The organism is Methylocystis sp. SC2 (assembly GCF_000304315.1).
Classification (GTDB): Bacteria; Pseudomonadota; Alphaproteobacteria; order Rhizobiales; family Beijerinckiaceae; genus Methylocystis.
Window position 1 is genome coordinate 1946215 of record NC_018485.1, and the last position, 56158, is coordinate 2002372.

Below are 56158 nucleotides of genomic sequence, written 5' to 3' on the forward strand. Positions count from 1 at the left end.
TAACCCGAGCTCTTCTACAAGCCGGCAGCCCAAGGCCACAATAGGATCAGAGTGTCTCGAATCGCCCGTCCGATCCGAGGAGGTAGAGTCTGGCCCTGGTCGGGACTTCTTCCTTGCCATCTTCAACACTGCTCCCATACGGCCGGTATCGCCGACCTCGCCCGATCTGCACTTTAATAATCAGTTTGCGGTCGAGCTTGGCCAACATTCCGGTGAGAAAGTCCAACGAAATTTGGAGCCGGCCGCCATGTTCTGGATTACTGCTCTCATGGCGCTTGGCCTCATCGTAATGACCCCACACCTGTGAGACCATGACGATAGATTCCCCATCGCTTCTCCAGACTCTACGATCCGAGTCGGTCTGAAGACGCATTAGGTCAATGACGTCACGGGCCGGCATTGGCGGTGGAAAGCTGATGCCTCCGGCCCAGCGATCTTGACCGTCCAACCCCCGGTCGCGGCTATGGTCGACAATCCAGCCCTTGAGTAAGAAGCCCAGTTGATCGATCTCCATATCGCTTCCGGCACTCGGGATCGCGTAGTCATGAACATTGTTTACCGTGCCAAGCGCCCGAAGCAGCGCGAGGGAGTTATCGGGCGATACGAGAGCGCTGCTTATGTGGACGGACTGCTGACGCTCGGAATCAGCTTCTGTCCAATCTCCCCAGACGTTTAGCAGACCTCCTGGACGCAGTGCCTCGTCGAAGTCATCCATCGTTATGGTGCGCCCTTGGTCATCACCTTTCTCTCGATCCTGCCAAGCCGACCTTTCTAGCGGCGTCGGATCGCGCCGGTCCCAAAGCCACCGTCCATCCCTTCGTGCAAGGTCGTGCCTCTTGAGCCAGTCCGCGAACTCATCCTCCTCCTCGTATTCGGAATCGCGATGCGTGCGCGTGCTATGCAGGAGCTTCCCGGCCACGATCATCATCGCGTGATAGCTATAATAAAAGTGAAGGGTGTCGGAGCGCGGATACGAGCCGTGCGAATGATGCGTGTGATCTTCTTGGTAGAGCTTCCGCCGGCCTCGCTCATCCTCGTCCCATCGACCCCTGGCGGTGAAGCCCAGATCGGCTCGGATCACCTTCAACGCCGCCGCCTCAATCTCCTCTTGCGATAGGGCAAAAACCCGGCCGAGAGGCGCGTACCAGTGGGGGCCAAAGTCGATACCAAAATAGAAGCGATCATCTCCGCTCGCAGCCGGCTCGTTATTGGCCTGCCGGTGAATGCGATCGTACGACTTAGATTCCATGACGGGGAGAGGGGATACGTTGACCCGGCTGAGCCGCTCCTTGATATCATCCCCATTCGCCAACGCTCCGTAGTCTACCAGCGCAAGCCCTGCGCGAGCCGCGAACTCCCTGATGAGGACGTGAGGCTGGCCCTTTAGCGCCCAATCGACAATTGCACCCGCCCAAGGCGCAAGCACCGCAGGAAAATCGTTTGCCGCACGCGCGACGCCAATGAGGAACCATTGCAGCGCATGCAGCTCGTAGAACGGCAGCCTGGCGTCGGCAAACGGCCCGCCTTTCTTCTCAGCTGCAAGTTGCATTAGGTGGACGAGCACGTCGTGCCGCCCCAAGGCAACCGAGCCTAGAACGGCGTGTGCGCCTTCCCACCGCAAGACGCCTTCCGGTGCTGCCATGGAAGCCCAGATGTAACCCGCTAGCGAGGCCCTGATATCCGTGGGCGGCAGGAGTTTGCTCGACCAAGGGCCATCCCCGTCCTTGTCTTCCATAAGGGGGTTGAGGAGATCAAGGCCAAACTTGAGTCCTTCGAGCGCTTCGTCCTCGGACAGCTTAGTGGCCAGCATGCCAACCAGGGAAAAAAGTCGACCGGAGTCCGCAAGATCGGGCGTTTCGCCGACCGCGTCGAGCACCACACCGGCAATATCAGCTTCGCTTATTCCCGCCAGCTCGCAGGCCATCTTGAAGGGCAACACTTCGTAGTGCCGGTTCTTACTGATGCCCATGCAGTAGCGGCGGCAGAATACCTTGAGTGTCGCCTCCATCGCGCGTCTGATCGCGGGCCGACTCTTCCAAGCATCGGGGACTTGCTCTAAGAGGTTCCGGAAATGGTAAAGCCCAAACTCAGGTGTGTTGCCGACCGCTTCGATAAAGGCCGGTTCAGACCCAACCGGCAGATGCTTGACTCCTTCACAGAAAAACTGATCGTGATAGAAGGGAAGATCAGCACTCTTGAACACCGCATAGGCTCGGGACAAGCCATCGGCCGTCGTCAGGTCGCAACCGGCAAACACGTCGTCCCAGTTTCGCGTGGGTTTGGACCGCGTCTTTGTCGGGGCATCGATCTGCTCGCTTTCTGGTGTTGTGTTGGCTGCGTTCTTCTCCTCAAACGCGATAACCTCGTCGAGGCCGGCGATTGCAATGCCATGCCGCGACGCGACCTCCCTGAACCTCGAGAAACCTCCGCCGCCGAGTCGCATGTAGCGATAGAGATGGGCGGCCGCGGCCTCCTTCTCGCCGCCAGTTGCGCACGTCGCCAACACTCGGTCGAGTAACCGGTCATACGACCACTGTGCACGAAAGCCGATCAACGACAGCGCGTCCCGCGCATCCAGGGTGCCGCGCTCGATCAGCCGATCTACTGCAATTGGGAGTATCCGTTCGGACCAGCCGAAGCCACGATCTCGCCATCGGCTCAGAATCGCCAAGGCTGATGACGGGCAAAGGCCGCAGAGGGCCTCGACGGTCGCGTGCCAATCGAAGTGTTTGTCGCGTACGACATAGTCGTAGGTCAGCTCGGCGCAGCGCGCGAAGTGATAGGCCATTTCGGGTGAAGGACGATCGAGGCGTGACGCACGGTCAGCCAAATCCAAAATGGCATCCCAACGCGAAAGATTTTCATCACCGATCTTGCTCGCCACCTCAACGGCTTCGTTGAAATACGCTTCCGCGTCTGGCCTACTTACGATAAGAATTGCACGAGCAGCATCAATATAGCCTTCGGATTTGTTCTCTGCATCCGAACGCTCATCCTTAGTGAGATTGAACGCCTCAAGCGCAAATCCGAGCGCCGCTGCCTTCGTTGCTTCACTCTGGCCGCACAATCGGGCGAGCGCTGTCAGGGTGGGCGTGAAGAGCGGCCTCTTCAGGCCGTCTTTCCATTGAGAGAAGTCGGCCAGACTCGTCGCATTTGCCGCGTCGAGCTTGTGCAGGATGTCGAACCAAAGCAGCGCGATCTCGTTCGATGTATGGAAGTCGTCGCGATAATAAACCTTGGCTGCGCTGCTGGACGCCTGGCGCGTCCGTTTGAGTTCGTCAGCAAGCGATCCCTTGGTCACGCGGCCAAGAAGCGTTCCCGCCCATAGCTGATGCCACGGAAGGAGCGCGCCTATATCTTCCTGAAACTCCTGAAGATCGCGCGACGTGGAATGCTGGTTCTTTTTGTCAATCTCAGCCCTAAGTTCGGTATGAGCCAAATCGAGGAGTTCCAGCACCTGACCTTGTAAGGCCGCCCGTAAACAATAGGCGCGCAGTACCGGAAACCGTGACTTTGTGAATCGCGATGTCAGCCCACGCGGCGGCTTGCTTGGCAAATATCGTGAAAGCACGGCCACTGCCTCGTCAGCGGTGCATAGCGCGTGCTGTAGCGATGCCTCGACGAGCGCAACGACCGCAATGAGCGCGAAGTCCCGATCGTCCCAAGAGTGGCCGTCTCTCAGCTTTACGCGCGTATTCGCAATAAGTCGAAAGGCACGGCTCGTCACTTCAGCAGGGGTCGTCCGCTGAACCTCGCGAAGCTCAACTGTGACCGCGAGCATAAGACAAAGATTGTTACCAGCTGCGCGGGCAAACTCCTCCACGTCTTGAAGTCGGCCGTGATCGATGAGCCGCCTCGCTACCGCCCGGCCGACCCGGAACGAAACCTCGCGGGGTCGCCAGCTGCCCAGGCTACGAGCACCGTCGGCAGGACCGTGGATGTTGATATGCGCGAGTGTCAACTCGACGATATCTTCGTCCGAAACTTTTTCCTTCTTGCGCTGCTCCGGTGGCAACCGGCTCCAGTTCCGCAACCATTCATAGGCGATGCGCAGGCGGCTTCGCGCATCACCGGCGAGTTCCGAGCGACCCGACAGGAAGGCGGCCTCATATGCGTGATGGGAACCAAGCCAACCCGAGCGGAACGTGCGTCGGGAAACGATTTCCTGAACGAGATCGGTTTCTAGAAACGTCGCCGCGAGATCGGTGTTGGCTTGGAGGATTTTCCGTTGCCGATCGTCACCTGCGGTCTCTCCGCCTGCCTTTAGCGCCAGCTTGGTGGAATCGAGATAACGCTTCGACCGAAGCCCAGCTTTCAAAGCAAATTGCAGGCGTTGCAGTTCAACATCCCGCTTCTCTAGGGGGGTTGTTTCCGGAAGCGCCGCCGAGGTCAGCGCCAATCGCACGAGTTCGGAATACTTTCCAGCTTCCAGCATCAACTGTGGCAGGACCGACGCAACATAAGCGCTGGTAGCGGCAAGAGGCGTTAGGCTCGCGATAAATTCGGCTGTCGCTCCACTGGAAGGCTTGAATTTCTCTCGAAACCACGTCTCTACAGGTTCATCGAAAAACTGAATGGTGCTACCGGCCACGAGGAGGGGGCGACCAAGGTCGATTGCGAAGCTCCTGATCGCTTCCTCGTCAACGCCGGACATCTTCGACAAAATCGGGATTGGGATCAGCGGACGTAGCGCCGCGAGCCCGGCACAAATCTTATCGACCTGGGCTTTTTCGACGGGGCCAGTGTTGTCCCTTAGTTTCGCAACGGCACTTTCCAGTAAGGTTCCGATCGTGTCCTCAACGGTTGTCGGGTTGGGACCAAGCAGCCGCAGCGTCTCCGGAAGCGTAGCATTCCGTGAAAGTGCGAGCGCCTGAACGCGTGGGTTATGAGAACTGAGGCGATCGAATTCGTCGATGTCGTGTTCGCTCGCGTCCGGAAACCGCTGTCGAAGATAGGCGGCTGTTTCCTCGCGGCTGAAGGGCCTGAGTTCGAGCCGCATCGCGTCTAGCGGGGGATCAAGATGGGCCTGACGGTGCGAGCGGCAGAGGAAGACCAGACGTACGTTGTCCGGCGTCTTCTCTCTAATGAGGTCACGGACGAATGACCGGGCCTCCCCGATCTCCTCTGCCGCCATCTGCGCGTTGTCGGCCGCATCCACCACGATGCACAGGAGCGCGTGAGGGTTGGCGAGGCGCACCAGCGTGGCCGCCTGACCAATCCGATGCACGAATGCACGCATATAGTCCGAGGGGCTGGCATGCGAAGTCGGAATTAGCGGGTGGCAAAGGCCCCTGGTCGCAAGCTCGTTCGCGATTTGCACCAGCGCGTCTCTATGCCGATGGCGATAACTGGACGGGTTTCGGTGAAGGCCGTTGCCATAACAATCATACAGGACGCATGGCGATCCGTCGGGGAGGCCACGGGCTATGTGTGTGGCGAACACCGTCTTGCCGACCCCAGCGGAGGCATGGATGACGATCGGGGCCGTTGCCTCGCTGATCGCTCCAAGGAGGAGGGACTCCTGGCCACGAGGCACTGCCTCATCCAAATCTTTGATTAGGCACGGAGCTGGGAAGAGCAAAGACTCGTCGGTGTTTAGGGCCCGCTCAACATCCTTTTTCGTGATCGTCGGGTTTAGTTCTCCCTCGGACAGAGCTCGGCGTTTGACTAGCTCATTCAACTGCAAGGGCGCGTCAACGTCGGCGTCCGCAAGATAGCCTCGCACCTCCTGAGAAAGGATATTGCGTTGCTCCCAGCAGTCGTCCTGCCTGCCCTCGAAGTGCAGGAGCTTGGAAAAGCCCGCAAGCGCGTCTTCCTTAAGGCCACTGAACCTTTCAAGCTTCTTCAGTTCGGCCGGATGCCGGGGCGATGTCTCAGCAGCGGCGTCTGCTACGGCTTCGGTGAAGTCCGTGCCGATAGGGCGGTTGGTCACGAACCAAAACTCGAGCTTCGACGCGAGCAAGTCGGCTGCGGAGGTTTGCAGCAGCTCCTTATAGCGCTTGGCGAACCCCTTGATGGTCTTCTCGAAGCCGCTTGCGGTCCAAGGCTCGGTCGCGTGCCGCGTCGAGTGCTTGAGCTGCATGTAACGGATCAGGCGAGCGCTTTTCAGTTCCTCGCTTCCGTAGTACTCGGCAATATCGATCACCTCCTCTCCCGCGCTGGCGGGAGTTTTATCTTCACGTTCCCGTGGTGACGGTCCTTCGATGCTGATAGCGATCAGGTCGCTGTGCGCCGAAAGAAGGTGTAAGCAACGCCGGGCCGCCCACAAATAGTGGAACTGATCGCCATCGCGGCTTGCGCGGACTATGTTTGTCGTGGACATCGGCAGGTAGATGACCAAAGGAGGAGAAAGTGATCTTGGCAGTGGCGTGGAGCAGCTGCAAGGGCCAGCAGATCATGCTCTTGTGGACAGGTTTGGACACTCGCGCTTAAGAGGACCGGAGCCGAGCATAGTTAGCTCTTCCAACACAGCCATTTGGCGGAGGCAACTGATGGTGAGCACTTGGCGTGGCGCATCAAGGCGGGCGATAAGCGTCCCCTTGTCATAGCCCCACGGAGCCTATGCGGAGACGACCGGGTGCTAGCGGTAAGTAAAGCGATGGTGGCCACTCGCTGCGACATTGAGGACCCGCGTAGCACGTCAATACACATCATGGTGCGGCGTTTCCTCTGAGGCGGAATGGGTCTCTTCCCTCCGTTCTTTCCGTTCAATTTCGAACGCCCGCTTTCCCTTAGCGGCCCACAGCGCTCGTGCATGTTCGCCCTGATCGCTTTGAAGCTTGTCGGCCATCCAGAGCAGCGCGCCAAGAATGGTGGCGCGATCGTCGCCGGTCAAGTCGACGATGCCGGCCTTGACGACGAGGCCGCCGAGTTCGATCAGATGTCGCGTGCGCTTGCGGCGCTCGACCTGCCAGGCGCGCATGTCATACCGCGCCCGCGCCGTCTGATGACGGTTGCGCGCCGCCTGGTTGCGCCGCAACGCCGCCAGTGTCGCCGCGAGGCGCCGACGCAGTTCGTCGCGACCGGCCCTGAAAGTACGCGGCCCCACGTTTCGCCCATGCCTCCCTCTTTCCGGCATCCTTGGTTTCCGCCAGTACGATCAGTGCGCCCGCCAGTTCTTCCCCGCTGAGCGCGTCGGCTCCGGTCGAAATGACCAGCTCGCCGAGCTGTTGCACCTTGCGGCTTCTGAGGTCTCGCGCCTTGTGTTCGAGCGACTTCAGTTCTGCGTCGAAGTCCCGCGGCTTGCGCATCATGTCCTCCACATGCTGTCGATGGAGCGATGATAGTCGAGCGGCTACCGAAATGCTGTAAGGTTGCCGGGACGGTTGGGGACGGCGTGGTCCCTCCCGAGAATTTTTCGAGGGAGGGCGCGCTTATACGTCGTTCCGACGTTCGCTTCGCTGTGATGATGTTCGGATCGCGATGGCGATCTATCATCTTCACGTCAAGGTCATCGGCCGCAAATGCGGCTCCAGCGCGGTGGCGTCCGCGGCCTACCGCTCGGCCTCGCGGTTGCGCGACGACCGGCTCGGGCGCAGTCACGATTTCTCGGCCAAGCACGGCGTCGTCCATTCCGAGGTGTTGCTGCCGGAGAATGCGCCGGAGGCGTGGAAGGACCGCGAACGACTTTGGAATGATGTCGAGACGCTTGAGGTCAGGAAGGATGCGCAGCTCGCCCGCGAAGTCGAATTCGCCCTTCCGCGCGAGATGACGGAGCGCCAGGGCATCGAACTCGCCCGCGACTTCGTGCGGTCCGAATTCGTAGACCGGGGCATGATCGCCGACCTCAATGTGCATTGGGATGTGGCCGAGGACGGAATGCTGAAGCCCCACGCGCATGTCATGCTGACCATGCGCTCGGTCGACGAGAATGGCTTCGGTCCGAAGGTGCGAGAATGGAACCGCACCGAGATGCTCGAACGCTGGCGGGAGCGTTGGGCAGAGCTTGCCAACGAGCGACTTGCCGAACTCGACGTCGACGCGCGCATCGACCATCGCAGCCTGGAAGCGCAGGGCATCGCGCTGGAGCCGCAAAGCCAGATCGGCGCGCCCGCACATCGCATCGAAGGCGAAGGTGTCGAGGCTGCCGACCGCGCGGAAATGCATCGCGAGATCGCGCGCGGCAATGGCGAGCGCATCATCGCCGATCCCGCCCTGGCGCTCGACGCCATCACGCATCAGCAATCGACCTTCACACGGCGCGACATGGCGATGTTCGCCCACCGGCACAGCGACGGGAGCGACCAATTCAATGCGGTGATGGGCGCGATGCGGGAGGCGCCCGATCTGGTCCCATTGGGCAAGGATGGACGGGGCGAGGATCGCTTCACCACACGCCAGATGATCGAGACCGAGCAGCGCCTGCACCGCGCTGCCGACCTCATGGCTGCGAAGGAACGCCACGAGGTCGGTGACAGGGACCGTGAAGCGGCGCTGGCGCGCGCGGAAGCACGCGGTCTCGTCCTTTCGGGAGAGCAGGCCGACGCGCTGGCGCACGTCACGGACGGGCGCGATCTCGGCGTCGTCGTTGGTTATGCCGGAACGGGGAAGAGCGCGATGCTGGGCGTGGCGCGCGAAGCTTGGGAAGCGGCGGGCTACGAGGTTCGAGGCGTGGCGCTGTCCGGCATCGCCGCCGAGAATCTCGAAAGCGGATCGGGCATCTCGTCGCGCACTATCGCCAGCCTGGAACACGGTTGGGGACAGGGCCGCGACGTGCTCACCGCACGCGATGTTCTGGTGATCGACGAGGCGGGCATGGTCGGCACGCGCCAGTTGGAGCGCGTGCTGTCTCATGCCGCCGAGGCCGGCGCCAAGGTGGTGCTGGTCGGCGATCCACAACAATTGCAATCCATCGAAGCCGGCGCGGCGTTCCGGTCGATCCACCAACGTCACGGTGGGGCGGAGATCGGCGAGGTGCGCCGGCAGCGGGAGGACTGGCAGCGCGACGCAACGCGCGATCTGGCGACCGGCCGAACCGCCGATGCGCTCCATGCCTATGACAAACATGGCATGATCCATGCCGCTGAAACGCGGGAGCAGGCGCGCGACGATCTGATCGACCGCTGGGATCGCGACCGGCAGGCGGCGCCGCGCTGTAGCCGCATCATCCTCACCCACACCAATGACGAAGTGCGCGCCTTGAACGAGGCCGCGCGCGCCAGGATGCGGGACGCCGGAAATCTCGGCGACGACGTGCGCCTGGTGGTCGAACGCGGTGAGCGCAGCTTCGCAAGCGGAGATCGCGTCATGTTCCTTCAGAACGAACGCGGCCTCGGTGTCAAGAACGGCACGCTCGGCGTCATCGAACAGGTCAGCACGCAGAGCATGAGCGTGCGCACCGGTGATGGTCGTTCCGCACGCTTTGACCTGAAGGATTACGACCGCATCGACCACGGCTATGCCGCAACCATCCACAAAGCGCAGGGCATGACCGTGGATCGCGCCCATGTTCTGGCGACGCCGGGCCTGGACGCCCACGGCGCCTATGTCGCCCTGTCGCGCCACCGCGACGGCATGGAGCTGCATTATGGCCATGACGACTTCGCCAGCCAGGACCGGCTTCTCGGCGCCCTCTCGCGCGACCGGGCCAAGGATATGGCGTCGGATTACGAGCGGCTCGAGCCGGCGCGCGATTATGCCGAACGGCGCGGGATCACTTTCCGCGAGCGCATGGAGCGGGTCATCGAGATCGTCAAGCAGGCGCCCGAGAAGCTGCGCGGCATGTTCGACGGCCTGCGCCTGCCCGCCGCCGGCGGACAGGGGCCGGAAAGGAGGGTGGCGGAAGACCCGGAAATGGCGCTGCGTCGCGCCCGCACCAAGGCGCTCATCCGCCATGCCCACGCCGTGGATGCGATCTTCGAGATGCAGGAGAGAGGCGGCAAGGCCAACCCGGAGCAGGTGAAGGAATTGCAGGAGGCCCGCAAGGTCTTCGAGGAGGTGCGGCCCTACGGCTCGCACGATGCCGAAGCCGCCTACAAGAAGAACCCGGAACTCGCCTCGGAAGCGGCCACGGGGCGCACCGCCCGCGCCATCCGCGCCCTACAACTCGAAACCGAACTGCGCACCGATCCGCAGCGCCGCGCCGATCGCTTCGTGGAACGCTGGCGGGAACTCGGCCAGACCAGCCAGCGCCAGTATCAGGCAGCGGACATGTCCGGCTACAAGGCCACGCGATCGGCGATGGGTGACATGGCGCAGAGCCTCGAACGCGATCCGCAACTCGAGTCGATCCTTGCCGGCCGCAAGCGAGACCTCGGCATCGGGATCGAATCGGGCCGCCGACTCGGATTGGAGCTCGCCTTCAGCCACGGCATCGACCTTGGTAGGGGCCGGAACATCGGACTTTGACCCCGCCTATTTTCCGCCGCCGGCGCGCCCCGCTGCGACGGCGCGCAAAACCCTCTTGCACAGTGATAAATCCTTGTCCTGTCTGGCTCGGGAGCAGTCAGACAAAGCCAGCAGAAGGCAAGGCAGCCGTGCGCCAACCAGACCGTATCATCCGCCTGAGAACCGTCCTCGCCCGGACTGGTCTCTCGCGGTCCACCATTTACCGCAAGATCGCCGAGGGCACGTTCCCCGCACAGATCAAAATCAGCGCCAACGGCGCGGGCTGGCATGAATCCGAAATCGACCGCTGGGTTGCCGATCCCGCTGGCTGGCGGCCGGTGGCAGAGGTCGATGATGGTCGGTGACGCGACCGCGCCCCTGGATTCAGCGCAAGAGCGAAGTCTTTCGTCAGGGGCTTCGTTTGAATTTATCAACGCAGTCTGACCACGCCTGCATCAGCTCGATCCGCTCTTGCCAATAGCTCGCCCGGTTGTAGGCGCGCCGGATTTCGTTTTGATCTTGATGCCCGAGCGCGGCCTCGATCACGTCGGGCCGGAAACCTCGTTCGTTCAATATCGAGCTTGCAGCCGCCCGAAAGCCGTGCGCGGTCATCTCATCCTGCGTAAAGCCCATGCGCCGCAGCGCGGCGTTCATGGCGTTCTCCGACAGGGGACGGGCATTCGAGCGGATAGAAGGGAACACGAGCGTGCTCCGAGCGACCTCTTTCACCTCGCGCAGCACATCGAGCGCTTGTCGGGAGAGCGGCACGTCATGCGGCCGGCGAACCTTTGTGCGGTCTCCGTCGATGCGCCAGATTGCCTCCTCCACGTTGATTTCCGCCCATGTGGCGCCGCGGACCTCGCCGGGGCGGGCGAACGTCAACGCCGTGAACTGAAGAGCGCATCGGAGCGTCGGCCAGCCGTCATAGGCGTCTATGGCCACCAGAAGCGCGCCGAGTTGTTTCTCGTCGGTTATTGCGGCTCGATGCTGGACCTTCGGCGCCATCAGGGCACCGCGCAGCAGAATAGTCGGATCGTCCTTGGCCCGCAGCGTGGAGACAGCGAGCCGGAAGACGGTGCCGACCACGCTACGCAGCCGCCGTGCCGTCTCCCGACGCCCGCTGCGTTCGATACGCTGCAGCAATGCGAGGATTTCCGCCGGCGTGATATCGGCGATTGGTCGGGCGCCGAGGTCTGGGCCGGCGAGATCGACAAGCAGCCATCGGCTCTTCGTGACGGTCGACGCGGCGGCGCCCTCATCCTCGATGCGTTGCAGATATTCCTCGGCAACGCCCCCGAAGGTGTTCGTCGCCGAGATGACGGCGGTCAGTTTCGCGGCCTTCTTGTTGGCCCCAGGATCGACTCCCGAGGCCAACAGTTTCTTGGCTTCGTCGCGCAGCCGCCGCGCCTCGACGAGGGGAACGGAGGGATAGGGGCCATGGGAGAGCTTCTTCTGCTTACCGCTGAACCGGTATGCCTGGTTCCAGAGCCGCGCGCCGCTCGGCTTCACAAGGAGGTAGAGCCCGCCGCCGTCGGAGAGCTTGTATTCTGACGCCCGGCCCTTGGCGGCGCGGCACGCTGTATCTGTCAGGGGCATTGACGCCTCCCGGCTGTTGGCCTCGGGCCAGCAGATACCAGGGCGAGGCCAACATCAAGGCCAACAAATTCATGAGATCGGGTGATATCCGAAGATGCCGATTGAGACGGCGGAAGGCTTCAAAATCTAAAAAACAACAATCATATCAATGCAATATGACGCCGGTTGAGACGTCCTGAGATGCCGGGAGATTAGGGGGATGGTGCCCAGGGGCGGAATCGAACCACCGACACTGCGATTTTCAGTCGCATGCTCTACCAACTGAGCTACCTGGGCTCGCGCGGACGCGATGTGTCGGGCTTATAGAAAGCGCGCAACGACTTGTCCAGACCCGCCAGGGCGCAAGATGTTGTAGCGCCACAAATCAAATCGCCTCGCGCGACGGATCCGATCGCCGCCCTCTAGCGCGGGCTCAGCGCTCACCGGCTCCTCAAGATGATCCCGGCCGCGCTTCGCGCCCGAGTCTCCCGCGGCGGCCGAGGTCGGTTCCGCCCGCTCAGTCCGGCCGCCGGTCTCACGGTCGCTGACGCGAGTCTCCCCATTCTCGTATGCGTCCTCAGCCTCATGATCGGCTCGGGAAAGGCCGCCCAATAATAGCCCCCGGTCCCGAAAAGGGGCGGATCGACGTAGAACAGGGGCGTCCGCCGGCCCCACAGTCCAAAAATCTTGCACAATTAAATGACTTCAAAGCGCTCGGCCGCGTGATATGTTCGGCTATTGAGAGGCGTTTCGAAGAGAGGTAATTGAAGATGCTCGCCCTTGTCGCCGAGCGCATTGCGTTATTTGGAATATTCGGAGGCTTGCGTTATGCATTTCCAGCTCACGATCGAATGTAGCGCTCCGTCGCTGGGCGGGGATACTATCTCGCGTAACCAGGAGCTCGCCAATATTCTGTTCGCCGTCGCCGCGGAATTGTTGGACCAAGGCTTGGCGCCGGGCGCCAAACTTCCCTTGCGCGACCGCAACGGCCATTCTGTCGGAATGGCCCAACTGACTGAACAACCACGCGTGCTCGCGTCAGGCGCTTTCGTAAAAGCAGGCGGCCAAGCGCGGCCCTTGCGTCAGCTTTCGATGGCCAGACGCTTGCAGCGTGATTAATTCGCTGCGCTGGCTTCTGCTTCGCCACACTCGACCCGCTTCCCGCTTACATCACGCCGGACTGTTGCGCATCGATCCTTCGTCGGCCGGATCTGTCCGCCGCGCGGCGGCTTCGCCGCCTTCGGCTTTACGGCTTGCCCGCGACGCGCGCTTCGCCTAGACCGGCGCGGCACGCAGGGAGGCGAAATGAGCAGCATCAAAAGGATCGGCGCGGGGCCGCGTATGAGCCAGGCGGTCGTTCGCGGCAACGCCGTCTATACGGCCGGACAGGTGGCCGATAAGACCAAGGGCGGATCGGTCGCCGATCAGACCCGCGAAATCCTCGCGCAGATCGATGCGCTTCTCGCCGAAGCCGGCAGCGCCAAGGCCAATATCCTCTCGGCGACGATCTATCTTGCCGACATCGCGACCTTCGCCGAGATGAACGGCGTCTGGGATGAATGGGTCGACAAGGCCAATCCGCCGGCGCGCGCGACCGTCGAAGCAAAGCTCGTGGCGCCGGCCTATAAGGTCGAGATCGCCGTCATCGCGGCGCTGTAGCGCGTTTTTCGCCGAAGCGGACGCCTTATGGCGCGCATCGCGCGCCGGCGCCGCTGAGCGGATTTTCGGGGTCAAAGGCGTAGCGCACGGTCTCGAAACGCATCCCGCGCGCGTCGATGAGCAGCAGACGGCCGACCAGTCCCTCGCCGAAGCCGACGATCTCGCGCACCACTTCGAGCGCCATCATCGCGCCGACGACGCCGGCAAGCGCGCCGAGAACGCCGGCCTCTTCGCACGTCGGGATTTCCCCCGCCAGTGGCGGCGTCGGAAACAGACAGCGATAGGTTGGGTTCGGCCCCTCGGGGCCGCGCTCGAAGGGCCGCAGCGTCGTCAGCGACGCGTCGAAACCGCCGAGCGCCGCGGTGACGAGCGGCTTCTTTTCGTAAAAGCAGGCGTCGGAAACGAGATAACGCGTCGCGAAATTATCCGACCCGTCGGCGACAATATCGTAGCGCGCGATCAGCGCCCGGGCGTTCGCCTCATTGAGGCGCAGCGCATGCGGCTCGACGACGACAAGCGGATTGAGGCGCGCGATGGCGTCCCGCGCGCTTTCGACCTTCGGGCGGCCCAGATCCTGCGTGGCGTGAATCACCTGGCGCTGGAGATTGGACAGGGAAACCGCGTCGTCGTCGACGACGCCGAGCGCCCCGACGCCCGCCGCGGCGAGATATTGCAGGAGCGGCGCGCCGAGCCCGCCGGCGCCGACGACAAGAACCCGCGCATGTTTGAGCTTGCTCTGGCCCGGCCCGCCGATGTCGCGCAGCACGAGATGTCTCGCGTAGCGTTCGATTTCTTCAGGCGAAAGATTCAAATGGCGCTCCGCGCCGCGAAAGATTGCGGCGGGGCGACCATAGCCGCTTCGCCCGCCGGTCTCCAGCCATGGCGACCGCACGGGGCGACGACACCAGGTTTATGGCTGAACAGGCTGGCGCTTTTTGGCGGAGCGGCGCTCGTCCGCCGATTCTTGGCTCGTCGCGCGCAGCGCCTCTATGCCGACGCCGCCGAGCGCGGCCGCGCCGCGGGCGTAATGGATATTGTCGAGGAACTGCCGGGCGCAATTCTCCCAGGTGAAGGTCAGCGCATGCGCCCGCGCCGCCTCTCGGCTGATGTCGAGCGCGGCGAGCGCCGCCGCCCGCAGATCCTCGTCCAGCGCGCCCGCGCCGCTCGCGCCGATGACGTCGAGCGGACCCATGACCGGATAGGCCGCGACCGGCAGGCCACAGGCCATGGCTTCGAGCAGCACGATGCCAAATGTGTCGGTGCGGCTCGGAAAGACGAAAACGTCCGACGCGGCGTAAAGCGCCGCAAGTTCGGCGCTCGTTTTCACGCCGAGGAACCGGGCCTGCGGAAATCGCGCTTCGAGCCCGGCGCGCGCCGGCCCGTCGCCGGCGACGAGCTTCGTGCCCGGCAGATCAAGCGCCAGAAAGGCCTCGATGTTTTTTTCGACGGCGAGTCGCCCCGCATAGAGGAAAATCGGCCGCTCAAAGGGGAGCGGCGTCGCCGCGTCGGGCGTGAACAGCGCATGATCCACGCCGCGCGACCAGCGCAAAATCCGCCGAAATCCGCGCTCCGACAATTCGCGCGAGAGACTGGGCGTCGACACCATGACGCCGGCGCCGGCGTTGTGAAAACGGCGCAAGGCCGCATAGGAGAGTCCGACGGGCAGTCCGAAGCGCGCCTGGATATATTCTGGAAAGCGCGTGTGAAAGCTCGTCGTGAAGCAACGGCGCGCCCGCAGCATCACGGCGCGGGTCACAAGTCCGATGGGGCCTTCCGTCGCGATATGGACGTGATCATAGCCCTCCTCGAGCCGCCGGCGAACGGCGCGCGGCGAAGCGAGCGCCAGCCCGATCTCGGGATAGGTCGGCATCGGCAGCGAGTTGAAGTCGCGCGGCGTCAGAAAGTCGATTTCGGCGCCCAGCGCGCGGGCTGATTGCGCCATGGTTTCAAGCGATCGGACGACGCCATTCACCTGCGGACGCCAGGCGTCCGTCGCCACCAATATTCTCATCAGGCCGCCACAGCTCTCTCGTTTTGCACGGCCTTGGCGCTTTCTGCGGCCTCCGCCGCCTCGCGTTCAGCCGCGGTGTTATGCCAGCGCAAAATCTCGAATGCGCCGTCCTGATGTTCGGCGATCGCGGTGCAGCTTTCGACGAAGTCCCCAGTATTGACATAGAGCTTGCCGGCGATGGTCTTGATCGTCGCGTGATGGATATGGCCGCAGATCACGCCGTCGACATTGCGCCGCGCGGCCTCGGAGGCCAAAGCGTTCTCGAAATCGCCGATGAAATTGACGGCGTTCTTGACCTTCAGCTTCGCCCAGGCCGAAAGCGACCAATAGCCGACGCCGAACATCCGGCGCGCACGGTTGAACCAAGTGTTGACGACGATCGCAAAATCATAGGCCCAGTCGCCAAAGAAGGCGAGCCAGCGGGCGTTGCGCACGACAATATCGAATTGGTCGCCATGAATGACGAGCATGGTCTTGCCGTCGGCGGTCTCATGCAGCGCATCGTCGACGACTTCGACGCCGCCGAAAGTGAGCCCGGTGTAATCGCGGGCGAATTCGTCGTGATTGCCAGGCACATAGATGACGCGCGCGCCTTTCCGCGCCTTGCGCAGCAGCTTCTGGACGACGTCATTATGCGCCTGCGGCCAGTACCAGCCGTTCTTCAGACGCCAGCCGTCGACGATGTCGCCGACGAGATAGAACGTGTCGGCGTCATTATGCTTGAGAAAGTCGACCAGCAGCTCAGCCTGGGCGCCGCGCGCGCCCAGATGCAGATCGGATAAAAACAGCGTCCGATAGCGCATGACTGCATGTTCGCCTGTTGGATCCGACATCTGCGCTATGTTGGAGCGCACCGCTTGGGAGACCTTCGCCCTGGCGTTTCTGTCGAGCATGAGCTGTTCGCCTCTCGCCTTCGCCGCGTGGCCTGATTGACCAGATTCGCATCACAGCCAGATGACATGGGCCGTTCTCGGCCGTTTCGAGGCGCGAGCGAACGCAAGGACGGGGAAAGGCCGGAAGGCTTCGCTGTTCGATATTTCGAACGCAGTCGGCTATCTTGCCGATCGATTCTGCAACATATGGCGCAGCTGAAGCGCTGGGGATGATGGGCGTCGAAGGTCAGGACAAGCAAAAAATGCTGGAGGCGGGCGCGCTGGCGCTTTCTGGGCAGCTCGGCGCGACCGTGCAGCGCCTGCGCAAGGCTTATAATTTGTCGCTTTCCGAACTTTCTCAGCAGTCTGGAGTCGCCAAATCCATCATCAGCCAGATCGAGCGCAATGAAACCAATCCGACGCTCGCCACGATCTGGCGTCTCGCGCAGGCGCTCGACGTCTCGATCGAGCGGGTTTTGCAGACGACGGAAGACGGACCCTTCCTCGAGAAAACCAGCAAGGCCGATACGCCCATCCTGGTGTCCGACGACGGCAAATGCCGGCTTGAGATCATCGGCTGGATCAAGACGGTCGAGTGGCTGCAGTGCTATGAATTCGCCGCCGCGCCCGGAGGCGTATTGGAATCCGAGGCGCATCAGCGCGGCTCGGTCGAGAGCCTGTCCGTGCGCGACGGCGAGCTTGAGGTCGAGGTCGCCGGAGCGAAGTCGAGCGTGAAAGCGGGCGAAACCCTCCGCTATCGCTGCGACCGGCCGCACATTATCCGCAATCTCGGCAAAACGCCGGCGCGGGCGACGATGGTGTGCATTCTGAAGGCGGCGGTGATGGAATGACTCGCCGCCGCGGACGCGCGAGCATCCTGCGGCGGTCGATGGCGCGGCCCTCGGTCAGGAGGAGTGCAATTCGCCAACGTGCTTTTGCGAGTAAAGCTGGACGCCGAGCTGCTTGATCAATTCAAGCTGGGTCTCGAGGAAGTCGATGTGCTTTTCCTCGCTCTTCACCACCCCTTCGAAAAGCTGCTCGGAAACGCGATCGTTGATCGAGAGGCAATAGGCCGCGGCTTCGAGATACAGGTCGCGGGCGCCGAGTTCGGTCTCGAGGTCCGCCTTGATGATCTCCTCGACCGATTGGCCGATGCGCAGCGGATCGAGCACCTGCATATTCGGGAAGCCTTCGAGGAAGAGGATGCGCTCGGCGAAATGATCCGCGTGATGCATTTCCTCAATCGACTCTTCGCGCCATTTTTTGGCGAGCTCGAGGAAACCCCAATTGTGGAAAATGCGGAAATGCAGCCAGTACTGATTGACCGCGGTCAATTCTGCGCGCAACCCGCGATTGAGATAGTCGATGACTTTCGCGTCACCGCGCATGTCCGCATCCTTTCCATGAAAATAGACTTACGCCGCCAATTCGTCGGCGCGACAGCCTTCACAATCGCCGCTCCCCGAGCACTCATCCAATCCTCTCGCGGCGTGCTGGTCGACGATGGCGACAATGCTGCGCACGCAGCGCCCGCATTTCGCCTCGCAGCCCATATGCCGGAACACAGCTGAAACCGAAGGCCGGTCACCGCGTGGCCCAAGCGTATCGCGCACATCGCGGTCCGACAGGACGTTGCACGAACAGACGATCATTACTTAGCCTAGTTTGGAAAGGTTGCAAACTACTTTCTGGAAAGGTTGCAAATTTCCTTCTTTGGAAAGATTGCAAACTACCTTTCGTATCAGTAGGTTACAACATCTCCTCTCGTTTGCCAACTCTCGCGTGTCGCCTTTCCGACAGACCCGCGCCGATGAACTCTGATTGGCAAGGACCATGCCGGTTTAACAAATACATTTTGGACCAATCGGTCGCCCGGCAAGTGTCAAAAAAGAGCCGCGAACGCTGTCCGCGACTCTTGATGTTTGCGTTAATCCTTTCTTACCAGTGACGGTGTCCCCCGCCTCCGCCGCCCCAACCGTAGCCAGGCCCGCCCCAGCCAGGCCCATGTCCGCCCCACCCAGGTCCGCCCCAGCCTGGGCGCCGCCAACCATAGCCGCCGCCCCAACGGGGACCACCCCAGCCGTAGCCGCCGCCCCAGCCGTAGCCGGGCCGCCACCAGCACCGGTAGGGTCCGCACACCCAGCGCGCCTTCTCGCCGCCCGGACCCAGCTGAGCCGCCGGCGCGCGATCAATCCCCGGCAGCGCGGAAGCCTCCGACGCGAATGGGCTCGAAGCCAGAACCAAAAGAAGCGCGGCGAAGGCCGGCTTGATTGGCGCCGATTGGGTTTTGACGGCTGCCGATCTCATGGAGCATCCTCCTTTTGAGAAGTGATGGAAACGGTTTCCAATTACGGCGAACGCTCTGAACTGCGGCTGAAACTTCCGTTCATCAGAAGGTTATGATGTCCAAACTCCTGGGCGCGCTCGATCAGGGCACGACGAGCACCCGCTTTATCGTCATGCACAGTCACGGTGGGATCGTCGCCCAGGCGCAGCGCGAGCACCGGCAAATCTATCCCCGCCCCGGCTGGGTCGAGCATGACGCCGCCGAAATTTGGCGCAATGCGCAGGCGGTGATCGCGGCGGCGCTGGCCGAGGCCAAGCTCTCCGCCCGCGACCTCTCGGCCGTCGGCGTCACCAATCAGCGCGAGACGACCCTCTTGTGGGACGCCGCGACCGGCGCGCCGCTTCATCACGCGATCGTCTGGATGGATACGCGCACGCAAGCCGCCGTCGACGGGATCGCGGCGCAAGGTTTGGGCGATCTGGTCCGCGCAAAGACGGGACTGCCGCTCGCGACCTATTTTTCCGCGCTCAAGCTCGGCTGGCTTCTTGAAGAAATCCCCGGCGCGCGCGAAAGGGCGGCGCAGGGCGCGGCGCTGTTCGGCACGATCGATTCCTGGATCATTTGGAATCTGACCGGCGGCCCCCGCGGCGGCCGTCATCTCATTGACGCGACCAACGCCTCGCGCACGCAGTTGATGAATCTCGAAACTCTGCAATGGGATCAAGAGCTACTGCGGATCTTCGACGTTCCCGCGGCCTGCCTGCCAAAAATATGCTCGTCGAGCGAGGTCTATGGGGAATGCGTCGGCGCGCTCGCCGGCGTTCCGCTCGCCGGCGCGCTCGGCGACCAGCACGCCGCGCTGCTCGGCCAAGCCTGCGTCAATGTTGGCGACGCCAAGAACACCTATGGCACCGGCTGCTTTTTGCTGATGAACGTCGGCGAGACGCCGCGCATATCGACCAAGGGCCTGCTGACGACGCTCGCCTATCAGCTTGGAGACGCCAAACCCTGTTACGCGCTGGAAGGCTCGATCGCGATCGCCGGCGCTCTGGTGCAGTGGCTACGCGACAATCTCGGGATCATCAAAGAGAGCCGCGAGATCGAGGCGCTGGCGAGTAGCGTGCCTGACAATGGCGACGTCTATTTCGTGCCGGCCTTCTCCGGTCTTTTTGCGCCACGATGGCGTGGCGACGCCCGCGGGATCATCGCCGGGCTGACGCGGTTCTCCAACAAGGGCCATATCGCGCGCGCGGCGCTCGAAGCCGCGGCGTTTCAGACCCGGGAAGTCCTGGCGGCGATGATCGCCGACGCGGGCGTCGAGATCAGCGCGCTCAAGGTCGACGGCGGCATGGCTGGGAGCGATTTGTTGATGCAGTTTCAGGCCGACCTCATCGAGGCGCCGGTCATCCGCCCCCGCCAGCTCGAGTTGACGGCGGTCGGCGCCGCCTATGCAGCGGGACTTGCCGTCGGCGTCTACAAAAGCCTGGATGACATCGCCGCGCATACGCGAGAATCGCGTCGCTTTACGCCCAATATGACGCCGCAGGAGCGGGCGCGCCTGATCGCATCCTGGGAAAAAGCCGTCGAGCGTTCGCTCGGCTGGGCGCTCTGACGCATCCAAACCTTGCGCGCGCTATTCGAAATCGACGCTCAAACCGTGCTTGTCGAACTGCTTTTCGACCGCGTCGAGGATTTTCTGCAGCTCCTCGATGCCGATCGGCGTTTCGTCGTCGGGCGCGTCCCAATGTTCGAGGTCGTCGAGACGTACGATGAAATCGGCGTCTTCTTCTGATTCGCCGTCCGGCGGCGCGGCGGGGATGGTGAGCGTCTTCCCGGCGCGGCGCACGCGAATCGCGCCCTCCGTCACTTCGACCTGATAGCCGCCTGCGCGTCGCGCCATCGCTCCCTCCGCCTCGCAGCTCTCATGCGTCGATAAGTCCGGCGTGAGCGGCGGCCTTGCGCATGAGGGTGGGCAATCCTTCTTTACCCAGATTGGCGCGCGCCGCCCAGCGGCAATCCGAGGGCGCCGCTTTGCCGCGTGTATGCGCGACGAACACCGTCGCCTCCAGCGCGAAATGCGTGAAGATATGCGTCACCGGCTCGTCGAGCGCGCGCCAGGGCGCGGCGCAGGGCGCAAAACGCGAGAATTCGACGGCGGCGATATCCTGCGTCAAAGGCGTCGATGGAAAGGCGTTCATGCCGCCGAAGAGCCCGTGCGGCGGCCGGCGCAGGAGCAACGCCTCGTCGCCGCGCCGCAGAATAAAAATCGCGCCGCGGCGCTTGGGCTTCGGCTTCTTGGCCTCCCGCGCCGGAAAGTCGCTCTGCGCGCCCGAACGCCGCGCCGCGCAATCGGGCGACAGCGGACAGGCGGGGCAGTCCGGCGTTCGCGGCGCGCAAATCAGCGCGCCGAGCTCCATCAGCGCCTGCACGGAATCGCCGGGGCGCGCGGGGCTCATGAGCATGGCGGCCTTTTCGCGAACGAGCGGCGCAATCTTGCGCGGCGGCGTCTCGATCGCGTGAAGACGCGCGATCACGCGCTCGACATTGCCGTCGACGGCGACGCAGCGCTGATCGAAAGCGATGGCGGCGATCGCCGCCGCCGTATAGGGACCGACGCCGGGAAGCCGGCGCAGAGCCGCTTCCTCGCGCGGAAAGCGCCCCTGATGCCCTTCAACCACCGCATGGGCGCAGGCGTGCAGATTGCGCGCCCGGGCGTAATAGCCGAGCCCCGCCCATTGCGCGAGAACGTCATCGAGCGGGGCGCGCGCCAGATCCTCGATCGCCGGCCAGCGCGACAGGAAGGCCGCATAGCGCTCCTTCACCGTCGCGACGGTCGTCTGCTGCAGCATGATTTCGGAGAGCCAGACCAGATAGGGGTCCGGCGCTTCGCCGGCCCGCGCGCGCCAGGGCAGTTCGCGCCGATGGGCGTCGTACCAGGCGAGCAGCGCCGCGCCCGGTTTGGTCGATTTCGCGCGAGGCTTTATCATGAGAGCGATTGATAGAGGGCGAAGCCTCGCCCCGGCAAGGAGGGCGGCGTCGCCGCAAGTCCAATGAGCGTCCCCATGCGCGCCAAAGGCTTTAAAGCGCGCGCGCTCGCGGATTACGTTGCGCGCGAACTCGACCCGCTCATCGCCGCGCGCGGCTTTGGCGAAGCCTCGCTGCTCTTATGCTGGCGCGAGATCGTCGGGGCGCGAATCGCGCGAATCTGCGCGCCCGCCTCGCTGCAGTGGCCGCCGCAGCGGCGGACGAAGCCGGCCGAGCCCTCGCCGGGCAAGCGCCGCGAAAAGACGCCGCGCGAGCCGGCGACTCTCGTGCTGCGCGTGGACCCGGGCTTCGGGCTTGAGGCGCAGCATCTCGCCCCGACCATTATCGATCGGGTCAATGCGCATCTTGGCTGGCGCTGCGTCGCGCGGATCGCGCTGCGACAGGAAGCCATAGCCCCCGCCGCTGCGTCTCGGCCGTGCCTTATCCGGGCGCCAAAGCCCGACGCGGCGGCGCGCGCCCGCGCCGTCGAGGCGGCCGAGGGCGTCGCCGAGGAAGGCCTGCGCGAGGCGCTCATCAGGCTCGGCGAACGCGCGCTCGCCGGCCCAGCCGGCGCGCCGGGCGACGCTTGAGGGCGCCCCAAGTCGCCTTTGCCAAGGCTTGCAATCGCGAACGCTTGCTTTTAGGTTCGCGCCGCTAAACGCCGCCATAGCTCAGTTGGTTAGAGCACCAGATTGTGGATCTGGGGGTCCCCCGTTCGAGCCGGGGTGGCGGTACCATGCATATCTGTGCATATCTGTCGCGAGCTACGCTATGCCCGAGGATGGCATGGCGGAGGCCCTTTCGGCGTCGGCCTGATTACGGCGGCCTTTTGCGTGCTCTATTGGCTCGCCAACCCGATCGGCGGCCTCGATGAGCCGGTCCTTCGAAGGCCTCTGAATCCGGCTGTCGAGGTTCGCTGCGCCTGTCATTCCCGGCAGGCCACAGGCCTGACCGGGAATCCAGAGCGACTCTCATGATGTTTGTCGTGAACCCGGATTCCCGATCGCGCTTCGCGAGTCGGGAATGACATCCAAGCCGTTGCGAACCTACAGCAGACTGCCTTCCGAGATCGCCCGAAGGCCAAAGCCCAGCGCGATGATTCCCCATCCTTTGAACAGCAGATCGATGCCCAGGAAGGTGCCGATCGCCCATAGCCCGGTGAACGGCCAGCCAGTCACCAACAGCGCGCCCAGCAGCAGCGCGACGCCGCCCTGCAGGAGATACATCCACAGACCCTCGATCTGAGAGGTCAGCGCAAAGCCGATGACGAGTATGCCTTCCGCAATGAAGTAGAAGGCGATGAGAAGCGTGATCGCTTCGGCGCTGATCGCCGGGCGCGTCAGCAGCATGATTCCGACGATCGCCAGAAGAACCGCCCAGAGGACATGGACGAAGAAGTCTGTCCACAGGCCCGCGGCCGAAAAGGCGAAGATGAGAACTGACACCGCGCTGACGATGAGCAGCGCGCCAAGAAAGCCGACCGCGATGAACGTCGCCATCCTGGCTCGGATGATCGCGAGGATTCCCAGCGCCCCGACGAATATGCCCAGGGCGATGACCCAGCCCCAGTGAACGGCGAGGACGTCGGGGGCGCCTGAAACGAAAGAGTCAAACTGTCGCTGCATCTAAGGCTTCCATGGTGAGATGAGGAAAGCCGGATCTTTGCCGATTAGGCGCAAATAGCAAGCCGATAATTGTAACCGAACGATTTGACGGTTCCCGGCGTTCTGGTCCGCGCCGAAATCTCGAAGGGAGGGGACTTTGGCCGCCCCTCGTCGCAACCCGCCCGCCGCCGCTATATTCTCCCGCATGGCGCTGCACGCGCGAACGCGCATGAGCTTTTGCTTGGCGCGCTGAATGAGAGCAAAGAGCCGTGCCGCGCCACTTCGACCCTGCGCTGATCAACGACCCTTTCGACGATCCGGGTCTTTACGTCGATCTCGTGTTCGAAAAGCGGGCGCTGCTGTTCGATCTTGGCGATCTTGCACGGCTTTCGCCCCGCAAGATGCTGCGAATCAGCGACGTCTTCGTCACGCATTTGCATATGGACCATTTCGCGGGCTTCGATCAGCTGTTGCGGCGGCTGCTCGGGCGGGAAATGACGCTTGGCGTTTACGGACCGCCGGGGATCATCGACGCGGTCGAGCATAAGCTCAAAGCCTATTCCTGGAACCTCATCGGCGGCTATGAGGGCAATCTGACGTTCCGGGTGACCGAAATGGACGAATCCGGGCGCGCGGCTTCCGCGGCATTTTCGGGTCGAACGCAGTTTGCGCGTCGCGACGAAGAGAAGCGCCAATCGAGCGAGGGACTGCTGCTGAAAGAATCCGGCATACTGGTTCGCGCCACGATTCTTGATCATGGCCTTCCGGCGCTGGCGTTCGCGCTGGAGGAGCGCGCGCATATCAACGTTTGGCGCAACAAGCTGGATGCGTTGGGGCTCGCCGTGGGCCCGTGGCTGCGGGCGTTCAAAGCGGCGACGCTCGCCGGCGCCGATGATTTGGCCCTCATCAAGGTCGCCTGGGCCGACGCGGAAGACAAGAAACCCGACGCCCTGCCCTTCGGGTTGCTCAAGAAGGAGATCATGAAGATCTCCTCGGGCCGCAAGATCGCCTATGTCGTCGATTGCGCCTATACCGAATGCAACATCGAACGAATCATAAAGCTCGCGAAAGGCGCGGACACGCTCTTCATCGAAGGCGGATTTTTGGAGCGCGACTCGGCCGCCGCGTCCAAGCGACGACATCTGACGGCGCGTCAGGCGGGAACGATCGCGCGCCGCGCCGGCGTGAAGCGGCTCGTGACCTTCCATTACTCGCCGCGCTACAAAGGCGAGGGCGCGGCGCTTGCGCGGGAAGCTCAGGACGCGTTTCTTAGAGCAGGTTCCGAAAAAGTTGACAGACTTTTTCGATGAGAACCTGCTCCAACATTTTGATTCTGAGCGATTCCTTATCGATCACATGATTCCATGTGATCGGGAAGCGCTTAGCGCTGAATATTCGGGAGCGGAACGCAGCCCATGACGCTTATTCGATCGCCGGCTCTTTTCCTTTTTGCGGCGCTATTGTTCTCAGTCGCCGCCGTCGGCGCCGAGAGGAGCCGCTCCGTCATTCCGCTGACCTTGACGCAGGATGAATATCTTGGCGGGCGCATTTACCTGCCGGTCCGCATCGGCAATGTCATGGGAAACATGCGCCTCGACACCGGCGCCTCGAGCACGCGCATCAGGCTGGCGCCCTGGAACAAGGACCTGCCGGTTCTGGGCGCAAGCCTCTCCACCGGGGCGTCCGGCGCGACGATGCGCTGTGACGATGTCGAAGCGCAGAATGTCGAACTCGTCGCCGATCAAGGAAACAACGTCGCGCGAGCGAAATATCAACTCACGCGATGTCCGCCCGGCGACGCTGACGATCTTCTGGGGCTGGATTTTTTCAAAGGCGCGCGATTCAGCCTCGACATCGACCGCCGCGAACTCATTTTTTTCGGCGATGCGACGGCGAACGGCCGCCCCAAGCCGTTTCGACGGCTGGGACCCGACGGGCGTCTTGTCGGCGTCGACCTGCGCTTGGGCGATACGGCGGCGGTCGGCCTGTTCGATTCGGGCGCGGAAGTCTCGGCCGTCGATCAGCAGTTCATCCGCAAGCACAAGCGGCTGTTTACGGCGGTGAAGGCCAAAGCCCGGGCGAGCGGCGTCGGGGGTAAGCGCATTTCCTTGAAGGTCTACAAGATAAAATCGCTTGACCTGGGCGAAGGCGGCGTCCTGCATGACCTCTATGCGATCTCTTATGACTTCGGGGCCTTGCGCGCCGCGCTCGGCCGCGATGTTTCTTTCCTGATCGGCTATAATCTCATCCGGAGATTTGCCTGGGACTTTGATTTTCGCGCGCCGGAGTCGCCGACCTGGGACGCGAAGCTGAAATAGACGATCGCGCCGGCGCCGCGCGAACGCGGCGCAGCGGCGAGCGCGTCAAAAATTCACCTTCGACGCGAGATAGAAGGTGCGGCCCGGAGAGGGATATCCGTCAGCGAGCACATAATAGTCGTCGAATGCGTTTCGCACGCCGGCGGAGAATTTGATGTTGTCGCCCGGCGTATAGTCCGCGTTGAAGTTCGTCAGACAATAAGCGCCGGTCCGATAATACCAATTGCCGTTTGTCATGGACGTCCAGCGATCGCCGGCGACTTCAATGCTTGGCGTCAAAGTCAGCTGGGGAATGGGACGGTAGCCGGCATAGAAAAACATCTTGAGGTCGGGCACCCCCGTCGGCTGGAAATTGACGATCGACGGCGAATTGACTCGGCGCCGGATCAGCGTGACGTTGCCGCCAAGCGAGAAGTCCTCGCGCACGAAATAGTCGGCCGTGATTTCCGCGCCCCAGAATCTTCCATTGCCGACGTTCTGCGATTGTGTGACGTTCACGCCGAACTGCGGCGCCGGCACGCTTTGAATGAGATTGTCGACGAGACTGTAGAAGACGTCGATCGACACGCGGCTTCCAGGCGCGAAGAGGCTTGACCAGCCAAGATCGAAATTGGTGGCGCGCTCGGGCATCAGCGTGGGATTGGACGTCGCGCCGCCAAAGCGCGTGCTGAAACGCTCGAAGAGCGTCGGATAGCGGGTTCGGCTCGAACCGTTGAAGTAGATTCGGTCCGTGTCGTTGTAGCGCCAGATGGCCGCGCCCTGATAGTTCGGCGCCTGCACGTCCGCGGGCTGATAATTGATGACGCCCTGCGGCACGGCGAAGCCTTGCGCCTGACGCAGATGCCGCCAATCGTAGCTGAAGCCTCCAACAATATCGATGTCCGGTCGCGGGTGGAACGTGTTTTCGACGGCCGCCGAATAGGTGTCCTCTATGTCGCCAATGATCGGCTGGGTGAAGCAGGGCGCGCCGGCGATGCAGCCCGCGCGAGTCCCACGGATGTTCTGCCCGAAGTTCTCCTGCCATTCGGAATGATTATCCATGCGATAGAAGAACAGCGCTTTCAGCGTGTCGATGTCGCCGATCTGCGCGCCGGCCTCGACCTCGGCGCCGAGCGCATAATCCGCATAGGCGCTGTTGAAGGATTTCGGCAGCGACTGATTGATCAAGGAAGGATCATCATAGCTGACGAGCGAATTGTCGAATTTGCTCCAATAGCCGCGCGTCTTCACATAGGCGGCGTCATTGAGCTGAGTTCTCGACAGGAAATAGAGGTTCTGGACGCGCCAGTAGGGCCACCGCCAGAAGCGCTGCGTGGAGATAGGATCAGTTATATGCAGCGGCGCGCCCTTCTGGCCTTCCTGACGGCTGAAGCTTAGGGAATATTCGTCGGTCGCGTTGGGCGTCAGGCCCACCCGCGCATTGATATTGTAGTCTTGCGTATAGGATTGACCGCGAAATCCCCATCCTTGAGCGAGAGTCGAGCGATAGCTCGCGGGCAGCATCCAGCCGTCGTAGTTCTGAAAAGTGCCGCTGAGCTGCGCATAATACATGTCCTTTTTTGTGCCGACGAAGCCGTAGGTCATCGGCCCAAGGAATGTGCCGTCGCGACCAAAATCGAATCGCGTGCGCCATTCGGCTTCGATCTCTCGAGTCGGTCTGCGGGTCACCAGATTGATCTGGCCGCCCATGCCGCCGGGGCCGTCGAGCACCGAGACATAGCCCTTGGCGATCTGCACTTCAGCGATGTCGGCGGTCAGAAAGCGCGCGAAATCGAGTCTGTTGTCGACCGGCAGATAAACGCGAACGCCGTCGACGGTGAGCGGCACCTGCCAGCGATCGAAACCGCGCACATAGATATTCTGCTCGTTGCGGGAATTGCCGGAAATCTGACTATTGACGCCCGGCGCGATATTGACGGCGCTGTCGAGCGTCGGCCGCGCGAAAGTCTCCATCTGTCTATTGGTGATGGTGAAGCCGCCGAAGGCGTCGGTATGCTGCTGGGGCGTCGGGCCGTTGTCGATTTTTTCCGACGGAGACCATGTGGGCGGCGGCGCGCCCGCTCCGACGCCGACGACGCCGGCGCCCGCGGGCGCGGCGACCTTGGTCGGAAGCCCCAGGCGGCGTTCGCCGACCTTAATTTGTCCGAGTTCGAAAGCCTTCGGCGCGCGCACTTCGATCGGCGGCAGCGGCGTCTGCGCGTTCATAGGAGTTGATAGCGCGAGAAGAACGCCGCCTGAAATCGCCGTCGTCGTCAGCAGCCTGGTCATCATTGCCCCCGTGAACTTCAGAGAGAGTTGAGGAAAGCGAGCAGCGCGTCGCGCTGGGGTTCGGGTAGATTGCGGAAAGCGTCGGCGGAGGATCGCGCTTCGCCGCCGTGCCAGAGGATCGCCTCGACGAGCGTTCGCGCCCTGCCGTCGTGCAGAAAATCGGCGCCGTCTCCGCCTTTGCCGGCAAGGCCCAATCCCCAGAGCGGCGGCGTGCGCCAGTCCCTTGGACCAGCCTCGAAGTCGTCGCGGCCGTCGGCGAGCCCCTCGCCCATGTCGTGCAGCAGAAGATCGGCGTAGGGATGGATCTCGACGCCGTTGAGCGCCGGCTGCAGTGGAAAGTCCGCAACGCGCAGCGTGTCGCGATGACAGTTCGAACAGCCGATCGCATGGAACAGAACGTCGCCGTCCTTGACGCGCGGGTCGTCGAGATTGCGTCGGGCCGGCGGCGCAAGCGCGCGGATGTAATCGACGACCGCGTCGAGCTGGGCGTCGGTCAATTCCGGCGTCGAATCGCCCTGACGGCATTCACTTCGTGACGGAGGGCGGTTCTCGGCGGGAAACAGCGACGAGGTGACGCCGATGTCTTCCGCAAAGGCGTTGGCGATCTGCTGCTTGAGATTTGGCTGATTGGCTTTGAGCCCGAAGCGGCCGAGCGTTCTCTGGCCGGTCTCAACGTTGAAGACGAAATTCGGTCTGCCCGCGCCGGCGAGAATTTCGGCGTCGGCGACAGCCTCGAGCAGACCCAGGCCGAAAACCGGCGGCGCATTGCGCAGCGACGTCTTGGTCTCGGGCCCGAGCGGACCGTAAGCAAGATTGCGGAAGGAGAGCGTCGGCCGACGAAGCCTTGCTGTCGCGCCATCGGCGAGCGCCACATCGAATTCGGCGTAGTCGACGACGGCCTGGCCTTCGCCCGCGACGCCGGGCGCGCCTTCGGGATTGAGCTGAGCGCCGTAGTCGGGATGAACGCGCGGTCCGCCATGCGCGTCCTTTCCCTCGACGCTCAGCCTCGCCGCCATGGTGCGCGCGACGCCGTTTTCGCTGTCTGGCGCGGCGCCGCGACCATTCTTGACGTGGCAGGCGATGCAGGAAAGCCGATTATAGAGCGGACCGAGACCGACAAAGTCGGGATGGTCCTGCGACGGTCCGATGACCCAGGCTTGGCGAAAGATGCCGCTGCCCTTGCGAAAGCTTGCGGCATGTTCGCCGTCCAATCCTTCAATCGGCCTGACAAAGGCTTCGGTGTCAGGGCCGTTCGTCTCGTAACGCGCGGCGCCCGCAAGCATCGCGGCGCATAGAAGGACGCCGAAGCGTTTCATGGCGCCGGCTCCAGGCTTTTGACGAGGTCACGCGCCTGCCGCCGCGCCGCGCCGATCTCCTCGCGCCATTGCGTGATCTGCCGCGCATCGATGGCGTCGCGACGTTGGAAGCGCTCGAGGAAGGCGGTTGCGCGCGCGTCGGTTTCGGACACCGGAACGAAGCCGGCGAGTCGCTTCGCCTCGCCCAGCGCCGCCAAGGCTTTCGCATCGCCGGCGAATTTTTTCTCGGCGTCGTGAATCTTGCGCCACAGTTCGGCGCTCTCGTCATGGCCGTCGACGATCGCGAGGTCGAACAGCAGCGCGATCAGCGGCGGGCGCCGGCGGCCGATCTCAGAATCATAATCGAGGAGCGCTGACGCCGGCAGCGCAAAAGGATTCGCAAAGCCCTGCGACGCGCTCTGATAGGCGTCGGGTCGCGCCGGATGCCGGCGGCTGTCGCGCTCCATCATCAGGCGCTGGCCGTCCGTCGACAGCAGGAAGTCGATGAAGGCCTGCGCGCCGGCGACATGTTTGGAGGCGGCGGTCATCGCGACATGGGCGGGCAGGAACGCCGTGCGCTGGGGATAGATCATCTCGACCGCCGCGCCATTGGCTTTGGCGATCTCGGCGAAGAAATCGATCGTCAGCGCGAGGGCCGCCGTGCCTTCCCGCACTGAGGCCGTCGGCGCCAATCCGGAATCGAGCAGCGTCGCCTCGCCGGCCATCTCGCCGAGGAGACGCCAACCTGCGTCCCAACCTTCGCTCTGCAGAACGATGTCATAGAGTGCAGGCGAAAAGCCGACCTTTGAGGCGATCGGCATGGCGAGCCGGCGCGCATATTCGGGCGACGCGAGGTCGTCCCAGCGTCGCGGCGCGGACAGGCCGGCCGCCGCCAGCGCGCTTGGATTTGCGACGATCCCATAGCCGGCGACGTCATAGGCTTCATAGAGGCCGGCGGGATCGGACAATTGCTGCCGGCCGAGCCGGCCGGGAAGCGCGGCGCGGTCGACCATTAGCTTGCGAAAGGCCCCCCAATCGCGAAGACGCGCGAAATTCGCCGGCGCCGGCGCCCAATAGACGTCGGCGCCGCCCTGTTCGGGCTTGGCGAGTTCGGCGAGCGCGTCGCGCGACTGCTTCCAGACGAATTGAACGTGGAATTGCGGGTGGCTGCGCTCGAACTCCCGCTCGTAGCGGGTCGTCAGTTCTTCAGGAAAGCTTGTGACCACGGTGAACGTTTCACTGGTCGACCCGCCGGAGGGCGCCGCGCCGAGAATGCTGAAAAGGCTTGCGAATGCAGCGACGACGACAGCGCGGATCATGTGATCGAGAACCATTATGTAGATTGCTTACATATTGCTTGACTACAAACGAGTGGTATAAAAGTCAATGTCCGAACTTTAAGCAGCGCATGAATAGTATATATGCAAACGCCATAGGCCAATCGGTAATTGATATATAATCCTATAACATATCGATTCGTGAGAAAATAAAGCTATTTATCAATAAGATAGACTGAGTCGGCCCAGCGCTGTGCGGGTCAGTGGCGGCTTTTGTCGGTTTTTTGTCGACTTCATTACAAGAAGCGCGAAACAAGCCTTCTCCCGTCGCCTGGCGGGCGCCGGATTGCCTGCAATGCAAAGGCGTGCGACTTGGCGCGTGATTTGCTGAAAAAAGCGCGGGAGGCGCCCCATGCCAGGCTTTTCAGCACAAGAATTCCTCTCCGACTGCAGCGAGCATTTCGTCATCATCCTCGGCACGAACGAGATCGCCTCCGCGGTCGCGGCGCGATTGACATGGGAGCGCCGCCGCGTGGTTCTCAGCCATGACGCACACCCGCCGGTCATCCGGCGGGGAATGGCCTTTCACGACGCGCTTTATGGAGACCGCGCGGAAGTCGACGGCGTCATCGCCGATCTGACGCAAACGACGCTGGATGTGGTCGACGTCTTGTCCCGGCCGGGACGCGTCGCCGTTTCGCCTCTGCCCTTGACGGATCTCATCACTCTGCGCGCGCCCGACGTTCTGATCGACGCCCGCATGCAAAAGCACCGCGTCACGCCGGATCTGCGCGGGATCGCGGGTCTCGTGATCGGGATGGGTCCAAACTTCAGGGCGGGCTGGAACTGCGACGTGGCGATCGAGACTCATCCGGCGCATACGGGCGAATTGCTCGAAAACGGCGCCACGCTGCCTTCGGACGGCGTCGCGCGCGTTCTCGGCGGCGTCGGCAAGGAGCGCTTCATCTATGCGGCGCGCGACGGCGTCTGGCGGACGCCGCTCGACATCGGCGCCCGGGTTTTCAAGGACTATCTGCTCGGCCGACTCGACGGCCTTCCCATTCAGGCGCCGATGGACGGCTTCCTGCGCGGGATCGCGCGCGACGGAGTCCATGCGGCGCTGGGCGTCAAGCTCGTTGAAATCGATCCGCGCGGACGCGCCTCGAACTGGACCGGAACGGACGAACGCGGCCGCGCCATCGCCGAGGCGGTGGTCAGGGCGATCGCCGAGTCGCCGCCGGGGGGACGCAGACCACGCCGCGCCAAAGTAACGCTTCACTGACCCAGACATTCTGAGCTGCAGTTGCTTCCGGCCGTCTTGCCCTGTATCGGGGCGATGAGGCGGGGCGCTGACATGGCCGAAGGCAAGATTGATGCTTCACTGGCGCTGCGGAGCGAGGGCCGACTCCTTGTCGGCCGCGACCGCGTGAAGCTTCTCGAAGCCGTCGCCCTTCACGGCAGCATCACCAAGGCCGCCAAGGCCGTCGGCTTCAGCTACAAGGCCGCGTGGGACGCGGTGAACGCGATCAACAATCTTTTGCCGACGCCCGCCTTCATCACCAAGGCTGGAGGCCGCAGCGGCGGCGGCGCCGAGGTGACGGAGGAAGGGCGTCGGCTGATCGCCACCTTCCACCGCCTCGAAGAGAAGCTTGCGCGCATCTCCGAGACGATCGCCGAAGAGGGTCTTGCGGGCGCCGAGGATTTTCTGCTGTGGACCACGGGCATGACGATTTCCGCGCGCAATGTTTTTCGCGCCGAAGTGACCCAGGTCAAGAAGTGGCCGGTCGACGTCGAAGTGACGCTGCGCGTGTCGGAAAAGGACACGATCCTGGCGATCGTCACCAATGAATCAACCGAGCGACTGGGCCTTTCTCGCGGGCGCAAGGCGCTGGCGCTGATCAAGGCGTCCTTCGTAAATCTGGCGCTCGCCGGCGATGCGACGCCGCCGCAGCGCAATTGCTTCCGCGGCGTGGTCACGCAGCGGATTGACGCCGAACGCAACAGCGAGATCCTGCTCGACGTCGGTTTCGGAAAGACGATGACCGCCGTGACGCCGCGCCGCCTCGTTGAAGACATGGGGCTGAAAGAAGGCGACGCCGCGCTGGCGACCTTCGACGCTGCGGACGTCATTTTGGCGGTGGAATAGCGTGTCTGCGACGGCGCCGGCTCCAACTGGATGCCGGCTCAATTCCGCAATAGTCTCTCGGCGACGCTTTGCGCAGAACGCGTCGACTCGAAGGAGCATCCTATGAAGCCAGTGTATGTCATTGCCGCGGCCGCATTGTCTTTTTACGCGACGAACGGGCTCGCCGATACGAAGAAGCCGACGTCCAAATGGACATGCGAGGATTTCCTGGCGGTCGACGACCAGTTTCAGCCCAAGGTGATCTACTGGTCCTCTGCGCAGAGCAAGAAAGGCAAGCCGCTCGCAACGGACGTCGATATCGAAGGCACGGAGAAGGTCATTCCTATAATCATCGACGATTGCAAGAAGGCGCCGCAAGAGTCCTTCTGGAGCAAGCTCAAGGACGCTTGGAAAAAGGTCGAGGCCGACGCAAAGTCGCTTGGCAAAAAGCTGTAACACCCCTTGCTGGCCAAATGGAAGGCTGAACAATGCTTGAAACGATCGCTGTCATCCTCGTCATCATGTGGCTGCTCGGGCTGGTCTCCTCATATACGCTCGGCGGCTTCATTCACATTCTGCTCGTCATCGCGATCATCGTGATCATTCTGCGCGTCATTCAGGGCCGCAGCATTCTTTAGCGAACGCCGCGCGCGGAACGCTCACGCCTAGCCGACGACGAAGGCGGGGAAGCGAGCGCAGCGCTATGCGCTGGCTTTCCCTCGCGCACGCTCCATTTCGACTCGAAGCGCGCGAAGCGCGTCTCGAGCTCCCATTGCAGTCTGGCTTTTTCGGAACCGGCCAAGAAACGACGACACTCGGCGGAAGGCGGAGTTCCGGAAAACTGTGCGTCGCGGCAAGCCGAAACGGGGCGCGCGGCCGCAGGATCGCGCCACAGGCTGTCGCCGGGAAGAAAAGCATACGTCAGGCTGTTTCGCGAGAGCTGTTTCACGTCGCGGTAGGAAAGCTGGTAGACGCGCGCGGCGCGCTGATATTCGTGCGTGAGATCGATTCGCGATACGCCCTCGTCGTCGGTCGATAAGGCCGTCGGCACGCCCGCGTCGCGATAGAGCGGGAACGGATGGTCCGCGCCTTCGACGCCGAGAATTTGCGCATTGGACGTGAGATTGATCTCGACCATGATTCTATCGCGCGCCATTCTCGCCATCAGACCTTTGGCGTCGCGCTCGAAGCCGATGTCGACGCCATGGCCGATGCGCGCCGCGCCGGCGACCTCGACCGCCTCGCGGATATGGAAGGTCAGGTCCTTGGGAGGAACAAGCCCCATCGTCAGCTCCCCGGCATGGAGGCTGATCCGCGCCTTCGGGTGGCGGCGCCCGATGTCGCCGACGATCCGCATCTGTTCGCTATAATTTCCCAGCGTGACTTCATCGTCCTCAGCCGCGACGAGGTTCAAGCCGACAACCGGCCCGCCGCGTGAGGCGAGACGCGCCGCAAGCGCCGTCTGCGCGAACACTTTCGCGCGGTCGACATTGCGATAGACCTGGGCGAGAAACCGTACCGCGACGTCGCATCCGGGCCGACGCTGAACCGCGTCGCCGCAGGCGAGTCGCCGGTCCTTGTCGGCGACGACGGCGACGACCCTCTCCGCCGCGCGCTGGACGAGGTCGCCGAGACCTTTGCCGTCGAGCGCCGCCAGCATCGCGTCGGGATCGTCCTTCCAGCCGATCTGCTCGCCAAGATCGCGCGCCTCGCCCATCAGCGGACTGATCATCAATTCGAGATACAAGACGTTCTGCGCGGCGGCGCGCTCGACGACCTCGGCGAGGGCGGCGCCGATATTGTTCCCCGTCACGTCCGAGAATCGGAAGAAGCTGTTGAAGAACTGATCATGGCCGCTTACGCGCGCGGTGATGACGTCGCGCATCGACCAGGCGTTGATCGCGTCTCGATAGGCCTGCGTCGAGCGCAGCGCTTCGGCCAGAGGTGGCTTCGACGCGTCGCACGGCGGCGGCAGCGCCGCCTTGCTCTTGTCGTCGAAACACCACCCCGCGGCCCGCGCCCAAGCCAAGGCGCTCTCCGCATAGACGGCGCCCGCAAGGTGATTGTGCAAATCGGCGCCTTTGGGCATTTCGACAAGGAAGTTGCGTAGCGCGGCGCCATTGCCGCGCAGGCCTTCCAGCGCCGCAGAGACGTCTCTCTCGGCGGCGGCGCGCGACATATCGCGCGCATGGACGGCGCAACCGCCCCACGCGACGGCGAGGGCCGCGCAGAACATCCGCAACGACGCGGAGCCTGGCAGGATTTCAGCAAGCGAACGACTGAGACGCGGGGTCATGACCAGCTCCGAGACGCGAATCACTGCGGCGTCTTAGCGCGCCGCAAAGGCTTCCGGCGTTCGACGCCGCAATATACTTTTTTGCAAAGGAAGCTTGCTCATTTCAGGCGATCCATGACAAGAGTGATGCTCACAATCCCGGGGAAGCCAGATTTGGCCCATGTCGATGTCGTGGTCGCGCAAAAACTCAGCTTACAAGCTATTTCGCATTCTTTTCATCAACTTTGGCCTGCTCGTCAGTCTCGTCGTCGTTGCGGAGATCGTTCTTCATCTCGTCTACACGGGCGGCAATCCGTTTCTGGCGCCTGTGAAAAACGAGTTGCGGGTTCGCGATGCGCAGTACACCCATGGCCTGAAGCCCAATTTTAACGGCTTCGACGCGTGGGGCTCCAATATCGTTCCCATTTTCACCAATTCACTGGGCTTTAGAGACGCCGCCGTACGCAGCGTGCCGATGACGGCGGACCGCAAGCGCGTCATCTTTATCGGCGATTCCTTCACTGAGAGTCCTGGCGTTCCCTATCAACAGTCTTTCGTCGGCCTTTTCGCGCAGGCTTTTCCCGCGCTCGATGTGTTGAATGCGGGAGTATCGAGCTACGCGCCGTCGGTCTATTACGAGAAACTCAAATATTTCATCGACGCCGGCCTTAAGTTCGACGAGGCCGTGGTTTACATTGATATCTCCGACATACAGGACGAAGGCGTTTTTTATTCGTATGATCAAAATGGCGTATTGCAGATGGGCGTGTTTCAGCCCACTGCAAACGTTTGTTCCCCTGTCCCGCGGCCGCCGCTGCCGCAACCACCAAAGAGGTGGTGGGAGAAAGTCTCTTATGTGGCCGAGTTCTTTGGCCAGATGCGCTACTCGGCGGAGGTGGCTAGAGCGCTCGAGCGAGCCACTTTCGAGGACCTTTCAAAATCGGGCGTCGTCTACAGCCCCGATTACACGCGCGCGAGCTGGACATATAGCGACAATTCAAGCTGCTATGGCCCCTTGGGGATCGACGCGTCCATCGACAAGGCCAAGAAGCAATTGGATCGCCTCTACGAACTCCTGTCGTCGCGCGGGATCGCGCTTTCGGTTGGGGTCTATCCATGGCCGCAGCAGCTGCTTTACGACGTTGAAAATTCGCGGCAGGCGCGCATCTGGCGCGACTGGTGCGCCGGCAAATGCAGAAAATTTTTCGATCACTTTCCCGATTTTTTCGCCTATAAAGCGCAAGACCCTGATTTCATTAGATCATTGTATTTCTGGGGAGACTTTCACTTCAACGCGAAGGGCAACGCGCTCCTGGCGCAAGGTCTCATTAAGAATTACGAATGAGGGCGCGGGCGGCGAGTCGTGGGGAAGTCGCCAAAATTTGCGGTTCGCCAGCCTTGCGGATAATTTGTTGTCGAGGCGGCGTGGGGGGTCTCGTCTGAATGTCGCATGAGGACTATTCGAGAGCCCGTTCCGCCGCCATGGGATCCGATCGCTCGTTCGGTCTGGTGATCGCCGCGGCGATCGCCATCATCAGCATGCTGCCGCTTCGGCACGGCGAGGCGCCTCATTTCTGGGGACTCGCCGCAGCGCTTGGTTTCGCCGCGGCGGCGTTCCTCGCGCCCGCCAAACTGCGGCCGCTGAACCGACTGTGGCACCAGCTGGGCTTGGCGCTGCACAAAATCACCAACCCGATCATCATGGGCGTCCTGTTCTTTGGCGTGATCCTCCCGATCGCAGTGGTTTTCCGACTGCGCCGCGCCGATCCGCTCAAACTTGCGTTCGACAAGAACGCGACGTCCTACTGGACCATGCGCCATACGCCCGAAGGGACGAGCGACATGAGCAAGCAGTTCTGAGGAGAGAGATAAAATGAGTTTCCTGCTCGAACTTTGGGATTATCTCAAGACCAGCAAGAAATACTGGATGGCGCCGGTTCTGGTCATCATGCTGCTGATCGGCGCGCTGATCGTTCTGCAGGGCACCGCGGTCGCTCCGTTCATCTATACGCTCTTTTAAAGCGCGATGCGGATACTTGGGATCTCCGCCTTCTACCACGACAGCGCAGCCGCCGTGGTGGAGGATGGCGAAATTATCGCCGCCGCTCAGGAAGAGCGATTCTCGCGTAAAAAGCACGACTCGCGCTTTCCGCGTCACGCGATCGACTATTGTCTTGAGGCCGCCGGCGCGACGCCTCAGGACATAGATTTCGTCGCCTTCTACGACAAGCCGTTCATCAAATTCGAGCGGCTGCTGGAAACCTATATCGCCTTTGCGCCGCGCGGATTTCAGTCGTTCAAAATGTCGCTGCCGCTCTGGCTGCGCGAAAAGCTCTTTCAAAAATCGCTGCTGTTGAAAGAGATGAAGGCCTATTCGGCGGATGTCGACTGGGCGAAAAGGCTGTTGTTCGCCGAGCATCACTTCAGCCACGCCGCCAGCGCCTTCTACCCCTCGCCTTTCAAGGACGCGATCGTTCTGACGATGGATGGGGTCGGCGAGTGGGCGACGACGTCGGTCGCTTTCGGCAGTGACAATCAGCTGACCATGCAGCGCGAATTGCGCTTCCCGCATTCGCTCGGCCTGCTCTATTCGGCCTTCACCTATTATGCCGGGTTCAAGGTAAACTCTGGCGAATACAAGCTGATGGGCCTTGCCCCTTATGGCGAGCCGAAATACGCCGAGTTGATCCTGGACAATTTGATCGACCTGAAGCCGGACGGCACCTTTCGGCTCGATCAGTCATATTTCGACTATTGCACCGGCTTGCGGATGACCAACGGCAAGTTCGACGAACTGTTCGGCGGCCCGGCGCGCAAGCCGGAGGAACTCCTGACGCAGCGGCACATGGACATCGCCGCCTCGATACAGGCGGTCACCGAGGAGATCGTCCTTCGGCTCACCCGCGCGCTCGCCAAGGAGACCGGCGCGCGCAATCTTTGTCTCGCCGGCGGCGTCGCGCTGAATTGCGTCGCCAATGGAAAGCTGCTGCGCGACGGCAGCTTTGACCAGATTTGGATTCAGCCGGCGGCGGGCGACGCTGGCGGCGCGCTCGGCGCAGCGCTCGCCGGCTACTATCACCACAAGAAAAATTCCCGAAGCCTCAACGGCGGCGGCGACGCCATGCGCGGCTCCTATCTCGGTCCTTCCTTCCCGCAAGCCGAGATCGAGCGTCGGCTGCAAGCCGTCGGCGCCAGATTCCAGCCGATCCCGGAAGGCGATCTTATCGAAGCGGCGGCGCGGGACCTCGCCGACGAGAAAGCGGTCGGTTGGTTTCAGGGCCGAATGGAATTCGGGCCGCGCGCGCTTGGCGGACGGTCGATCCTGGGCGATCCGCGTTCCGCCACGATGCAGAAAACGCTCAATCTCAAAATCAAATATCGCGAGTCGTTTCGGCCCTTCGCGCCGTCGGTGTTGCGCGAGGATGTCGCCGACTGGTTCGAACTCGAAGGCGACTCCCCTTACATGCTGCTCGTCGCCGATGTCGCCGAAAAGCATCGTCACCCAATGACGGCGGAGCAGCAGGCGCTGTTTGGCATCGACAAGCTCAATGTTCCGCGCAGCTCCATTCCGGCCGTGACCCACGTCGACTATTCCGCGCGGATTCAGACCGTGCACCAGGAGACGAATCCGCGCTATCACGCGCTGCTTTCGGCATTCAAGCGCATGACCGCCTGTCCCGTTCTCGTCAATACGAGTTTCAATGTGCGCGGCGAACCCATCGTCTGCACCCCGGAGGACGCCTTCGGCTGCTTCATGGGCACGGAGATGGACACGCTGGTCATTGGCGATTGCTATTTGCGCAAAGACGATCAGGACGCATCGCTCAAGCACGATTATAAAGAGAAGTTCGAACTGGACTGACCGAATCCGGCGTTTTTTCACGGACGGATCGGGTAGGGTTCCATGGCTGACGTCTGAACGCGCGCAGAATTTCGCTCTCCGTCAGGATCTCATCTCCAAATATCGCTAAGCGATCGCTGTTGACTTGATAGATGTCATTCGGCGCCGACGGCTTGGCGACGCCGTTCTATGCACAGGAAACGACCGCCGCTCAGCTTGACGGATGGTTTAAAGCCGCGTCTCTTTTTTGAAGACTGCTAAACGCCTGTGATTGCATCGACTTTTTTTAATTTGATGGAGCGGCAAATGGATTTCGATCGCGTCAATCGGGAAAGTCTTATCCACAGTCTGCGCGACGCCCTGCCGCTCTCCGCTCGTCCCCGGCCGGCGCTCCTCGCATTTCTGCGCGCGCACGGCGCGGTCGGGAGAAGCGCGCCGCGGCTCGTCGTCGTCGACATCTTCGATGCGGGCGGACCGCAGGGTTTGATGTGCCGCTTCGAGATCGCCGGTGAAACCGACGCCTCAAGTTTCGTCGCGCAATTGACGCAACTTGCGCTCGATCGGAGACACCCGCTGGCACAAAGGGTCGCCGAGCGTCGACGGCGTGCGCCACGCATGGGGGAGACCTGAGACGACTGCGCCTATGTTGTTTCGACCCGTATGACGCCGTCGGCGAACGCCGCCGTCAGCATCCCCGCAGTCGCGTGCGCCCGTCCGCATCTCCCCTCGCGGTCGACAAGAATGAGGCCGCCGCGGCCGTCCACTCTGTCGACGAGATAGCGTATCGCCGCGCGAGCGGCTTCTTCAGCCTGCATCGAGCGAAATTCGACGAAGCAGGCGGCCGTGCGCGCCAGCGCCGTGCGGATGAAATCCTCGCCGACGCCGGTGCAGGACACCGCGCAACTGAGGTTATCGGCGAATGTTCCCGCGCCGATGAGCGGCGAATCGCCGACGCGGCCGAAGCGCTGGTTCACGACGCCCCCAGTTGACGTCGCCGCCGCAAGATCGCCGTTGCGATCGCGCGCGACGGCGCCCACCGTGCCAAGTTTCGTATCGCCCGGGTCGGAATGATCGAGCGCGGTCTCATGCTTTCGCTTCGCCCTGGCGAGCTGCGCGACGCGTTCCTCCGTTCGAAAATAATCTTCGCTTTCGAACGTTAACTGCTGCTCTCGCGCAAAGCGCTCGGCGCCGTCGCCGACGAGCAGCACATGGCCGCTCTTTTCCATGATCTCATATGCAAGGCGCACCGGATTTCTGACGCCGCGAACCGCCGCGGCCGCGCCAGCCTTGAGCGTGCGGCCCTCCATGATCGACGCATCGCATAATGCGGCGCCTTCGGCGTTGAGCACGGAACCCCGGCCGGCGTTGTAAAGCGGATCGTCTTCGAGCAGCGCGACGCAGTGAACGACCGCTTCGAGCGCCGACGATCCCCTTGCAAGAAGACTGGCGCCCGATTCGACGATCGCGCGCAGGGAAGCCTCATAGCGATGCGGATCGCGAATCGCGCCGGCGCCGCCATGGATCATCAAAGAAACGTTCGTCATCGCCCAGTCAGCCGCTTGTCGATGCGTCTCGCGCCTGCGCTATAGTCTCGCGCCTGAAACCTCTGGAGTGAACGCCATGCGCGCCACATTGCTTCTTTCCTTGATCTTCGCAGCCCTTGTTGCGCCGGCGGAGTCCGAGACGTCGATCATAGGCAAAAAGGACGGGAAGGACATCGTGACGGTGCGCGTCGGCGAAGCCTCGCGGTCCAAACAGGCGCTTCCGATCTTCCCTGGAATTTCGACGAAAACCGCCGGCGCAAAGGGGTTGTCGTTGCTCAAGGTTGTGATCCCTCCGGGCGGCAAGGCGGAGGCTCACACTCACAGGGGCCATGAATCCGCGATTTATCTCATGCAAGGCCGTGTCGAGACGCGCTATGGCGAAAATCTTGAAAAGAGCGTCGTGAACGTCGCCGGCGATTTTATCTTCATTCCGCCGGACGTGCCGCATCAGCCCATAAACTTGAGCGACAGCGAAGCAGCGATCGCAATCGTCGCCCGCAACGACGGCGACGAACAGGAGCATGTCATTCTCCATCGCAAGAAGAAATGATCGCAAGAAAGTAGCGACGCCCGATCGGTATCGTTCGTCGCGAACTGCGCCTTGGCTTCTTGAGAGCAAGCAAATGAAACAGCTGTCGCGGCTTTCCCTTCAAGCCATTCATTTGCAGGAGGACAAAGCTCCCGAAAGCGGGCTTATGAAACCTCATGTTGACGATCGCAGCATACGCCTTCTGGAGGCGTCGTGATGGCTGAACGCCGATGCGATTTAGCAACGGCCATGACGCTGAGACCGAAGAATTGCAGGCGATGACGCAAGAGCGTTGCGCCTTTCAGAACGCGCCAACGTATAAGGCGCCCCTTCAGACATAGCGTTCAGGAGTAGTTCCATGCCTCGGTTTGCGGCTTTCCGAGACGATTCCGCCACTGGCCTGTCGGCGCGGAGCGCATTTATGCCTGCGTCGGCGAATCCACCGCGCAACGCGCGCATCTTGATCGTCAGCGACATGCGGCTGTTCAGCGAGGCGCTTGGCTTGCGTCTCGGGCAGCATCAGGGAATGTCCGTTGTCGCGGTCGTCGAGTGCGACGCCGCGTTGTCGGTAGCGGCGGATCTGGAGCCGGATATTGCTCTGCTCGACGTCGGCGAGTTGGAAGGCCTCGCGATCGCGCAAGGTCTCGCCGCGCAGCATCCAGATTTGCAAATCGTCGCCATCGGCGCGCCGGCGTCCGCCGGCGCGGCGTTGGCGGCTGCTTGCCCAACAATCGTCGGCGTCATTCCGCGCGAAGGTTCGATTGACGACGTCGTCGACCTGCTCGAGCGCTTGACCGCAGCGTCTGCGGTTCATGCTGCGGAGGAGCGGCGGCCGATCGGCAAGGAGGCGCGCGCGTCCGCCGCAGACGCAAAGGACGCGCTTACGGCGCGTGAGCAGGAAATACTGCAACTGATTGAGCGCGGGCTTTCGAACAAGGAGATCGCCCGTCGGCTCCGCATCGAACTCGGCACGGTGAAGAATCACGTGCACAATGTTCTGCAGAAGCTGCAAGTGCGCGGCCGCGGCGAAGCGGCGCACTCGATGCGAAAGCGCTCCGCCGCAGATCACGGAGAAGCGCTTGATTCGCCGATCGATCGAGGACCGCTCGCGCTTGCGGCTAAATAACGCCCGCGGCCCGCAGCTGCATCATGCGCTGGATGATCGCCGGATTGATCCTTTGCATCATCACAGGATCGATCGCCCAAGGCGCCGGCGCGCTCATCGGAGCAAATCCGCCGATCATCGCTCCCGCGGGAGCCAGTCCCGCGCCGGCCGGCGCCGCTGCGCCCATCGGCTGAGTTGCGGCCAGACTGGGCACGCGCTCAAAATCCGGCGCGCCGACGCCTTCACGCGTAGAGTCGCCGAGATAGCGGACGCCGGACGAGGCCAACAGCGAGAAGAGCTGCGCAACGCGCTGCTCGTTGCGCGCCGACCGCGCGCCAGCCAAAAGCGGATGATGCGCGAGAAGCAGCGCCGCCATGCCGGTGACGTGCGGCGTCGCCATCGAGGTGCCGTCCCAGGCCGCATAACCGCCGCCGGGCACGGTGGAGACGATCGCCACGCCAGGCGCCGCGACAGTGATCTGCGGCCCAAAGCACGTAAACTTCGGCGAGAACATCGTCCCCGCGACAAGTTGCGGAACGACCGTCTGCGCGTGATAGCTGTCGGAAGGAAACTCGTCGAGTTTGCCCATCGCGGCGACCGTCAGCACCGTTGGCAGCATGCCGGGAAACTGCACCGGTCCGCTGGAGTTTCCGGCGGCGACGATGCAGGCGACGCCGCTCTGGCGCGCTTCGGCGATTTTCTGCGCAACGAGTTCGGAAGGATCGCCGCTGCCCAGGCTCATATTGACGACGTCGAGCTGCCGTTCGATGCATTCGTCGAGCGCGTCGATGAGATCGCTGAAACGTCCGCCGGGAAACACTTTCAACGCGTGAACTTCCGCCTTCGGCGCAAAGCCGCGAATGCCGGCGACGCCCTCGGAGGCGGCCGTAATGATGCCGGCGCAATGCGTGCCATGGCCGATCTGATCGTTCGACCAGCTCGCCTTGTCGCCGCCATTGGTGAGATCGGCGCCGCGCGTCACATGGCGCAATTGCGGGTGCGCGCTGTCGCAGCCGGAATCGATGATGCCGATCTTGACGCCGGCGCCGGTGAATGAAGGATCAAGCCGGTCGAGCTTCATCAGGCGCTGACCCCAGCCGACCATCCCGCTTTGGGGGAAACCGTTGAAGCGTTCCGTCAGCGGGCGCAACTGCACAGTGTTCACCGCGCCGGCCTGAAGCGCTGGCGCGCGGAGCATACGATCCCAGTGATCGGCGGCGGGTTTGACGTAAATCGCCTGGATGGTCTCGATCGGGCCGCCGAAAACCGTCACGACGACTTCGCCGCGCTCATTGGTGACGCCTTGGCCGGGAAAGCCCTGACCATAGACATAGACGGTGGCCTTGGGCAGCGGCTTGCCGCCGGCGCCAACGACGCGCAGCAGCACGTCCACTCCGACGCCCGCCGCAATCGGCATGACTCCGTTGAAGTCGAAGGGTCGAAAATCGTCCGAGGCGCGAAGAAAGGCGTCGCGCTCCACGACGACGTTGGGCGGCGCTGACGCCTGCAGCGCTGCGCCGCGCGCAGGGTCCATCTCAGCGACGAGAATTTCCGGCGTCTGAGACGACGGTCCGCCGGCCGAAAAGGCGGTGAGCCCGCGCGGCTGAATCCGCCGCACGATCTTTACGTCGGGCAGCGCATTGGCGAGATCCATCGCAGAAGCGGGCGCGAATCCGGGGACGCGCCGCGAGGCGATCATAAAGCGCTCCGTCGGCGCAATCGCCATCGGCTCCACGCGCGTATCGGCGCCATTGGGCGTCGGCGCCGCGGGACCGGAACTCTGACCATTCGGCGCAGGATTAGCAGTATCGGGACCAGCCATTTCGACTCTCCTAATAAATCGGGCCAGCCTGCGCATCGCGATGAAGCTTGCGGCGCCGGCGCTTAAAATGCTTTCAGCGGAGCGTTTGGTTCGATGATCAGGGTCGCGCCAAATTGTTCGCGCAATTGACGTGCGCTCGCCGTCGGCAGAGCGACGACCAGCCTCGGTTGGCCGGCCTTGCCGGCGCGCTGAAGAATTGCGGCGCCGGGGACAGACCGCATCGCCTGTTCGAAAGCAGCTAAATCTCCTGCGCCCGCCGCATTCCGCGGCGCCACCAGAAATTGATCGATGCCGTTCGTTGCGCTCATGGTGTCGCGATCCTGATCTCTTGAGGGCTCCCGGGCCGATGAGTCGGCCCGGAAGCGGCAGCAGATCATCCTTCATGCGTCGCGTCGATTGCGCCGCTCAGACCTCAGCCGTACATCGGCGCCTGCATCTGCGGCGCGTAGTAGACGGGCTGCGGCGCGGCGTCGAACGGCAGGAAGCGCTGAGCGAGACCGCCCACCGTGTTGCCGATCGTCTGGCCGAGGCCGGCGTTGCCGAAGCGGCCGCCGATCCAGCCGCCGACGGGTCCGCCGATGGCGCCGAGCGCGTCGCCGACGATCCCCTGCGGGGCGAAGCCAGGGGCGGCCGTCTGCGGGACGTAATAGATCCCGGCGTAGCCCTGCGGGCCGGCGTCGAACGGCAGGAACCGCTGGGCGAGACCGCCCACCGTGTTGCCGATCGTCTGGCCGAGGCCGGCGTTGCCGAAGCGGCCGCCGATCCAGCCGCCGACGGGCCCGCCGATCGCGCCGAGCGCGTCGCCGACGATCCCCTGCGGGGCGAATCCAGGCGCGGCCGACTGCGGGACGTAATAGGTCCCGGCGTAGCCCTGCGGGCCGGCGTCGAACGGCAGGAACCGCTGAGCGAGACCGCCCACCGTATTGCCGATCGTCTGGCCGAGGCCGGCGTTGCCGAAGCGACCGCCAATCCAGCCGCCGACGGGTCCGCCGATGGCGCCGAGCGCGTCGCCGACGATTCCCTGCGGGGCGAATCCAGGCGCCGCCGTCTGCGGGACGTAATAGGTTCCGGCGTAGCCCTGCGGGCCGGCGTCGAACGGCAGGAAGCGCTGAGCGAGACCGCCCACCGCGCCGCCGATCGTCTGGCCGAGACCGGCGTTGCCGAAGCGGCCGCCGATGAAGCCGCCGAGCGGCGCCCCGAGCGCGCCGAGCGCGTCGCCGACGATCCCCTGCGGGGCGAATCCAGGCGCCGCCGTCTGCGGGACGTAATAGGTCCCGGCGTACGCCTGCGGACCGGCGTCGAACGGCAGCAAGCCGCCGAGCACGCCTCCCGCGACGCTGCCGATCTGCCGACCGAGATTCTGATTGCCCAGGGCGCGGCCGAGCGCGCCGCCGCCCAATCCGCCCAGCGCGCTGCCGAGCGCGCCGCCGATGAAGCCTTGCGGCGCAAACATCTGATCGGCGACCATGCCCATCGGCGCGACCGACGGCGTTGCTCCGTTGTAAGCCATTTGCATATCTGATCCTCCCAAAGGGTCAAAGGAATCTGCGCCGCTCAAACGCGTGTCGCATCTGCTCATCGACGCAGAACAAACGATAAGTCCTTTGGGAAGCCCGATATATGTATCGTTGGGCACAGTTGAGGATACATGCGCAGCGAACGCCTAGCGCCCAACGACGACGCGCGGCGTCATCGAACAAGCGCCCCGATTTTGCAGATTGCGGCTCGCGACATGCGGGCCGGCGGCGTGCGCTCGAGACGCGCTGCTTGGCGTGAATTCTTCCGATCCCAACGCATCGCCCTGCGCTGCTGGGCGTCACCGCTTTTATGGCGTCCTCGCATCAACGCGCGGGCCGTCATCCGCGGCGCCGCTGGATGGATGAACGCGGAGGTTCGCCGGAACGATAGCTGCGGGGGTCGGCTAAGCCGCGCGAGACGCCTTGCGCTCGAAGAACAGCGCCTGGCTGATCGTCGCCTTGACCGTATCGACCTTGTAGGGCTTGCTGATGAGAAACGCCGGCTCGGGCCGCTCGCCGGTCAGCAGTCGTTCGGGAAATGCAGTAATGAAAATCACCGGGGCGTCGAAACTTTCGAGCATTTCATTGACGGCGTTCAGACCGGAACTGCCGTCGGCCAGCTGAATGTCGGCGAGAATCAGCCCCGGCCGCTTGCGCGCCGCGAGATCCACCGCCTCCTGATGGGTGCGGGCGACGCCAATGATACGGTGGCCCAGATCGCGCGCGATGAACTCGATGTCCTGCGCGATGAGCGATTCATCCTCGATGATGAGCACGTCCGTCGCGACGCGTTCGGCGATTTCCCGGCCGGCCTCCGTCACGAGCGCTTCGACCTCTTCTTCGGTCGCGCCCAATATGGCGGCGGCGTCAGCTACCGAAAACCCTTCGACCGTGCGCAGCAAAAAAGCCTGTCGCGATCGCGGCGTCAGTAAGCTGATATTCCGCTGTGCCGCGGAGATCTCGTCATCGGGCGCAGCTTCGGTGTTCAGCCGAATCGACGACCACGACGTCATGAAGAGGTGGTAAAGCCCGACCTTGGGCGACATGTTCGGTGGAAACGCATCCGGATCGACCACCAGCGCCTCGAGCGTGGCGACGACGTAAGCGTCGCCGCTCTTTTGCGAGCCGCAGAGCGCCCTCGCAAAGCGGCGGAGGTAAGGCAGATGCACCGCTATTTCCCGGGAGAGGTTCATGTCTTCATCCTATGGCGCCGAATGCCCAAGTCAATTCACGCGCCGGTTGTTATGTCGCAATGTTCCTCGCTTGCAATTGCGGAACAATTAGTGTTCTTACGCGTTCCAACAAGGGAGGTCGTCGCTCGGCCGCCCCGGGTAGAGGCGGCCAGTCTCGGGGCGAACTCGGGGTCGAGAATGAGCCAACGCGAAAATCCTCACGACAACGATGGCCCCTCCCGCGACGCCGAACCAAACTTGAACAATAAGGCTGGAGGTCGGGAGGAGCCGGATGCTGACGGCTGCCAGGATGCGGACGGCTGCCAAGCGGACGGCGCCGCGCTAGACCCAAAGGTTCAAGCTCAGCTCGGGCGCGTTTTTCGCGCCTATTGCGACGATCTGATCCACCAACCCATCCCGGATAAGTTCACTGTGCTGCTGGCCAAGCTGGAAGCCAAACAGCGCGAAAAGAAATGAGCGACGAGGCCTTCGGAGATCAGATGGTGGCGCAGATGCCCTATCTGCGGGCCTTCGCAATTTCGCTGTGCGGATCTCATAGCCTCGCCGACGACCTGGTTCAGGACACTCTGGTCAAGGCCTGGTCGCACGCCGACTCCTTTCAGCCAAACACCAATCTGCGCGCCTGGCTCGTGACCATTCTGCGCAACACCTATTTTTCCAGCTATCGGAAACGCTCGCGCGAAGTGCAGGACAGCGACAATCTTCTGGCCCAGCAGATCCCTGTGAAAGGCGGTCAGGAGTCGGCCCTCACGCTTACGGACGTTCAGGCGGCTCTGGATAAACTCGCCCCCGAACACAAGGAGATTCTGTTGCTGATCGGGATCACCGAACTCTCCTACGATGAAGCGGCGGAGATTTGCGGCGTCGCCATCGGCACGGTCAAAAGCCGGTTGAACCGTGCGCGCGCCAAGCTTGCCGAGCATCTGGGCCTGCTCACGCCAAGCGACATTGACACCGATCCCACTGTATCGGATCTCGCAGCGCGCCGACCCTCCCGCGCGGTTTGACAGGCCAAGACTTCACGTGGGATGCGCGAGCCAAAATTCGCGCTATCTGACGATACGCCCCTGCAGGGTCGGGAGAATTTGGCAGCGTGATGACGCACGGCCGTGACGGTCACTCAACCCGGCGGTCGCCGCCCGTGTCGGCGACGGCCAATGCGGACGCGCGGGCGCGGGGCGCCGCCGCCCTGCGGGCTGCGCTGGCGCTCGTGCTGGCGACGACCTCCGCCGCCCGCGCTGCGGAGGGCGCGGCGACCACGGCAGAGGTCTGGCGTCTGGTCGTCGGCGCGCTCGCCGTCGCGCTGGCGATGACGCTTGCGGTGATTTTCTGGCTGGTGAGACAGCGCCGGGCGGCGCAACGGGCGCAACATGAACTGGCCGAATTGACTCTGGCCGTGGAAGCGCGCGGCGCCTCGCATTGGAGCGACACCGGAGTTCCTGAGGTCGATGCGATCGCGCATAGCATTCAGGACATGGACGAGCGCCTGCGCGAAAAGCGCAAGAGACTGTCCGAGCTCAACGATTTGCTGATGAAAAGCTCGACGATCGTCAGCCGCGCCGGGGCGAATCTGCAACTGCGCGCGCTGCTTGACGCCGTACCGGTCGGAATCATCATCGCCGAAGCGCCAAGCGGACGAATCGTCGAGGGCAATCACATCATCGAAACGATTCTGCGTCGCCCTGTTCGCTACTCGGAAAGCACCCAAGCCTATTCCGAATGGAACGCCATTCATCAGGACGGCCAACCGGTCGCGAATGAGCAATATCCGCTCGCGCGCGCCCTTGCCGGGGAGAACCATCCGCAGCTCGAGTGCAAGATCGAGCGCGGCGACGGCGCCTACATCTGGGTTAACATCGTCGGCGCGCCGATCCGCGACGACAAGGGCGCCGTGATCGGCGCGATCGTCGCCATCACCGACGTCGACGACATCAAGAATACGGAGATGCACAATCAGATGATGAATCGCGAGCTGCATCACCGGGTGAACAATTCACTGGCGATGATCCAGGGAATCGCCAATATTACGGCGCGCACGGCGCAGGACTTTTCGAGCTTTCAGCAAGGCTTTTCTCACCGCGTGCAATGTCTGAGCCGCATCTCCACGCTGCTCGTGCAGACCTCCTGGGAACGAACGCCGCTCACCGACCTGCTCACGATCGCGCTGTCTTGCGGCAGCCACGACTACGCCGACCGCATCTCGCTGTCGGGCGAAGATGTGGAATTGCGCTCAGCGGTCGCCTCCGCCTTGGGTCTGACGATCAACGAACTGCTCGCCAACGCCGAGCAGCACGGCGCGCTGTCCGATGACGACGGCCGAATCGCGATCAGCTGGCGGATCGATCGTGACGAGGATCGTCCACGTCTCATCTTGAATTGGACAGAAATGGGGGGGCCGAAGGTCGAAAGCCCGGAGCAAACGGGAGTCGGGCATTTTCTGATCACCAATGTGCTCGCGCGCCAGATGGGCGGCGACGTCAGGCTCTCGTATCGCGCCGAAGGCCTGCAGGCCGAATTATCCGCCGAAATTTAAGGATAGTCCGCGGCGCGTTCGTCATGCGGCTTGCTGCGGCGTCACCCGCAGGGCGGTGACGCGATTCCTGATCTTGCGCATCACTTCGAAACGGAAGCCGTGATAGGTGAACACCTGTCCCGCTTCCGGAATCGCCCCCGCCTCGTGGATCACGAGTCCCGCGATCGTCGTCGCTTCCTCATCAGGCAGATCCCACGCCATGACGCGATTGAGATCGCGCACCGGCACGGCGCCGTCGACCAGCACCGACCCGTCAGGCTGCGGGCGCACGCCCTGCACCGCGAGATCATGTTCATCGCGTATATCGCCGACGATCTCTTCGAGAATGTCTTCAAGCGTGACGAGTCCCATCACCTCGCCATACTCGTCGACGACCAAGGCGAAATGCGTCTTGCGCTTGAGGAAGGCTTCGAGCTGATCCTCGAGCGTCGTCGCCTCCGGCACGAACCACGGGGCGAACATCACCACGTCGACATCGATTTTGGAGGCGTCGCCGCCTGCGGCGTTCAGCGCCCGCAGCATATCCTTCGAGTGAAGGACCCCGACGAAATTATCCGGTCGCTCGCGCCAGAGCGGCATGCGGGTGAAGGGCGACGACAGCACCTCGCGCACAATCTGGTCCGGCGGCAGATCCGCGTCAATCGTGTGCATTTTGGTGCGGTGGATCATGACGTCCGAAACATGCAGCACCTGCAAATCGAGGACGCCGCCGAACATGTCGCGCGCGGCGCGCTCGACATTGCCCTCGTCATGCAGAATATCGACGGCGCTCTTGAGTTCGTCATAGGGCGAGCGAACCGTTCGGCCATGGCCGACCTCGACGCCCGCCAGCGCGAGCACGGTGCGCACGATATATTCGACGCCCGCGAGGAGCGGCCCGACGACGCGCACGAAGGGCGCAATAAACTTCGCGACGCGCAGCGACGTTTCGTCGGGGTGGTTGATCGCCAGCGTTTTCGGCAGAACCTCGGCGAAGACGAGCAGCAGCACGGTCATGATGACGGTCGCATACACCGCCCCATTGTCGCCCGCGACGACGACCAGCACGCTCGTGGTGAAAGCGGAGCCGCCAATATTGACGAGGGTGCCGCCAAGCAACAGCGCGGCGATCATGCGGTTGCGCTGGCGCAGCAGCCGATTGACGGCGGCGGCGCGCTTGTCGCCCTCTTTTTCCAGCGAGTGCATCCTTGCGTGCGACGCGGCGGTCAGCGCCGTCTCCGATCCGGCAAAGACCGCGGACAGGAACACGCAAACGATGACGATGCCGACCGCAGTCCATATATCGACCTGCGGCGCGCCGGATTCGAGCCCATGCATGGCGCTATATCCGCTTTAGCTCGTCTTTGAGAAAGCCAAGCACTTCATTGGCGTCGACGGATTTCGCAATGAACGCCTGGCCGATGCCGCGCAAGAGAATGAACGTCAGCGCGCCGCGCTCGACCTTCTTGTCCTGATACATGGCGTCGAGAATGGCCTCGGCGTCGTCGCGCCAACACGGAATGTCGTGGATCTTCGTCGGCAGACCGACGCCCTTCAGATGGCGTTCGACGCGCTCCGCCGCCGCCTCGGCGCACAGACCCCGGCGCACGGAAAAGCGCGCCGCGCAAGCCATGCCGATCGCAACGCCCTCGCCGTGAACCAGGCGGGCGCTGTCGTAACCGGTCAGGCGCTCGAAGGCGTGGCCGAATGTGTGGCCGAAGTTGAGCAGCGCCCGTTCGCCCTGCTCCGTTTCGTCGCGCGCGACGATCGTCGCCTTGGTCTCGCAGCTCACCGCGACAGCGCAGATCTGTTCCGCCTGACTATGGAACACCGCGTCCGAGTCGGCGTCGAGCCAATCGAAGAACCGGGCGTCGCCGATCAGGCCGTATTTCACGACTTCGGCGTAGCCGGCGCGGAACTCGCGCAGCGGCAATGTCCGCAGCGAGTCGACGTCAGCGAGAACCAGCGCGGGCTGGTGAAAGGCGCCGATCAGATTCTTGCCGTGACGCGAATTGATCCCGGTCTTGCCGCCGACCGAAGAATCGACCTGCGACAGCAAGGTCGTCGGAATTTGGACGAAGCGCGAGCCGCGCCGCACGCTCGCGGCGACGAATCCGGCGAGGTCGCCGACGACGCCGCCGCCAAGCGCGACGATCAGATCGCGCCGCTCGATCTTCGCGGCCAGCACGTCGTCGCAGACGCGGCCATAGACCGAAAGCGATTTTGACGCCTCGCCAGGCGGAACGATGATGATCGTCGCCCGCAGGCCAGCGTCCTTCAGACTCTGCTCAACCGTCGGCAGATGCAGTCTCGCGACATTCTCGTCCGTGATGACGGCGCACGCCGCTCCGGGCGCGATTTCGGCGATATAATCGCCGGCGCGCTGCAGCAGCCCGTCGCCGATGATGATGTCGTACGAGCGTCCGCCCAGCGCGACCCGGACAATTTCCTGGCGACGGGCGTCGCCTTCGGCGCGCGCGGGATACAGATGCGTCATGGCCTTGGCGAAACCTCTGCTTTGCGCCCGCTGCCGCAAGTCTTCCAACATCGGCAAGCCTGCGGCGAGAACGGCGAGCGTGTCATCCACCATCGCATCCTGCGGAACTTCGCGCGACTCGACGCGAAGATCGGCGAGTTCGTACAGGGGGCGTCGCGCCTCCAGTAACTGGCGCAGCGTCTCCTCCGGATCGTCCGTTTGCAGCAGGGGACGATCGTTTTTGCGGCGCACGCGCTTCAGCAGAGTCTTCAGATCGGCGTCGAGCCACACCGATACGCCCCGTTCGGCGATGCGGTCGCGCGTGCGAGGGTCGAGAAACGCGCCGCCGCCGGTGGCGAGCACGACCGGGCCGCCGTTCAGCAGGCGCATAATGACGCGCCGCTCGCCGTCGCGAAAATAACGCTCGCCATATTTGGCGAAAATCTCGGGAATGGACATGCCGGCCGCCGCGGCGACGATCTCGGCGTCCGCATCGACGAAGGGAAGGCCGAGCCGCACGGCGAGCCTCTGGCCGATGGCGCTCTTGCCGGAGCCCATCATGCCGACAAGCACGATCGCCTTGCCGTTCAGAGCGGCGCGCACGGCCAAGGCGCGCTCGTCGCTGGACGCTTGCGGAGCTGGAAGGACGACGCCGAAGTGTTGCGGTCGAGTCATTGGCGCAAATCTACCCCGCGCCGCGCGGAATTTCATCCACGCCGCCGAGGGCGTGCGAAAGATACGCGACCATGAAGGCGGGCAGGCGCGGGTCGGAAAGCGCCGTCAAGCTCGAAACCATATGCGCGTCCGCGAGTTCAGGCGCGCTTTCGGCTGCGATAAAGGCTTTCACCCGGGCGAGCAGGGCGTGCGACGGCGCGTCGAAATCCAACCGCTTGACGCAGGCGACATACTGGCGATCGAATATCGCCGTCCAGCCGGCCGAAGCATGCGCGTCCGCGGCGGCGAGGCCCGTCTCTTCGGCGAGCTCGCGCATAAGACTGCCGGCGAGGTCGACGCGGCCGCCCGATACGACGTCTGAAGGGTCGGGGGTGCCGCAGGGAAAATAGAGCTGGCCGGCGAATGAGTGGCTTGGCCCCATTTCCCCGAGGAGATAGGCGCCGTCGCGGGCCCGCGCCGCCGGCATCGAGAAGCAATTATATACGGCTTCGTCGGGCCAGCCGAATTCTCGCCAGGCAAGAAAGCTCGAGAAAGGCGTCTCGAAGAACGCCATACGCAAGATGCGCGCCCCATCTTCGCCCGTCGTCCGCTCGACGCGACAGGCGAGCAGCACCGAGCCGTCGTAGAGCGCCGGATTGGCGCATCGACGCTCCTCCCAATGGCGCTCGATGTCGGCGGCGCGCTCCTCAACGAAGCCCCAGCGATGATCGACGCAGCGACACTCAAGGCGATCAATCTCGGCGATTTCGATGGTCACAGGCGGGCCGCTCCCTGGCCGCAACGGCGCGCCTCGCCGTCACATCTGTACTGAACGCGATTGCCCGCGCCGCACCCCGGATTTCGCCTGGATTGACTAAGCCGCATCGCACATGTCACGCGCGTCGTTACGCCTGCATCTGCAGAAGCGCCATGCTGTCGCGAAACTCGACGATCTCGACGATGCGGCCGTCTTCGAAGCGCACGAAATCCGCAAGCTGCACCTGACCGCGACGACCGGTGCCGCGATGACGCCATTCGACGATTCGACGCGCAGCGGCGTCGGCGCCGTCGACGATGACCTCGGGCATCGCGAATCCGAGTTGCTCGAAATCGACCTCGATGCTGCGCACGATATTGATCAGCGCCTCTACGCCGCGATGGCGCCCCGCGTGCGAAATCGCCGTGCGGTCGCCAACGAATTCGCACACGACGTCGGGCGAGCACAGCTCACGGATCAGGGCGATGTCGGGGCTGCGGGAGAAACTGCCCATGGCGATCAGTCGGCGCGCCATTTCATCGCGCGCCAGTCCCGGGCTGCGGGGGGTGAGAATGTCGTCGAGGCTTTGCGGCAAGAAATCGGCGCCGCGCGCGACGCAGCGCTGATCCCGGAACTCGTACATTTCCGAAACGAGTCCGTTACGCCAGCGCAGAAAATGCGCCATGTCCATGCTGTGGATATGGCCGGTGGCGCGGTGACGCCACCGGCTGATCCATCTCACCACCGTATTGTCGCCTTCGACGAGAACCGTGAGGATTTCCGCGTCGAGCGGTTCATAATCGATATCGACGCGACGCAAATGCGCGCGCAGCGCGTCTCGCCCGCGCCATTGTCCCGGGGGAAGCACGCCGAGTCGTGAGCAGCTGTAGTTCAGCTCGACGTCTTCGACGAAATGTTCCACCAATGTCGAGACGTCGTACGTCATCCGGCTCCGTACAATCTCATGTACGCGCCGCCGCGTTTCGCTCTCGATCACATGACTCGACCGCCCGCCCGGCCCGTGCATTCATCCCCCGCTATGGCGATGCGTCTGTCGATGCGCCGACCGCCCCTCGGCAACGCCCCAAACCCGAATGCGCGCTCGCCTTTTTGGGATCATTATGCGCTAATTGCGGTCCTTGTCGACCAACTTATTCTTGCCGATCCAGGGCATCATGCCGCGCAGGCGCAGGCCCACCTCTTCGATCGGATGCGCGTTATTACGCGCGCGCGTAGCCTTAAAGGAGGTCTGGCCGACTTTGTTCTCCAGCATCCAATCGCGCGTGAATTTGCCCGACTGAATATCGTCAAGCACACGCTTCATCTCCGCCTTGGTGTCCTTGGTGATGATGCGCGGACCGGTGACATATTCGCCATATTCGGCCGTGTTCGACACCGAATAATTCATATTGGCGATGCCGCCTTCATAGATGAGGTCGACGATCAGCTTCACTTCATGAAGGCATTCGAAATACGCCATTTCCGGCGCATAGCCGGCTTCGACAAGCGTTTCGAATCCCGCGCGGATCAATTCGACTAGACCGCCGCAGAGCACGACCTGCTCGCCGAAAAGATCCGTTTCGCATTCTTCGCGAAAGGTCGTCTCGATAATGCCGGCGCGGCCGCCGCCGATCGCCGCAGCATAGGACAGCGCAATCTGCTTGGCGTTGCCGGACGCGTCCTGATGCACCGCGATCAGGCAGGGCACGCCGCCGCCCTTGAGATATTCGCCGCGCACCGTATGGCCCGGGCCTTTCGGCGCGATCATCGCGACGTCGATATCCTTGCGCGGCTCGATCAGGTTGAAATGGATATTGAGGCCGTGGGCGAAGAGCAGCAGCGCGCCCGGCTTCAGGTTCGGCGCCATCTCATTGGCGTAGATCTCGCCCTGCAGTTCGTCGGGCGTCAGCATCATGATGACGTCGGCCCATTTGGCGGCCTCGGCGACGGTCATGACCTTGAGGCCGGCGCCTTCCGCCTTTGCGGCCGAGGCGGAGCCGGGACGCAGCGCGACCGCCACTTCCTGGACGCCGGACTCCTTGAGATTGAGCGCATGCGCGAAGCCCTGGCTGCCGTAGCCGACGATGGCGACTTTCTTGCCTTTGATCAGATTGATGTCGGCGTCCCGATCGTAATAAACGCGCATGTGCTCTGCTTCCTTGATGTGCGTGCGCTCTTAGGGGAACGGCGCGCCCGGCGCCGTCGAATTCGCTGGCGGGCTCCTTCTACGCGGGCGGCCCGACAAGGTCAAAATTCTCGCGCCTTAGATCGGATCCGGCCCGCGCGAGATGGCGGCGACGCCTGTGCGGGAGACCTCGACGAGTCCGATCGGACGCATGAGGTCGATGAATTCGTCGATCTTGTGCGGTTTGCCGGTCAATTCGAAAATGAAGCTCTCGGTGGTGGCGTCGACGATGCGGGCGCGAAAGGCCTCGGCGAGCTGCAGCGCGAAGGTGCGATGCTCGCCGCGGCCCTTCACTTTGACCATGGCGAGTTCGCGTTCGAGCGAGCGCATCGAGATGGTGAGGTCGGTCACCTGATGCACGGGGACGAGTCGCTCGAGCTGATGATGAATCTGGTCGATCGTCTCCGGCGCGCCGGAGGTCAATATGGTGATGCGCGAGAGATGTTCGGCGTGGGCGACTTCGGCGACCGTGAGGCTCTCGATATTGTAGCCGCGGCCGGAAAACAGCCCGACGACGCGCGCCAATACGCCCGGCTCATTGTCGACGAGCACGGAGAGCGTATGCGCTTCCGCCTTCGCGCTCGGCACGGCGGCGGAATAGGGAGATGGCGGGGAAGCGGGAGCGTTCATTTCGGTCCTTCGGCAGTCGGCAGATAGGCAGTCGGCAATCAGCGCGGTTCTTACGACTGCCGACTGCCAAAGCCCGACTGCCTAAACGAGCATTTTTCCCTTTTCATCGATCACCGCGCCGATCTCGATCCCAGCGTCGTCGGAGAGATCGGCGAGCAGCATGTCGTTATGCGCCTTGCCGGAGGGGATCATCGGGAAGCAATTTTCGACCTTGTCGACGACGCAATCGAAGATCACCGGTCCGTCATAGTCGATCATCTCCATTATCGCCGCGTCGAGCGACGCGGGATCAGAGCAGCGGACGCCCTTGGCGCCGAAGGCTTCGGCGAGCTTGACGAAATCAGGCAGCGCCTCGGAATAGCTGTGGGAATAGCGCCCGCCATGCAGCAGCTCCTGCCACTGGCGCACCATGCCCATATATTCATTGTTGAGGATGAAGATCTTCACCGGCAGGCGATATTGGATCGCCGTCGACAT

General features: G+C 63.0%; 53 protein-coding genes and 2 tRNA genes (2 of these 55 running past the window's edge). 24 read left to right on the plus strand and 31 right to left on the minus strand.

The genetic code is table 11. The features are described 5' to 3' along the window. The 4 genes from avs3b to BN69_RS09440 all read right to left on the minus strand — a co-directional run. Nucleotides 1-39, minus strand: partial view of an AVAST type 3 anti-phage protein Avs3b gene (gene avs3b / locus BN69_RS09425; protein ID WP_305808442.1) — the start only. 681 nt of this gene lie to the left of the window's left edge; 39 of the gene's 720 nt are visible here — the first part of the coding sequence; the start codon lies at nucleotides 37-39; its stop codon lies off the left edge, out of view. Nucleotides 40-46: 7 nt separating this feature from the next. Beyond that, nucleotides 47-6340, minus strand: coding sequence for an AVAST type 3 anti-phage nuclease/ATPase Avs3a (gene avs3a, locus BN69_RS09430; protein ID WP_244434903.1), 6294 nt, complete (start codon nucleotides 6338-6340; stop codon nucleotides 47-49). 300 nt (nucleotides 6341-6640) lie between these two features. Further along, on the minus strand, nucleotides 6641-6922 hold the full coding sequence (locus tag BN69_RS09435) for a conjugal transfer protein TraD (RefSeq protein ID WP_014891368.1): 282 nt from the start codon (nucleotides 6920-6922) through the stop codon (nucleotides 6641-6643). Nucleotide 6923: 1 nt separating this feature from the next. Next, nucleotides 6924-7250: a conjugal transfer protein TraD gene (locus BN69_RS09440; protein WP_014891369.1), complete on the minus strand. Its 327-nt coding sequence runs from the start codon at nucleotides 7248-7250 to the stop codon at nucleotides 6924-6926. A 172-nt stretch (nucleotides 7251-7422) separates the two neighbouring features. On the opposite strand from BN69_RS09440, the gene traA reads away from it, so the two are divergent. Then, complete coding sequence (gene traA, locus BN69_RS09445; protein ID WP_014891370.1) at nucleotides 7423-10347, plus strand: Ti-type conjugative transfer relaxase TraA; 2925 nt, start codon at nucleotides 7423-7425, stop codon at nucleotides 10345-10347. Nucleotides 10348-10475: 128 nt separating this feature from the next. Beyond that, nucleotides 10476-10691 (plus strand): helix-turn-helix transcriptional regulator, encoded by a 216-nt coding sequence (locus BN69_RS09450; RefSeq protein WP_041926904.1) that lies wholly within the window; start codon nucleotides 10476-10478, stop codon nucleotides 10689-10691. A gap of 43 nt (nucleotides 10692-10734) precedes the next feature. On the opposite strand, the gene BN69_RS09455 is transcribed toward BN69_RS09450, so the two are convergent. Further along, a complete protein-coding gene (locus BN69_RS09455) occupies nucleotides 10735-11922 on the minus strand; it encodes a tyrosine-type recombinase/integrase (protein ID WP_014891371.1) in 1188 nt (395 codons plus the stop codon). 200 nt (nucleotides 11923-12122) lie between these two features. Continuing rightward, nucleotides 12123-12198 (minus strand) — tRNA-Phe (locus BN69_RS09460). Nucleotides 12199-12729: 531 nt separating this feature from the next. Here BN69_RS09460 and BN69_RS09470 point away from each other — a divergent pair. Together BN69_RS09470 and BN69_RS09475 are read left to right on the plus strand one after the other, a co-directional pair. Further along, nucleotides 12730-13020, plus strand: a complete 291-nt coding sequence (locus BN69_RS09470; protein ID WP_014891372.1) for a hypothetical protein — start codon at nucleotides 12730-12732, stop codon at nucleotides 13018-13020. 186 nt (nucleotides 13021-13206) lie between these two features. Beyond that, nucleotides 13207-13560, plus strand: a complete 354-nt coding sequence (locus BN69_RS09475) for a RidA family protein (protein ID WP_014891373.1) — start codon at nucleotides 13207-13209, stop codon at nucleotides 13558-13560. Between the two features lie 25 nt (nucleotides 13561-13585). On the opposite strand, the gene BN69_RS09480 is transcribed toward BN69_RS09475, so the two are convergent. The 3 genes from BN69_RS09480 to BN69_RS09490 form a co-directional block, all read right to left on the minus strand. Next, on the minus strand, nucleotides 13586-14371 hold the full coding sequence (locus BN69_RS09480; RefSeq protein WP_041927277.1) for a HesA/MoeB/ThiF family protein: 786 nt from the start codon (nucleotides 14369-14371) through the stop codon (nucleotides 13586-13588). A 99-nt stretch (nucleotides 14372-14470) separates the two neighbouring features. Continuing rightward, nucleotides 14471-15571 (minus strand): glycosyltransferase family 4 protein, encoded by a 1101-nt coding sequence (locus BN69_RS09485; RefSeq protein ID WP_041926906.1) that lies wholly within the window; start codon nucleotides 15569-15571, stop codon nucleotides 14471-14473. Next, nucleotides 15571-16404, minus strand: coding sequence for a UDP-2,3-diacylglucosamine diphosphatase (locus tag BN69_RS09490; RefSeq protein WP_041927278.1), 834 nt, complete (start codon nucleotides 16402-16404; stop codon nucleotides 15571-15573). Before BN69_RS09490 ends, BN69_RS09485 begins: the two co-directional genes overlap by 1 nt. A gap of 272 nt (nucleotides 16405-16676) precedes the next feature. On the opposite strand from BN69_RS09490, the gene BN69_RS09495 reads away from it, so the two are divergent. After that, nucleotides 16677-17294 carry a helix-turn-helix domain-containing protein gene (locus BN69_RS09495; RefSeq protein WP_014891377.1) on the plus strand — a complete coding sequence of 206 codons (618 nt, stop codon included), beginning with the start codon at nucleotides 16677-16679 and terminating at the stop codon, nucleotides 17292-17294. Nucleotides 17295-17348: 54 nt separating this feature from the next. On the opposite strand, the gene bfr is transcribed toward BN69_RS09495, so the two are convergent. The 3 genes from bfr to BN69_RS19185 form a co-directional block, all read right to left on the minus strand. After that, on the minus strand, nucleotides 17349-17831 hold the full coding sequence (gene bfr / locus BN69_RS09500) for a bacterioferritin (RefSeq protein ID WP_014891378.1): 483 nt from the start codon (nucleotides 17829-17831) through the stop codon (nucleotides 17349-17351). 27 nt (nucleotides 17832-17858) lie between these two features. After that, nucleotides 17859-18095: a (2Fe-2S)-binding protein gene (locus BN69_RS09505; protein WP_014891379.1), complete on the minus strand. Its 237-nt coding sequence runs from the start codon at nucleotides 18093-18095 to the stop codon at nucleotides 17859-17861. 286 nt (nucleotides 18096-18381) lie between these two features. Beyond that, on the minus strand, nucleotides 18382-18750 hold the full coding sequence (locus BN69_RS19185; protein WP_193787629.1) for a hypothetical protein: 369 nt from the start codon (nucleotides 18748-18750) through the stop codon (nucleotides 18382-18384). A gap of 95 nt (nucleotides 18751-18845) precedes the next feature. Here BN69_RS19185 and glpK point away from each other — a divergent pair, with 95 nt between their 5' ends. Next, nucleotides 18846-20342, plus strand: a complete 1497-nt coding sequence (glpK, locus tag BN69_RS09510; protein WP_014891380.1) for a glycerol kinase GlpK — start codon at nucleotides 18846-18848, stop codon at nucleotides 20340-20342. Between the two features lie 21 nt (nucleotides 20343-20363). Here the strand turns inward: glpK and BN69_RS09515 are convergent, their stop codons facing one another. Both BN69_RS09515 and mutY read right to left on the minus strand, forming a co-directional pair. Further along, on the minus strand, nucleotides 20364-20630 hold the full coding sequence (locus BN69_RS09515) for an Imm74 family immunity protein (protein ID WP_014891381.1): 267 nt from the start codon (nucleotides 20628-20630) through the stop codon (nucleotides 20364-20366). A 22-nt stretch (nucleotides 20631-20652) separates the two neighbouring features. Further along, complete coding sequence (gene mutY / locus BN69_RS09520) at nucleotides 20653-21717, minus strand: A/G-specific adenine glycosylase (protein ID WP_014891382.1); 1065 nt, start codon at nucleotides 21715-21717, stop codon at nucleotides 20653-20655. A gap of 75 nt (nucleotides 21718-21792) precedes the next feature. Between mutY and BN69_RS09525 the strand changes: the two genes are divergently transcribed. Together BN69_RS09525 and BN69_RS09530 are read left to right on the plus strand one after the other, a co-directional pair. After that, the gene (locus BN69_RS09525) at nucleotides 21793-22344 is read left to right on the plus strand and encodes a DUF721 domain-containing protein (protein ID WP_014891383.1); all 552 of its coding nucleotides are present in this window, start codon (nucleotides 21793-21795) and stop codon (nucleotides 22342-22344) included. A gap of 70 nt (nucleotides 22345-22414) precedes the next feature. Further along, nucleotides 22415-22491: transfer RNA gene (locus BN69_RS09530), tRNA-His, on the plus strand. A 309-nt stretch (nucleotides 22492-22800) separates the two neighbouring features. Here the strand turns inward: BN69_RS09530 and BN69_RS09535 are convergent. Further along, nucleotides 22801-23379, minus strand: a complete 579-nt coding sequence (locus BN69_RS09535; RefSeq protein WP_014891384.1) for an HdeD family acid-resistance protein — start codon at nucleotides 23377-23379, stop codon at nucleotides 22801-22803. A gap of 248 nt (nucleotides 23380-23627) precedes the next feature. Between BN69_RS09535 and BN69_RS09545 the strand changes: the two genes are divergently transcribed. Then, nucleotides 23628-24668, plus strand: a complete 1041-nt coding sequence (locus BN69_RS09545) for a ribonuclease Z (protein WP_014891385.1) — start codon at nucleotides 23628-23630, stop codon at nucleotides 24666-24668. Nucleotides 24669-24773: 105 nt separating this feature from the next. Beyond that, nucleotides 24774-25676, plus strand: a complete 903-nt coding sequence (locus BN69_RS09550) for a pepsin/retropepsin-like aspartic protease family protein (RefSeq protein WP_014891386.1) — start codon at nucleotides 24774-24776, stop codon at nucleotides 25674-25676. 45 nt (nucleotides 25677-25721) lie between these two features. Here BN69_RS09550 and BN69_RS09555 read toward each other — a convergent pair whose 3' ends face one another. From BN69_RS09555 to BN69_RS09565, 3 genes are read right to left on the minus strand one after another with little or no spacing between them, the layout of a single operon-like run. Next, nucleotides 25722-27947, minus strand: coding sequence for a TonB-dependent receptor plug domain-containing protein (locus tag BN69_RS09555; protein ID WP_244434904.1), 2226 nt, complete (start codon nucleotides 27945-27947; stop codon nucleotides 25722-25724). A gap of 14 nt (nucleotides 27948-27961) precedes the next feature. Next, nucleotides 27962-29260 carry a di-heme oxidoreductase family protein gene (locus BN69_RS09560; RefSeq protein ID WP_014891388.1) on the minus strand — a complete coding sequence of 433 codons (1299 nt, stop codon included), beginning with the start codon at nucleotides 29258-29260 and terminating at the stop codon, nucleotides 27962-27964. After that, the gene (locus BN69_RS09565) at nucleotides 29257-30573 is read right to left on the minus strand and encodes an ABC transporter substrate-binding protein (protein WP_014891389.1); all 1317 of its coding nucleotides are present in this window, start codon (nucleotides 30571-30573) and stop codon (nucleotides 29257-29259) included. The genes BN69_RS09560 and BN69_RS09565 overlap by 4 nt, the downstream gene beginning before the upstream one ends. A 355-nt stretch (nucleotides 30574-30928) precedes the next feature. On the opposite strand from BN69_RS09565, the gene BN69_RS09570 reads away from it, so the two are divergent. From BN69_RS09570 to BN69_RS19190, 4 genes are all read left to right on the plus strand, one after another. Next, nucleotides 30929-31798, plus strand: a complete 870-nt coding sequence (locus BN69_RS09570; protein ID WP_014891390.1) for a xanthine dehydrogenase — start codon at nucleotides 30929-30931, stop codon at nucleotides 31796-31798. Nucleotides 31799-31870: 72 nt separating this feature from the next. Next, nucleotides 31871-32662 carry a TOBE domain-containing protein gene (locus BN69_RS09575; protein WP_014891391.1) on the plus strand — a complete coding sequence of 264 codons (792 nt, stop codon included), beginning with the start codon at nucleotides 31871-31873 and terminating at the stop codon, nucleotides 32660-32662. A gap of 102 nt (nucleotides 32663-32764) precedes the next feature. After that, nucleotides 32765-33097, plus strand: coding sequence for an acid-activated periplasmic chaperone HdeA (gene hdeA, locus BN69_RS09580; protein WP_014891392.1), 333 nt, complete (start codon nucleotides 32765-32767; stop codon nucleotides 33095-33097). 32 nt (nucleotides 33098-33129) lie between these two features. After that, complete coding sequence (locus tag BN69_RS19190; RefSeq protein WP_014891393.1) at nucleotides 33130-33279, plus strand: lmo0937 family membrane protein; 150 nt, start codon at nucleotides 33130-33132, stop codon at nucleotides 33277-33279. On the opposite strand, the gene BN69_RS09585 is transcribed toward BN69_RS19190, so the two are convergent. Continuing rightward, a complete protein-coding gene (locus tag BN69_RS09585) occupies nucleotides 33276-34937 on the minus strand; it encodes an adenosine deaminase family protein (protein WP_244434905.1) in 1662 nt (553 codons plus the stop codon). The genes BN69_RS19190 and BN69_RS09585 overlap by 4 nt on opposite strands. Before the next feature lie 166 nt (nucleotides 34938-35103). Here BN69_RS09585 and BN69_RS09590 point away from each other — a divergent pair, with 166 nt between their 5' ends. The 5 genes from BN69_RS09590 to BN69_RS09605 all read left to right on the plus strand — a co-directional run bounded on the left by BN69_RS09590 (nucleotide 35104) and on the right by BN69_RS09605 (nucleotide 39387). Continuing rightward, a complete protein-coding gene (locus BN69_RS09590) occupies nucleotides 35104-36261 on the plus strand; it encodes an SGNH/GDSL hydrolase family protein (protein WP_244434906.1) in 1158 nt (385 codons plus the stop codon). A gap of 98 nt (nucleotides 36262-36359) precedes the next feature. Further along, nucleotides 36360-36776, plus strand: coding sequence for an SxtJ family membrane protein (locus tag BN69_RS09595; protein ID WP_014891397.1), 417 nt, complete (start codon nucleotides 36360-36362; stop codon nucleotides 36774-36776). A 13-nt stretch (nucleotides 36777-36789) separates the two neighbouring features. Beyond that, complete coding sequence (locus tag BN69_RS19590; RefSeq protein ID WP_014891398.1) at nucleotides 36790-36936, plus strand: DUF5989 family protein; 147 nt, start codon at nucleotides 36790-36792, stop codon at nucleotides 36934-36936. Nucleotides 36937-36942: 6 nt separating this feature from the next. Then, entirely contained in the window at nucleotides 36943-38778 is a 1836-nt protein-coding gene (locus BN69_RS09600) for a carbamoyltransferase family protein (protein ID WP_014891399.1), read from the plus strand. Between the two features lie 285 nt (nucleotides 38779-39063). After that, nucleotides 39064-39387, plus strand: coding sequence for a hypothetical protein (locus BN69_RS09605; protein ID WP_041926908.1), 324 nt, complete (start codon nucleotides 39064-39066; stop codon nucleotides 39385-39387). A gap of 11 nt (nucleotides 39388-39398) precedes the next feature. On the opposite strand, the gene BN69_RS09610 is transcribed toward BN69_RS09605, so the two are convergent. Then, complete coding sequence (locus BN69_RS09610) at nucleotides 39399-40301, minus strand: isoaspartyl peptidase/L-asparaginase family protein (RefSeq protein WP_014891401.1); 903 nt, start codon at nucleotides 40299-40301, stop codon at nucleotides 39399-39401. A 76-nt stretch (nucleotides 40302-40377) separates the two neighbouring features. Between BN69_RS09610 and BN69_RS09615 the strand changes: the two genes are divergently transcribed. Both BN69_RS09615 and BN69_RS09620 read left to right on the plus strand, forming a co-directional pair. Next, entirely contained in the window at nucleotides 40378-40851 is a 474-nt protein-coding gene (locus BN69_RS09615) for a cupin domain-containing protein (RefSeq protein ID WP_051013442.1), read from the plus strand. Between the two features lie 400 nt (nucleotides 40852-41251). Next, nucleotides 41252-41956 carry a response regulator transcription factor gene (locus tag BN69_RS09620; protein WP_014891403.1) on the plus strand — a complete coding sequence of 235 codons (705 nt, stop codon included), beginning with the start codon at nucleotides 41252-41254 and terminating at the stop codon, nucleotides 41954-41956. Here the strand turns inward: BN69_RS09620 and BN69_RS09625 are convergent. From BN69_RS09625 to BN69_RS09640, 4 genes are all read right to left on the minus strand, one after another. Next, a complete protein-coding gene (locus BN69_RS09625) occupies nucleotides 41949-43757 on the minus strand; it encodes a S8 family serine peptidase (protein WP_014891404.1) in 1809 nt (602 codons plus the stop codon). The genes BN69_RS09620 and BN69_RS09625 overlap by 8 nt on opposite strands. A 62-nt stretch (nucleotides 43758-43819) precedes the next feature. Then, nucleotides 43820-44065 carry a hypothetical protein gene (locus BN69_RS09630; RefSeq protein WP_014891405.1) on the minus strand — a complete coding sequence of 82 codons (246 nt, stop codon included), beginning with the start codon at nucleotides 44063-44065 and terminating at the stop codon, nucleotides 43820-43822. A gap of 104 nt (nucleotides 44066-44169) precedes the next feature. Next, a complete protein-coding gene (locus BN69_RS09635) occupies nucleotides 44170-45267 on the minus strand; it encodes a hypothetical protein (protein ID WP_244434907.1) in 1098 nt (365 codons plus the stop codon). 411 nt (nucleotides 45268-45678) lie between these two features. Then, a complete protein-coding gene (locus BN69_RS09640) occupies nucleotides 45679-46467 on the minus strand; it encodes a response regulator (RefSeq protein WP_014891407.1) in 789 nt (262 codons plus the stop codon). A 177-nt stretch (nucleotides 46468-46644) separates the two neighbouring features. Here BN69_RS09640 and BN69_RS09645 point away from each other — a divergent pair, with 177 nt between their 5' ends. The 3 genes from BN69_RS09645 (at nucleotide 46645) to BN69_RS09655 (ending at nucleotide 49000) form a co-directional block, all read left to right on the plus strand. After that, the gene (locus BN69_RS09645; RefSeq protein WP_014891408.1) at nucleotides 46645-46923 is read left to right on the plus strand and encodes a NepR family anti-sigma factor; all 279 of its coding nucleotides are present in this window, start codon (nucleotides 46645-46647) and stop codon (nucleotides 46921-46923) included. Continuing rightward, nucleotides 46920-47474: a sigma-70 family RNA polymerase sigma factor gene (locus BN69_RS09650; protein WP_014891409.1), complete on the plus strand. Its 555-nt coding sequence runs from the start codon at nucleotides 46920-46922 to the stop codon at nucleotides 47472-47474. The genes BN69_RS09645 and BN69_RS09650 overlap by 4 nt, the downstream gene beginning before the upstream one ends. A gap of 89 nt (nucleotides 47475-47563) precedes the next feature. After that, a complete protein-coding gene (locus tag BN69_RS09655) occupies nucleotides 47564-49000 on the plus strand; it encodes an HWE histidine kinase domain-containing protein (RefSeq protein ID WP_014891410.1) in 1437 nt (478 codons plus the stop codon). 21 nt (nucleotides 49001-49021) lie between these two features. Here the strand turns inward: BN69_RS09655 and BN69_RS09660 are convergent, their stop codons facing one another. The 7 genes from BN69_RS09660 to BN69_RS09690 form a co-directional block, all read right to left on the minus strand. Then, nucleotides 49022-50317 (minus strand): HlyC/CorC family transporter, encoded by a 1296-nt coding sequence (locus tag BN69_RS09660; RefSeq protein ID WP_014891411.1) that lies wholly within the window; start codon nucleotides 50315-50317, stop codon nucleotides 49022-49024. 4 nt (nucleotides 50318-50321) lie between these two features. Further along, nucleotides 50322-52130: a 3-dehydroquinate synthase gene (gene aroB / locus BN69_RS18795; RefSeq protein WP_014891412.1), complete on the minus strand. Its 1809-nt coding sequence runs from the start codon at nucleotides 52128-52130 to the stop codon at nucleotides 50322-50324. A gap of 10 nt (nucleotides 52131-52140) precedes the next feature. Further along, entirely contained in the window at nucleotides 52141-52887 is a 747-nt protein-coding gene (locus tag BN69_RS09670; protein ID WP_014891413.1) for an NUDIX hydrolase, read from the minus strand. Between the two features lie 127 nt (nucleotides 52888-53014). Next, nucleotides 53015-53812, minus strand: a complete 798-nt coding sequence (locus BN69_RS09675; RefSeq protein WP_041926910.1) for a nuclear transport factor 2 family protein — start codon at nucleotides 53810-53812, stop codon at nucleotides 53015-53017. A 180-nt stretch (nucleotides 53813-53992) separates the two neighbouring features. Continuing rightward, on the minus strand, nucleotides 53993-55012 hold the full coding sequence (gene ilvC / locus BN69_RS09680; protein ID WP_014891415.1) for a ketol-acid reductoisomerase: 1020 nt from the start codon (nucleotides 55010-55012) through the stop codon (nucleotides 53993-53995). A 117-nt stretch (nucleotides 55013-55129) separates the two neighbouring features. Continuing rightward, nucleotides 55130-55681 (minus strand): acetolactate synthase small subunit, encoded by a 552-nt coding sequence (gene ilvN / locus BN69_RS09685; RefSeq protein WP_014891416.1) that lies wholly within the window; start codon nucleotides 55679-55681, stop codon nucleotides 55130-55132. 81 nt (nucleotides 55682-55762) lie between these two features. Further along, a protein-coding gene (locus BN69_RS09690) for an acetolactate synthase 3 large subunit (protein WP_014891417.1) crosses the window boundary here: on the minus strand, nucleotides 55763-56158 show its final stretch. 1377 nt of this gene lie beyond the right edge of the window; 396 of the gene's 1773 nt are visible here — the last part of the coding sequence; its start codon lies off the right edge, out of view; its stop codon occupies nucleotides 55763-55765.

Coding starts and splice junctions, on each gene's coding strand:
- ilvC (WP_014891415.1), bottom strand. CDS start 55,012: ATGCGCGTTTATTACGATCGGGACGCCGACATCAATCTGATCAAAGGC.
- BN69_RS09640 (WP_014891407.1), bottom strand. CDS start 46,467: ATGAACCTCTCCCGGGAAATAGCGGTGCATCTGCCTTACCTCCGCCGC.
- BN69_RS19190 (WP_014891393.1), top strand. CDS start 33,130: ATGCTTGAAACGATCGCTGTCATCCTCGTCATCATGTGGCTGCTCGGG.
- BN69_RS09560 (WP_014891388.1), bottom strand. CDS start 29,260: ATGAAACGCTTCGGCGTCCTTCTATGCGCCGCGATGCTTGCGGGCGCC.
- BN69_RS19185 (WP_193787629.1), bottom strand. CDS start 18,750: ATGAGATCGGCAGCCGTCAAAACCCAATCGGCGCCAATCAAGCCGGCC.
- BN69_RS09610 (WP_014891401.1), bottom strand. CDS start 40,301: ATGACGAACGTTTCTTTGATGATCCATGGCGGCGCCGGCGCGATTCGC.
- BN69_RS09515 (WP_014891381.1), bottom strand. CDS start 20,630: ATGGCGCGACGCGCAGGCGGCTATCAGGTCGAAGTGACGGAGGGCGCG.
- aroB (WP_014891412.1), bottom strand. CDS start 52,130: ATGACTCGACCGCAACACTTCGGCGTCGTCCTTCCAGCTCCGCAAGCG.
- BN69_RS09595 (WP_014891397.1), top strand. CDS start 36,360: ATGTCGCATGAGGACTATTCGAGAGCCCGTTCCGCCGCCATGGGATCC.
- bfr (WP_014891378.1), bottom strand. CDS start 17,831: ATGCGCGGTGACGCGAAAGTCATCGACTATCTCAATCGCGGGTTGCGC.
- BN69_RS09455 (WP_014891371.1), bottom strand. CDS start 11,922: ATGCCCCTGACAGATACAGCGTGCCGCGCCGCCAAGGGCCGGGCGTCA.
- BN69_RS09620 (WP_014891403.1), top strand. CDS start 41,252: ATGCCTGCGTCGGCGAATCCACCGCGCAACGCGCGCATCTTGATCGTC.
- BN69_RS09485 (WP_041926906.1), bottom strand. CDS start 15,571: ATGAGAATATTGGTGGCGACGGACGCCTGGCGTCCGCAGGTGAATGGC.
- BN69_RS09535 (WP_014891384.1), bottom strand. CDS start 23,379: ATGCAGCGACAGTTTGACTCTTTCGTTTCAGGCGCCCCCGACGTCCTC.
- BN69_RS09570 (WP_014891390.1), top strand. CDS start 30,929: ATGCCAGGCTTTTCAGCACAAGAATTCCTCTCCGACTGCAGCGAGCAT.
- BN69_RS09490 (WP_041927278.1), bottom strand. CDS start 16,404: ATGTCGGATCCAACAGGCGAACATGCAGTCATGCGCTATCGGACGCTG.
- BN69_RS09525 (WP_014891383.1), top strand. CDS start 21,793: ATGCGCGCCAAAGGCTTTAAAGCGCGCGCGCTCGCGGATTACGTTGCG.
- BN69_RS09505 (WP_014891379.1), bottom strand. CDS start 18,095: ATGATCGTCTGTTCGTGCAACGTCCTGTCGGACCGCGATGTGCGCGAT.
- BN69_RS09470 (WP_014891372.1), top strand. CDS start 12,730: ATGCATTTCCAGCTCACGATCGAATGTAGCGCTCCGTCGCTGGGCGGG.
- BN69_RS09575 (WP_014891391.1), top strand. CDS start 31,871: ATGGCCGAAGGCAAGATTGATGCTTCACTGGCGCTGCGGAGCGAGGGC.
- BN69_RS09550 (WP_014891386.1), top strand. CDS start 24,774: ATGACGCTTATTCGATCGCCGGCTCTTTTCCTTTTTGCGGCGCTATTG.
- BN69_RS09635 (WP_244434907.1), bottom strand. CDS start 45,267: ATGGCTTACAACGGAGCAACGCCGTCGGTCGCGCCGATGGGCATGGTC.
- BN69_RS09655 (WP_014891410.1), top strand. CDS start 47,564: ATGACGCACGGCCGTGACGGTCACTCAACCCGGCGGTCGCCGCCCGTG.
- traA (WP_014891370.1), top strand. CDS start 7,423: ATGGCGATCTATCATCTTCACGTCAAGGTCATCGGCCGCAAATGCGGC.
- BN69_RS09495 (WP_014891377.1), top strand. CDS start 16,677: ATGGGCGTCGAAGGTCAGGACAAGCAAAAAATGCTGGAGGCGGGCGCG.
- BN69_RS09660 (WP_014891411.1), bottom strand. CDS start 50,317: ATGCATGGGCTCGAATCCGGCGCGCCGCAGGTCGATATATGGACTGCG.
- BN69_RS09625 (WP_014891404.1), bottom strand. CDS start 43,757: ATGGCTGGTCCCGATACTGCTAATCCTGCGCCGAATGGTCAGAGTTCC.
- BN69_RS09565 (WP_014891389.1), bottom strand. CDS start 30,573: ATGGTTCTCGATCACATGATCCGCGCTGTCGTCGTCGCTGCATTCGCA.
- BN69_RS09605 (WP_041926908.1), top strand. CDS start 39,064: ATGGATTTCGATCGCGTCAATCGGGAAAGTCTTATCCACAGTCTGCGC.
- BN69_RS09590 (WP_244434906.1), top strand. CDS start 35,104: ATGTCGTGGTCGCGCAAAAACTCAGCTTACAAGCTATTTCGCATTCTT.
- BN69_RS19590 (WP_014891398.1), top strand. CDS start 36,790: ATGAGTTTCCTGCTCGAACTTTGGGATTATCTCAAGACCAGCAAGAAA.
- BN69_RS09645 (WP_014891408.1), top strand. CDS start 46,645: ATGAGCCAACGCGAAAATCCTCACGACAACGATGGCCCCTCCCGCGAC.
- BN69_RS09555 (WP_244434904.1), bottom strand. CDS start 27,947: ATGATGACCAGGCTGCTGACGACGACGGCGATTTCAGGCGGCGTTCTT.
- BN69_RS09440 (WP_014891369.1), bottom strand. CDS start 7,250: ATGCGCAAGCCGCGGGACTTCGACGCAGAACTGAAGTCGCTCGAACAC.
- glpK (WP_014891380.1), top strand. CDS start 18,846: ATGTCCAAACTCCTGGGCGCGCTCGATCAGGGCACGACGAGCACCCGC.
- hdeA (WP_014891392.1), top strand. CDS start 32,765: ATGAAGCCAGTGTATGTCATTGCCGCGGCCGCATTGTCTTTTTACGCG.
- BN69_RS09585 (WP_244434905.1), bottom strand. CDS start 34,937: ATGACCCCGCGTCTCAGTCGTTCGCTTGCTGAAATCCTGCCAGGCTCC.
- mutY (WP_014891382.1), bottom strand. CDS start 21,717: ATGATAAAGCCTCGCGCGAAATCGACCAAACCGGGCGCGGCGCTGCTC.
- BN69_RS09630 (WP_014891405.1), bottom strand. CDS start 44,065: ATGAGCGCAACGAACGGCATCGATCAATTTCTGGTGGCGCCGCGGAAT.
- ilvN (WP_014891416.1), bottom strand. CDS start 55,681: ATGAACGCTCCCGCTTCCCCGCCATCTCCCTATTCCGCCGCCGTGCCG.
- BN69_RS09650 (WP_014891409.1), top strand. CDS start 46,920: ATGAGCGACGAGGCCTTCGGAGATCAGATGGTGGCGCAGATGCCCTAT.
- BN69_RS09675 (WP_041926910.1), bottom strand. CDS start 53,812: ATGACGTACGACGTCTCGACATTGGTGGAACATTTCGTCGAAGACGTC.
- BN69_RS09615 (WP_051013442.1), top strand. CDS start 40,378: ATGCGCGCCACATTGCTTCTTTCCTTGATCTTCGCAGCCCTTGTTGCG.
- BN69_RS09435 (WP_014891368.1), bottom strand. CDS start 6,922: ATGCGCGCCTGGCAGGTCGAGCGCCGCAAGCGCACGCGACATCTGATC.
- BN69_RS09600 (WP_014891399.1), top strand. CDS start 36,943: ATGCGGATACTTGGGATCTCCGCCTTCTACCACGACAGCGCAGCCGCC.
- BN69_RS09475 (WP_014891373.1), top strand. CDS start 13,207: ATGAGCAGCATCAAAAGGATCGGCGCGGGGCCGCGTATGAGCCAGGCG.